Genomic DNA, 57,671 nt, shown 5'->3' with positions numbered 1-57,671 from the left:
TAACGTTCGACTAAGGGCGTGCTTATGACCGAACCTGCAGGCGCACAATGGCTGGATGAGCCCACGGATTGGGACCAGCCCGGGAAGCTGCCCCGGACCCGCAGCTCCTCAACGGAAAAATCCCTCGCCTCCCTGAACATCACGGCGGCGTCGATGGATCCTGCCCTACTGGACCTGCCCTGGGATTTGCCGCTGGAGGACTGGCCGAAGGACAACCTCGCAGCCCTGCCCCGCGGCATTTCCCGCCATGTGGTCCGCTTTGCCCGGATGGGCGATTCGCTGATAGCCATCAAGGAAACCAGCGAACACGTGGCCCGGCAGGAATACCACATGCTGCGCAAGCTGCGCCGGCTCAATGTCCCCTCGGTGGCCCCGGTGGCTGTCATCAGCGGCCGCCACGACGCGAACGGCGACGAGCTGCAGCCGGTCCTCGTGACCAAACACCTGCGCTTCTCGCTGCCATACCGGGCCGTCTTCTCCCAGACCCTGCGCGAGGTCACCCTCACCCGCCTCATTGACGCCCAGGCACTGCTGCTGGTCCGCCTGCATCTGGCCGGGTTCTACTGGGGCGATGTCTCCCTGTCCAACACCCTGTTCCGGCGTGATGCCGGCGCCTTCGCCGCGTACCTCGTGGACGCTGAAACCGGGGAACTCTACCCGGAGTTGTCCCGCGGCCAGCGTGAGTATGACCTCGAAATCGCCCGCGTGAACATTGCCGGGGAGTTGATGGACCTTGCCGAGGGCGGCCTGATCGAGGACAGTGTGGATCCGCTGGCGACCAGTGAACGGATCATGGACAGCTACCGCAATCTCTGGGCCGAACTCACCGAGAAGGAGTCCTTTGAACTCGGTGAGCGCTGGCGCGTCAACGCCCGCATCCGCCGCCTCAACGACCTCGGGTTCGACGTCGACGAGCTCACCATCAAGAGCACCGCGGACGGCAGCCAGGTCCAGCTGCAGCCCAAAGTGGTCGACGCCGGCCACCACCAGCGCCGCCTCCTGGGCCTGACCGGCCTGGATGCCCAGGAGAACCAGGCCCGCCGCCTGCTCAACGACATGGACTCCTACCGGGCAGACAACAACCCTGACCTGGACGAGGAATTGAGCGCCCATCTGTGGGTCACCCAGGTGTTCGAGCCGATCGTGAAGGCGGTGCCGCGGGAGCTGGGCAGCAAGCTGGAGCAGGCCGAAGTGGTGCACGAGGTGCTCGAGCACCGCTGGTACATGTCGGAAAAGGAAAACCGCAATGTTCCCATGGCCGAAGCGGTCCAGTCCTATATGGACACCGTGCTCCGGCACCGCCGCGACGAGGCAGCCATCCTGCTCACCGCCGATACCCGGACCATGAAGATCCTCGAGTCCGGCGCGGGACCTGACCAGATGACGGACGGGTAGCCCGCGCTTTCGGCCCCCTCAGCAGAGACCATTCGACAGGAGGATTTCAACCCCAATATGTCCACACCAGCTGTACCCCGCGTCCGACACGACCTGCGCACCATCCCGGTCCACCCAGCCCCGCCCGGCCGCGAATGGTGGCGTTCCTCGGTTATTTACCAGATCTACCCGCGGTCCTTCCGGGACCTGCGCGGCGACGGCGTCGGTGACCTTCCCGGCATCACCGCCGAGATTCCCGCGCTGGCCGAGCTGGCGATCGATGCCATCTGGCTCTCGCCGTTCTATAAGTCTCCGCAGAAGGATGCCGGTTACGACGTCGCCGACTACTGCTCCGTAGATCCGATCTTCGGTACGCTCGATGATTTCGACGCACTGGTTGCCCGCGCTGCCGAGTACGGAATCCGGGTCATCGTGGACCTGGTTCCCAACCACTGCTCCGACCAGCACCCCCTCTTCCAGGCGGCGCTGGCGGCCGAACCCGGCACTCCGGCACGGGACATGTTCATCTTCCGGGACGGACGCGGTGCCAACGGGGAGCTGCCGCCGAACAACTGGCAGTCCCACTTCGGCGGCCCGGCCTGGACCCGCGTCCCCAACCCGGACGGCACGGATGGCCAGTGGTACCTGCATCTGTTCGATTCCTCCCAGCCGGATTTCAACTGGGACAACCCGGCGGTCCGCGAGGAGTTTGAACGGATCCTCCGCTTCTGGCTCGACCGCGGGGTGGGTGGCTTCCGAGTGGATGTCGCCCATGCCCTGATCAAGAAGTCGGGCCTGCCGGACTGGGGCGGCACGGCCGACGGCGCATCATCCGTAGGCTTCCCCGGCTCCGCCGCCCCCATGTTCGGCCAGGCGGAGATCCACGATATTTTCCGGTCCTGGCGCAAGCTCCTGGACGAGTACGACGGCGACCGCGTGCTGTGCGCCGAAGCGAACGTCGATCCCGTGGACCGGATCACCGACTGGGTCCGCTCCGATGAGATGCAGCAGGCCTTTAACTTCGCGTACCTGAACCATCCGTGGGAACCCCGGGAGCTGCGCCGGATCATTGATTCCTCGCTGCGGGCCTTTGACCGGGTGGGGGCGCCCACCACCTGGGTGCTGTCCAACCACGACGTCGTCCGGCATGTTTCCCGCTTCGGCCTGGAAGCGAACAACCTGCGCAGCGGCGACGGTATCGGCCCCCGCGACAGCCAGCCGGATTACCTGCTGGGGGCTGACCGGGCCCGGGCCGCGACCATGCTGATGCTCGGCCTTCCCGGAGGTGTCTATCTGTACCAGGGCGAAGAACTCGGGCTGCCCGACCACACCCTGCTGCCCGACGAGTTCCGGCAGGACCCCACATACCACCGCACGGCTGGTCTGCGTGTGGGCCGGGACGGCAGCCGCGTCCCGCTGCCGTGGCGCGTGAACGAGCCCTCCTTTGGGTTCAGCTCGACTGGCAGGAGCTGGCTGCCCCAGCCTGGGTTCTGGGGCCGACATTCCCGGGACATCGAGCGCCAGGATCCGTTCTCACCGCTGAACATGTACCGCTCTGCCCTGTCGGTGCGGCGGGGGCGCGGCCTGGGCGCCGGGTCCCTGGCCTGGTGGCCGGAGCACGACGACGAAGGGCTGGTGGCGTTCGTCAACGGCAACGTCTTGGTCGCCATGAACATGGGTGAAGCACCGGTGCAGCTTCCGGAGCTCCCGGTCCTGGCCGTGAGCGCGCCGTCGGCCCTTGAGGGCACCCGGCTGCGTCCCAACAGAACGGTCTGGCTGCAGCTGGATTAGCTAAGGCAGGATGGCTTTGCCGGGGTTCAGGATTCCGGCCGGATCGAACACCGATTTGATCTGGCGCTGCAGCTCCTGGACCTCGGCCTGCTGCTCCTGGCCCAGCCAGCGGAGTTTGAACTGGCCCACGCCGTGTTCACCGGTGATGGTGCCGCCCATCGCAAGGGCCACGCTGATGGATTCGTCCAGGGCAGCGTCCAGACGCTCGACGCCGGCGCTGCCCTCTGCCGCATCGACCCAAAACGTGGGATGCACATTGCCGTCCCCGGCGTGCGCCACCACCTTGAGCCGCACCTGGTGCCTGCCGGCCATCCGGTTCAACTCGGCAATGTAGGTCACCAGGCCTGAGCGCGGCACCGCCACGTCCTCGCCGACGCGGACCTCTGTATGCACCGCATCGCCGCGGCTGTGCCGGCGCAGGTCCACCAGCGCCAGCGCTTCTTCGTTGTCTTCCAGGCTCACTGTTCCGCCCAGCGCAGCCAACGCCGCGCGCACCACGGCGGCTTCTGCCTCGGCACCGTATCCATCGGTCTGGATCAGCAGCAGCGCTCCCCCACGGCTTCGGAGGTCAGAGCCGTGGACGGCGTCCAGTGCGGCCATGGTCGGCCCGTCGAGCAGTTCCATAATCGCCGGCTGCACCCGTGCCCGGCCCACGGCAAGGACTCCGGCGGCGGCGCTCTCGATGTCCGGAAAGAAACCGGCCACGGTGCAGGTCTTCACCGGTTGGTAGCGCAGCCGCACGGTGATGCCGACAACGATGCCGAGGGTTCCCTCCGAGCCGGTAAACAACGCAGTCAGGTCATACCCTGCTACGCCCTTGAAGGTCTGGTGTCCGGTGCTCACCAGCGTGCCGTCGGCCAGGACAACATCCAAGGCCAGGACCGAATCACGGGTGACGCCATATTTGGCGCAACGCAGGCCGCCCGCGTTGGTGGCCACGTTGCCACCCACGGTGGAGATGCGGTAGCTGGCCGGGTCAGGCGCATACATGAGTCCATGCTCACCGGCGGCCTTGTTCAGATCAGCGTTAATGACCCCCGGCTCCACCACTGCCAGTTCGTCATCGGGGCGGATCTCGAGGATCCTGTTCATCCGTTCCAGGCTGAGCACTATGCAGCCGGCGGTGGCGTGAGCTCCGCCAGAGACTCCGGTTCCTGCACCACGAGGCACAACCGTTGTGCCTGTGCGTGAGGCCCACCGCAGGATTTCCTGCACCTCCTCGACGGAGCGTGCCCAGAGGACGGCCAGCGGACTCATCTGCTCCAGGACCGGACCCTGGTCGCTGCCATAGGCTGCCCGGATGGCTGCGGAACTGTCCATTTCGATGTCAGGCAGGGAACGGGCAAGGTCCAGCAGCGTGTCGGCGGTCATAACTGGATGCTACCGAACCGTTGTGCGGCTTATCGAATTCCCGAAATGCTTCGACCCCGGTGGAAACTATCTGGCACCCATGAAACGCGCGTAGCGGTCCAGGATCACAGGCCAAGAGGCCGAGAAGCCGAGCGCGGTCTCCACCGGTTCGGCTACCCGGCCCAGCCCGGTGTGCGTGAGGCTGACACGGGTTTCACTGTCCGTGACCGGAACAAAGCTGATGCGCACCTCGCTTGGGGTCTGCGGATTCTGGGCCGCCACCCAATCCAAAACCAGTTCGGCGTCCTGCACCTTCGAAGTGACAGTGGCCCACAGAGAGACCTGTCCGTCAGCACCTGTTTCCGTAAGGGCGCCGGCCTCGAATGCCGGGTGCGTGTCTTCCCCGTACTCCGTGTACTCCTGCGGCCACCAGAGGTGGATGTACTCGATGAATCCGTTGAACGCCTCGTGCAGCTCGCGGGGCACCACCCGCTCGAGGACGATGTCAGCGACCGTAGCAGCCTCCCGGGACGGCTCGGGCTGCTCGGCGTGGGAAAAGAGGGAGGAGTTCATCTTCCAAGCCTAGCCGCGAGGCAACATCTGGTTAGACAGCTGGTTAAACACGTGGGGCCCCACACGAATGCGGGGCCCCACGCCTCTGAACAACCAGTACTTTCTCCACCGGGTTAAACAGCTGAGGTCCGTACCTCACTGGTACGGACCTCAGCCTCTGAACATAAAATATGTCCGGCGGTGACCTACTCTCCCACATCCTCCCGGATGCAGTACCATCGGCGCTGTGGGTCTTAGCTTCCGGGTTCGGAATGGGACCGGGCGTTTCCCCCACGCTATGACCGCCGTAACCCTTCCACCCACACCACCCATAACAAACCTGGGTGAGGGGAAATCAATGGTCACAACAAAACACACAAAGCCTAAACCAGGCGTGTTTCAAAGCGAAGTTATAACTGTAATTATACGGCACGCACGTCCCTGTTAAGAGACGGTTGATGCCGGTTCCACGGTGACAAACCACACGGGTTTGTTATCCGGGAACCACATAGTGGACGCAAGCAGCACATGATCTAACAACACCCTTTATACTTTGACGGACCGTTTGAAGTCGTGTCCGTCCAGGTGAGGTTGTGGTGTAAGTTATCGGCCTATTAGTACCGGTCAGCTTCACGGGTCTTTAGTCCCCGCTTCCACATCCGGCCTATCAACCCAGTGGTCTGGCTGGGGGCCTCTCACACACAAGGTGTATGGAAATCTCATCTCGAAGCGGGCTTCCCGCTTAGATGCTTTCAGCGGTTATCCCATCCGAACGTAGCTAATCAGCGGTGCACTTGGCAGTACAACTGACACACCAGAGGTTCGTCCGTCCCGGTCCTCTCGTACTAAGGACAGCCCTTCTCAAATTTCCTGCGCGCGCAGCGGATAGGGACCGAACTGTCTCACGACGTTCTAAACCCAGCTCGCGTACCGCTTTAATGGGCGAACAGCCCAACCCTTGGGACCTACTCCAGCCCCAGGATGCGAGCGAGCCGACATCGAGGTGCCAAACCATGCCGTCGATATGGACTCTTGGGCAAGATCAGCCTGTTATCCCCGAGGTACCTTTTATCCGTTGAGCGACGGCCATTCCACAATGTACCGCCGGATCACTAGTCCGACTTTCGTCCCTGCTTGAGATGTCTCTCTCACAGTCAAGCTCCCTTGTGCACTTACACTCGCCACCTGATTGCCAACCAGGCTGAGGGAACCTTTGGGCGCCTCCGTTACTCTTTAGGAGGCAACCGCCCCAGTTAAACTACCCATCAGGCACTGTCCCTGACCCGGATTACGGGCCGAAGTTAGATATCCAGTATGACCAGAGTGGTATTTCAACGATGACTCCACCCGAACTGGCGTCCGGGTCTCACAGTCTCCCACCTATCCTACACAAGCCACACCGAATATCAATACCAAACTATAGTAAAGGTCTCGGGGTCTTTCCGTCCTGCTGCGCGTAACGAGCATCTTTACTCGTACTGCAATTTCGCCGAGTTTATGGTTGAGACAGCGGGGAAGTCGTTACTCCATTCGTGCAGGTCGGAACTTACCCGACAAGGAATTTCGCTACCTTAGGATGGTTATAGTTACCACCGCCGTTTACTGGGGCTTAAATTCCCAGCTTCGCCCGTAAGGGCTAACCGGTCCTCTTAACCTTCCAGCACCGGGCAGGAGTCAGTCCGTATACATCGTCTTGCGACTTCGCACGGACCTGTGTTTTTAGTAAACAGTCGCTTCCCCCTGGTCTCTGCGGCCCTGATCCCCTCCGGACAGCTTGTGTCCTTCAAGGTTGGGGCCCCCCTTCTCCCGAAGTTACGGGGGCATTTTGCCGAGTTCCTTAACCATAATTCTCTCGATCGCCTTAGTATTCTCTACCTGATCACCTGTGTCGGTTTGGGGTACGGCGGCTAAAACCTCGCGCCGATGCTTTTCTAGGCAGCATAGGATCACCGGATTCCCACCAAAGTGGGTCCCATCAGATCTCAGGTATCGTCATCAAAGACACAGCAACGGATTTACCTATCGCTGACCCTACATCCTTAGACCAGGACAACCATCGCCCGGCCCGGCTACCTTCCTGCGTCACACCTGTTAATACGCTTACCTCCCAGGATCAGGTCCCGCGCTCCACCAAAAACCGGGTCGCCACAAGGGCGGCCGGTCAGGTATTGGGCGGTTAGTATCCCCCGCTTGGTATTGGCGGTTTTTCGCCGGTACGGGAATATCAACCCGTTGTCCATCGACTACGCCTGTCGGCCTCGCCTTAGGTCCCGACTTACCCAGGGCAGATTAGCTTGACCCTGGAACCCTTGATCATTCGGCGGACGGGTTTCTCACCCGTCTTTCGCTACTCATGCCTGCATTCTCACTCGTGTAGGCTCCACCGCTGGTTTACACCGCGACTTCACTGCCCACACGACGCTCCCCTACCCATCCAAACGCTTGAACGAAAATGGATAAACCATCCGCTTGGCTAATATTTGAATGCCACAACTTCGGCGGTGTACTTGAGCCCCGCTACATTGTCGGCGCGGAATCACTTGACCAGTGAGCTATTACGCACTCTTTCAAGGATGGCTGCTTCTAAGCCAACCTCCTGGTTGTCTTCGCAACTCCACATCCTTTCCCACTTAGCACACGCTTAGGGGCCTTAGTTGGTGGTCTGGGCTGTTTCCCTCTCGACTATGAAGCTTATCCCCCACAGTCTCACTGCTGCGCTCTGACTTACCGGCATTCGGAGTTTGGCTGACGTCAGTAACCTTGTAGGGCCCATTAGCCATCCAGTAGCTCTACCTCCGGTAAGAAACACGCAACGCTGCACCTAAATGCATTTCGGGGAGAACCAGCTATCACGGAGTTTGATTGGCCTTTCACCCCTACCCACAGCTCATCCCCTCCATTTTCAACTGAAGTGGGTTCGGTCCTCCACGCGCTCTTACACGCGCTTCAACCTGGCCATGGGTAGATCACTCCGCTTCGGGTCTAGATCACGCCACTGCATCGCCCTATTCAGACTCGCTTTCGCTACGGCTTCCCCTCACGGGTTAACCTCGCGACGTAACACTAACTCGCAGGCTCATTCTTCAAAAGGCACGCTGTCACAAGCACAGCACCACAAGTGGCACTGCCCTGCTCCAACGGATTGTAGGCACACGGTTTCAGGTACTGTTTCACTCCCCTCCCGGGGTACTTTTCACCTTTCCCTCACGGTACTTGTCCGCTATCGGTCATCAGGGAGTATTTAGGCTTACCAGGTGGTCCTGGCAGATTCGCACGGGATTTCTCGGGCCCCGTGCTACTTGGGATCCTCTCCAAGCGGCAGCATACATTCCGGTTACGGGGCTAACACCCTCTACGGCCTGGCTTTCAAACCAGTTCACCTATGCATCTGCACTCACTTCACCAATCCGGCAGAATCGGTACGGAAAGTCCCGCAACCCCAGTGATGCAACGCCCGCCGGCTATCACACACCACTGGTTTAGCCTCTTCCGCGTTCGCTCGCCACTACTAACGGAATCACTGTTGTTTTCTCTTCCTGTGGGTACTGAGATGTTTCACTTCCCCACGTTCCCTCCACGCACCCTATGTGTTCAGATGCGGGTCACCCGGTCACTCGCGCGCCGGCGGGGTTTCCCCATTCGGACATCCTGGGATCAACGCTCGGTTATCAACTCCCCCAGGCTTATCGCAGATTCTACGTCCTTCTTCGGCTCCTGATGCCAAGGCATCCACCGTGTGCCCTTAAAAACTTGACCACAAAGATCAATATATTATCGCTATCGAGAAAACCATGGAAACCGGTAAAACCGGTCACCAGGTTTATCTGAAATTGCACTTAATAATTTAAGATGCTCGCGTCCACTATGTAGTTCTCAAACAACAACCCCGTCACACCCCGCCACCACCACGTATTCACCGTGGAAGCATTGGACCTGCGCAGGAACAATCAGAAACAACACGAAACCGTGTCCCTCCAGACCTGTAAAGGCTTGAATTCTTCGGTCCTGTTGTCTCAGGACCCAACAGTGTGCCAAACGGAAAAACCCGGTACTCGAGACACCGGCAGCGTTTTCCAGTCCCACCCCGAAGGATGAAACGTACTGATGCTGCCAGGCTCAACGCCGGGCACCTGCTTATTGATATTCCACCCTTGAGCACCCACCGGAGAACATATGTCTCCGATATGGGCATCTCCTGCAAGAACCACATCCAACACTGTGGAAGGACGCAGACCTTGAGGTGCTCCTTAGAAAGGAGGTGATCCAGCCGCACCTTCCGGTACGGCTACCTTGTTACGACTTAGTCCCAATCGCCGGTCCCACCTTCGACGGCTCCCTCCCACAAGGGGTTAGGCCACCGGCTTCGGGTGTTACCAACTTTCGTGACTTGACGGGCGGTGTGTACAAGGCCCGGGAACGTATTCACCGCAGCGTTGCTGATCTGCGATTACTAGCGACTCCAACTTCATGAGGTCGAGTTGCAGACCTCAATCCGAACTGAGACCGGCTTTTTGGGATTAGCTCCACCTCACAGTATCGCAACCCTTTGTACCGGCCATTGTAGCATGCGTGAAGCCCAAGACATAAGGGGCATGATGATTTGACGTCGTCCCCACCTTCCTCCGAGTTGACCCCGGCAGTCTCCTATGAGTCCCCGCCATAACGCGCTGGCAACATAGAACGAGGGTTGCGCTCGTTGCGGGACTTAACCCAACATCTCACGACACGAGCTGACGACAACCATGCACCACCTGTAAACCGGCCACAAGTGGGGGACCTGTTTCCAGGCCTTTCCGGTTCATGTCAAGTCTTGGTAAGGTTCTTCGCGTTGCATCGAATTAATCCGCATGCTCCGCCGCTTGTGCGGGCCCCCGTCAATTCCTTTGAGTTTTAGCCTTGCGGCCGTACTCCCCAGGCGGGGCACTTAATGCGTTAGCTACGGCGCGGAAAACGTGGAATGTCCCCCACACCTAGTGCCCAACGTTTACGGCATGGACTACCAGGGTATCTAATCCTGTTCGCTCCCCATGCTTTCGCTCCTCAGCGTCAGTTAATGCCCAGAGACCTGCCTTCGCCATCGGTGTTCCTCCTGATATCTGCGCATTTCACCGCTACACCAGGAATTCCAGTCTCCCCTACATCACTCTAGTCTGCCCGTACCCACTGCAGACCCGGGGTTGAGCCCCGGGCTTTCACAGCAGACGCGACAAACCGCCTACGAGCTCTTTACGCCCAATAATTCCGGATAACGCTTGCGCCCTACGTATTACCGCGGCTGCTGGCACGTAGTTAGCCGGCGCTTCTTCTGCAGGTACCGTCACTTTCGCTTCTTCCCTACTGAAAGAGGTTTACAACCCGAAGGCCTTCGTCCCTCACGCGGCGTCGCTGCATCAGGCTTTCGCCCATTGTGCAATATTCCCCACTGCTGCCTCCCGTAGGAGTCTGGGCCGTGTCTCAGTCCCAGTGTGGCCGGTCACCCTCTCAGGCCGGCTACCCGTCGTCGCCTTGGTGGGCCATTACCCCAACCAACTAGCTGATAGGCCGCGAGTCCATCCAAAACCGCATAAAGCTTTCCACGGACCGCCATGCGGTGGTCCGTTGTATCCGGTATTAGACCCGGTTTCCCAGGCTTATCCCGAAGTTAAGGGCAGGTTACTCACGTGTTACTCACCCGTTCGCCACTAATCATTTTGTGCAAGCACAAAAGTCATCGTTCGACTTGCATGTGTTAAGCACGCCGCCAGCGTTCATCCTGAGCCAGGATCAAACTCTCCGTAAATGTGTTACAGACACAGCACCGGAGCCAAGGAAAATTGGCTGCACGGTCCTGCACTAAATTCGAAACCAGCTAAAAAAGTCCTTCCCACCCACGGGGTGGGCGGAAGAACCAGTTCAACCAATTAAAATAAATTGGTATCAATAAACTTGGCACACTATTGAGTTCTCAAACAACAGATGCATACGAAATACTCGGAGAAAACAATTACTTGTTTTTCTTTTCTCTTCGCTGCAGTGTTTCTTTATTCTATTCCATCCGGACCGTATTTGGCAATTCGGGATATTCCCGAAGTCTGCTTCATTTTGTCCGGATAATCCCACGCAAAATCCCCGGCTTTCCGCTCCCGGGCCGTGAGGCGCAGGGTGGATCACCAGGATGTTTTTGGTGGGGTTTGGCCGCCATGCTCTCAGGAGTTTCTCAACTCCCGGCCGCGGCGACTTAGAAGACTTTACACAGGTTTGGACCCAGCCGCAAATCGCCCCGAAAGTACCGGAGCCGGACCTCTTTGAAGGCCCGGCTCCGGCAATATAGCGCCGCTGATCAAACCCTAGCCATGGCGTCGGCGGGTTGACCCCAGGACCAGTGACGAGCCGGCGAGCAATGCGCCGCCGCCCGCGATAGCGAGGCCGTATGTGGCGGAGCCGGCACCGGTCTTCGGCAGCTGCCCAGCGGACGGCTGCCGGTCGGCGGGCGGCTGCCGATCGGCGGGCGGCTGCGGCTGCGGCTCCTCCGGCGGCGGCACAGGTGCATACACGTTGACCACCTCGACGGTCTGCGATTGTCCCGGCATGATGGTTACTTCACCAGTTCCTGAGGTTTCCACAGTCACGTCCTCGCTGGCTCCGGACACAGGCTCCGAGACCCGACACAGCACTCCAGCCGGAATACCTTCGTACCGCTGGGTAAAGGTATCCGCAGTGGCTCCCTCGGGGATCACGAAGATCTCATCGATGATTCCATCACCGCACTGGATGTGCAGCGCAATTTCTTCCTGAAGGCCGGCACCGGAGCCGCTGATGGTTTTGGTTACCAGAAGGCTGCCCGGGTTGAATTCCACCGTGTTCCTGATTTCCAGGATGTTCTCCCCTTCAGTGATCGTCACCGGGGCCGGGAGGACGGGCGTTACGGTTACCTCCGCCGTCGACCCGGTGCCTTCCTCCGTTACCGAGCACACCGTTCCTACCGGCAAATCGGTCACGGTCTGACTGAACTGCGTTGCTGTCCCCGCAGGGATCTCGATAACAAAGGCGCCCGCCGGGCCGCAGTCGACTACGAGGGTAGTGGCACCCTGACTACCAACCGCTCCGCCGGCAAAGGTTTTGTTCACCACGAGGTCTCCCGGCACGAAGAACTCCGCGGTCGCCTCGGCAGTAGCTTCCAACACCGTGCTCGCGGCGAGGATGAGGGGTTGCGCATTCTCCATGCCCGGATTGCCGCCGTCGTAGACGTAGACGTTGCCGGTTTGGACGGGGACGGTAGCCCGGGCGCTAAGGACTCCCGGAGCCGTTGATCCCGGCGGACTGCCCACCCAGATCTGGGTCCCCGTAGGGACTGGGCTCCCGTTCGTGATAGGGACGGTCCCGGCAGCATCCGCAAACATGGTGTATCCGGTCGGCACCGAAAGCGTAACCTCCGCGGCTCCTTCCGCCATGACCGTGAACGGGCCCGCCACGCCTCCCGCCGGACCCGCAGCAACCGGTGGGGTAACAGTGATACTCGGTGGGGGCGGTTCTACCAGGGGCCCGTTGGCCTGTGCGTCGGCGACGATCGCCTCGACCGCGTCTCTGATGACCGTCTCCGAAGTATTGACCAGGTATCCGTCGGTAAAGTACCAGATCGCACCCTGCACCGCCGCAGCCTGCTGATTAGCGCTTAGGTCCGCAGGCATTGCGGGATTCGCAGGATAGTAATTGTTTAGGACGTAATTCACGTAGCCGAGGTTGGCTACGTTGGATTCCTCCCAGGCCCCCTGAACGTAGCCGACGCCGACCATGGTTTCCACCGCTGTGTCGATGCAGTACATCTGCCCGATCCCGCCACCGGCATCCTCAGTCAGAATGATGCCCGCGAACCGGCCGGTCACTGGCACTCCCACTGGGTTTTCCTCCGGATACGGAGTCAAGGGATCCGGAGGGGTGGGATTATCAGCCACGAACGCCTGTACCCTTTGAGCGGGCCCAAGCTCGGTAGTCACGACTTCCGCATTGGTGCCGGCTACCGCTTGGGCGTCCGTATCCGCCCACCAGGCATTCGCGGGTGCCGCGAACGGTGCCAGTAGCAGCGCTGCAGCGGCCGCCATGCCTAAAAGAGACCTTCGTAGCCGGCGCTCGGGCCCCGGCCGACGCCGAGGGCCGGAAGGAAAGTAATAATGGCTCATAAGGGTCTTCCTGCTTCTATCCCTAAGGATGACTCGCGAGTGACCATGCCGAAACAAGTTCGGCCTGTGTTCTAGGCACAGTATGTGGAATCCGAGGCCGGAGGTAGGCGAAACCTCCATATTCGTAGAAGCCGGGCAGAGACCAAATTAGCTATTGACATTCCCTGGTTAAACAGGAAGACCCCGTACCAACACTGGTACGGGGTCTTTCCGTCGGCCGGCGCGTTGATCCCAGGACCAACAAAGATCCGCCGAGCAGCGCCCACCGCCGGCGCGAGACTCTTCCCCGCCCCGGGAACAGCACCTTCTGCCGTCTCGGCGAACTGGACTTGCGCCGTTAAACAGCTGAGGTCCGTACCATCACTGGTACGGACCTCAGCCTCTGAACATAAAATATGTCCGGCGGTGACCTACTCTCCCACATCCTCCCGGATGCAGTACCATCGGCGCTGTGGGTCTTAGCTTCCGGGTTCGGAATGGGACCGGGCGTTTCCCCCACGCTATGACCGCCGTAACCCTTCCACCCACACCACCCCGGCAAACAAACCCCAGGGTGAGGGGAAATCAATGGTCACAACAAAAACACGCGTAGTGTTTCGATGCAATATATAACTGTAATTATACGGCACGCACGTCCCGGTTAAGAGACGATTGATACCGGTTCCACGGTGACAAACCACACGGGTTTGTTATCCGGGAACCACATAGTGGACGCAAGCAGCACATGATCTAACAACACCCTTTATACTTTGACGGACCGTTTGAAGTCGTGTCCGTCCAGGTGAGGTTGTGGTGTAAGTTATCGGCCTATTAGTACCGGTCAGCTTCACGGGTCTTTAGTCCCCGCTTCCACATCCGGCCTATCAACCCAGTGGTCTGGCTGGGGGCCTCTCACACACAAGGTGTATGGAAATCTCATCTCGAAGCGGGCTTCCCGCTTAGATGCTTTCAGCGGTTATCCCATCCGAACGTAGCTAATCAGCGGTGCACTTGGCAGTACAACTGACACACCAGAGGTTCGTCCGTCCCGGTCCTCTCGTACTAAGGACAGCCCTTCTCAAATTTCCTGCGCGCGCAGCGGATAGGGACCGAACTGTCTCACGACGTTCTAAACCCAGCTCGCGTACCGCTTTAATGGGCGAACAGCCCAACCCTTGGGACCTACTCCAGCCCCAGGATGCGACGAGCCGACATCGAGGTGCCAAACCATGCCGTCGATATGGACTCTTGGGCAAGATCAGCCTGTTATCCCCGAGGTACCTTTTATCCGTTGAGCGACGGCCATTCCACAATGTACCGCCGGATCACTAGTCCCGACTTTCGTCCCTGCTTGAGATGTCTCTCTCACAGTCAAGCTCCCTTGTGCACTTACACTCGCCACCTGATTGCCAACCAGGCTGAGGGAACCTTTGGGCGCCTCCGTTACTCTTTAGGAGGCAACCGCCCCAGTTAAACTACCCATCAGGCACTGTCCCTGACCCGGATTACGGGCCGAAGTTAGATATCCAGTATGACCAGAGTGGTATTTCAACGATGACTCCACCCGAACTGGCGTCCGGGTCTCACAGTCTCCCACCTATCCTACACAAGCCACACCGAATATCAATACCAAACTATAGTAAAGGTCTCGGGGTCTTTCCGTCCTGCTGCGCGTAACGAGCATCTTTACTCGTACTGCAATTTCGCCGAGTTTATGGTTGAGACAGCGGGGAAGTCGTTACTCCATTCGTGCAGGTCGGAACTTACCCGACAAGGAATTTCGCTACCTTAGGATGGTTATAGTTACCACCGCCGTTTACTGGGGCTTAAATTCCCAGCTTCGCCCGTAAGGGCTAACCGGTCCTCTTAACCTTCCAGCACCGGGCAGGAGTCAGTCCGTATACATCGTCTTGCGACTTCGCACGGACCTGTGTTTTTAGTAAACAGTCGCTTCCCCCTGGTCTCTGCGGCCCTGATCCCCTCCGGACAGCTTGTGTCCTTCAAGGTTGGGGCCCCCCTTCTCCCGAAGTTACGGGGGCATTTTGCCGAGTTCCTTAACCATAATTCTCTCGATCGCCTTAGTATTCTCTACCTGATCACCTGTGTCGGTTTGGGGTACGGGCGGCTAAAACCTCGCGCCGATGCTTTTCTAGGCAGCATAGGATCACCGGATTCCCACCAAAGTGGGTCCCATCAGATCTCAGGTATCGTCATCAAAGACACAGCAACGGATTTACCTATCGCTGACCCTACATCCTTAGACCAGGACAACCATCGCCCGGCCCGGCTACCTTCCTGCGTCACACCTGTTAATACGCTTACCTCCCAGGATCAGGTCCCGCGCTCCACCAAAAACCGGGTCGCCACAAGGGCGGCCGGTCAGGTATTGGGCGGTTAGTATCCCCCGCTTGGTATTGGCGGTTTTTCGCCGGTACGGGAATATCAACCCGTTGTCCATCGACTACGCCTGTCGGCCTCGCCTTAGGTCCCGACTTACCCAGGGCAGATTAGCTTGACCCTGGAACCCTTGATCATTCGGCGGACGGGTTTCTCACCCGTCTTTCGCTACTCATGCCTGCATTCTCACTCGTGTAGGCTCCACCGCTGGTTTACACCGCGACTTCACTGCCCACACGACGCTCCCCTACCCATCCAAACGCTTGAACGAAAATGGATAAACCATCCGCTTGGCTAATATTTGAATGCCACAACTTCGGCGGTGTACTTGAGCCCCGCTACATTGTCGGCGCGGAATCACTTGACCAGTGAGCTATTACGCACTCTTTCAAGGATGGCTGCTTCTAAGCCAACCTCCTGGTTGTCTTCGCAACTCCACATCCTTTCCCACTTAGCACACGCTTAGGGGCCTTAGTTGGTGGTCTGGGCTGTTTCCCTCTCGACTATGAAGCTTATCCCCCACAGTCTCACTGCTGCGCTCTGACTTACCGGCATTCGGAGTTTGGCTGACGTCAGTAACCTTGTAGGGCCCATTAGCCATCCAGTAGCTCTACCTCCGGTAAGAAACACGCAACGCTGCACCTAAATGCATTTCGGGGAGAACCAGCTATCACGGAGTTTGATTGGCCTTTCACCCCTACCCACAGCTCATCCCCTCCATTTTCAACTGAAGTGGGTTCGGTCCTCCACGCGCTCTTACACGCGCTTCAACCTGGCCATGGGTAGATCACTCCGCTTCGGGTCTAGATCACGCCACTGCATCGCCCTATTCAGACTCGCTTTCGCTACGGCTTCCCCTCACGGGTTAACCTCGCGACGTAACACTAACTCGCAGGCTCATTCTTCAAAAGGCACGCTGTCACAAGCACAGCACCACAAGTGGCACTGCCCTGCTCCAACGGATTGTAGGCACACGGTTTCAGGTACTGTTTCACTCCCCTCCCGGGGTACTTTTCACCTTTCCCTCACGGTACTTGTCCGCTATCGGTCATCAGGGAGTATTTAGGCTTACCAGGTGGTCCTGGCAGATTCGCACGGGATTTCTCGGGCCCCGTGCTACTTGGGATCCTCTCCAAGCGGCAGCATACATTCCGGTTACGGGGCTAACACCCTCTACGGCCTGGCTTTCAAACCAGTTCACCTATGCATCTGCACTCACTTCACCAATCCGGCAGAATCGGTACGGAAAGTCCCGCAACCCCAGTGATGCAACGCCCGCCGGCTATCACACACCACTGGTTTAGCCTCTTCCGCGTTCGCTCGCCACTACTAACGGAATCACTGTTGTTTTCTCTTCCTGTGGGTACTGAGATGTTTCACTTCCCCACGTTCCCTCCACGCACCCTATGTGTTCAGATGCGGGTCACCCGGTCACTCGCGCGCCGGGCGGGGTTTCCCCATTCGGACATCCTGGGATCAACGCTCGGTTATCAACTCCCCCAGGCTTATCGCAGATTCCTACGTCCTTCTTCGGCTCCTGATGCCAAGGCATCCACCGTGTGCCCTTAAAAACTTGACCACAAAGATCAATATATTATCGCTATCGAGAAAACCATGGAAACCGGTAAAACCGGTCACCAGGTTTATCTGAAATTGCACTTAATAATTTAAGATGCTCGCGTCCACTATGTAGTTCTCAAACAACAACCCCGTCACACCCCGCCACCACCACGTATTCACCGTGGAAGTCTTGGACCTGCGCAGGAACAATCAGAAACAACACGAAACCGTGTCCCTCCAGACCTGTAAAGGCTTGAATTCTTCGGTCCTGTTGTCTCAGGACCCAACAGTGTGCCAAACGGAAAAACCCGGTACTCGAGACACCGGCAGCGTTTTCCAGTCCCACCCCGAAGGATGAAACGTACTGATGCTGCCAGGCTCAACGCCGGGCACCTGCTTATTGATATTCCACCCTTGAGCACCCACCGGAGAACATATTCTCCGATATGGGCATCTCCTGCAAGAACCACATCCAACACTGTGGAAGGACGCAGACCTTGAGGTGCTCCTTAGAAAGGAGGTGATCCAGCCGCACCTTCCGGTACGGCTACCTTGTTACGACTTAGTCCCAATCGCCGGTCCCACCTTCGACGGCTCCCTCCCACAAGGGGTTAGGCCACCGGCTTCGGGTGTTACCAACTTTCGTGACTTGACGGGCGGTGTGTACAAGGCCCGGGAACGTATTCACCGCAGCGTTGCTGATCTGCGATTACTAGCGACTCCAACTTCATGAGGTCGAGTTGCAGACCTCAATCCGAACTGAGACCGGCTTTTTGGGATTAGCTCCACCTCACAGTATCGCAACCCTTTGTACCGGCCATTGTAGCATGCGTGAAGCCCAAGACATAAGGGGCATGATGATTTGACGTCGTCCCCACCTTCCTCCGAGTTGACCCCGGCAGTCTCCTATGAGTCCCCGCCATAACGCGCTGGCAACATAGAACGAGGGTTGCGCTCGTTGCGGGACTTAACCCAACATCTCACGACACGAGCTGACGACAACCATGCACCACCTGTAAACCGGCCACAAGTGGGGGACCTGTTTCCAGGCCTTTCCGGTTCATGTCAAGTCTTGGTAAGGTTCTTCGCGTTGCATCGAATTAATCCGCATGCTCCGCCGCTTGTGCGGGCCCCCGTCAATTCCTTTGAGTTTTAGCCTTGCGGCCGTACTCCCCAGGCGGGGCACTTAATGCGTTAGCTACGGCGCGGAAAACGTGGAATGTCCCCCACACCTAGTGCCCAACGTTTACGGCATGGACTACCAGGGTATCTAATCCTGTTCGCTCCCCATGCTTTCGCTCCTCAGCGTCAGTTAATGCCCAGAGACCTGCCTTCGCCATCGGTGTTCCTCCTGATATCTGCGCATTTCACCGCTACACCAGGAATTCCAGTCTCCCCTACATCACTCTAGTCTGCCCGTACCCACTGCAGACCCGGGGTTGAGCCCCGGGCTTTCACAGCAGACGCGACAAACCGCCTACGAGCTCTTTACGCCCAATAATTCCGGATAACGCTTGCGCCCTACGTATTACCGCGGCTGCTGGCACGTAGTTAGCCGGCGCTTCTTCTGCAGGTACCGTCACTTTCGCTTCTTCCCTACTGAAAGAGGTTTACAACCCGAAGGCCTTCGTCCCTCACGCGGCGTCGCTGCATCAGGCTTTCGCCCATTGTGCAATATTCCCCACTGCTGCCTCCCGTAGGAGTCTGGGCCGTGTCTCAGTCCCAGTGTGGCCGGTCACCCTCTCAGGCCGGCTACCCGTCGTCGCCTTGGTGGGCCATTACCCCAACCAACTAGCTGATAGGCCGCGAGTCCATCCAAAACCGCATAAAGCTTTCCACGGACCGCCATGCGGTGGTCCGTTGTATCCGGTATTAGACCCGGTTTCCCAGGCTTATCCCGAAGTTAAGGGCAGGTTACTCACGTGTTACTCACCCGTTCGCCACTAATCATTTTGTGCAAGCACAAAAGTCATCGTTCGACTTGCATGTGTTAAGCACGCCGCCAGCGTTCATCCTGAGCCAGGATCAAACTCTCCGTAAATGTGTTACAGACACAGCACCGGAGCCAAGGAAAATTGGCTGCACGGTCCTGCACTAAATTCGAAACCAGCTAAAAAAGTCCTTCCCACCCACGGGGTGGGCGGAAGAACCAGTTCAACCAATTAAAATAAATTGGTATCAATAAACTTGGCACACTATTGAGTTCTCAAACAACAGACTGCTTCCGGCACCGGCAGGCTCAGATCCAAGGGATCTTCCGCTCTGCGTCGCTCCGGAGCAACTTTTCAATCTTACCGCTCCGATCAGAGACTGTCAAAACGGCTGCTCGTCCATCCGGCGAACCGGTTGAAGCCTAGGCCTCGTGACGCTCAGCTGTTCTCGTTGCCTCGATCAGCGCGGGTATTAACTCTAGCACGGTTTTTAGGGTCGCGCCGACCCGGCCCGGAACCGCAAGGATCGGGCCGGGGAGGACGTCCGGCCTACGCCGTCTTCGGCGTCAGGTACAGCACGCCCAGTGGCGGAACGGTCAGCGTGGCGAACGCCGGCTGTCCATTGCAGGCTCCTTCGGAAGCGGTCACCACACCCAGGTTGCCGACCCCGGAGCCGCCAAACTCGGCAGCGTCTGTGTTCAGTGCTTCCATCCACTCCCCCGCCCACGGCAGACCGAGCCGGAAGTTCTCATGTGGGGTCCCGGCAAAATTGGCGATGCAGACCAGCGGGTTGCCCTGATGGTCGTACCGGATAAAGGACAGGGTGTTGTGGGCGCCGTCGTTCTCGTTGATCCACTGGAATCCCGCCGGCTCGTTGTCCCGGTCGAAGAGAGCCGGGGTGTTCCGGTAGATCTCGTTGAGCTGCCGGACCAGCAGCTGCACTCCCTTATGCTGCGGGGTGTCCGTCAGGTACCAGTCCAGGCCATACTGCTCGGACCATTCCGCTTCCTGGCCGAACTCGGTGCCCATGAAGATCAGCTGCTTGCCCGGGTGGGCCCATTGGAAGGCCAGATAGGCGCGCAGGTTGGCCAGCTGCTTCCAGCGGTCCCCGGGCATCTTGCGCAGCAGGGAGCCCTTCCCGTGCACAACCTCGTCATGGCTGATCGGAAGCAGGAAATTCTCCGTATAGGCGTAGACCAAGGAGAACGTGAGCTTGGCATGGTGGTACATCCGGTTGATCGGGTCCTCGGCCATGTACTCGAGGGTGTCGTGCATCCAGCCCATGTTCCACTTCAGGCCGAATCCGAGGCCGCCGCTGCTGGTGGGTTGGGTGACCCCGGGGAACGCAGTGGATTCCTCTGCGATCATCACGATGCCGGGCACGCGCCGGTAGGCGGTTGCGTTGACTTCCTGCAGGAAGGAAATGGCCTCCAGGTTTTCGCGGCCGCCGTAGACATTCGGGCGCCACTGGTCAGCGGGCCGTGAATAGTCCAGGTAGAGCATCGATGCCACGGCGTCCACGCGGAGCCCGTCGATGTGGAACTCCTCCAGCCAGTAGATGGCGTTGGCGACCAGGAAATTGCGCACTTCCCGGCGGCCGTAGTCAAAAATCAGGGTGCCCCAGTCGGGCTGCTCGCCGCGGAGCGGGTCCCCGTGCTCGTAGAGGCTCTCGCCGTCGAACTTGGCCAGCGCCCACTCATCCTTCGGGAAGTGTCCGGGAACCCAGTCCAGGATCACTCCGATGCCGGCCTGGTGCAGCTTATCGACCAGGTAGCGGAAATCATCCGGGTGCCCGAAGCGGGAGGTCGGCGCAAAGTAGGAGGTGATCTGGTAGCCCCAGGACCCGCCGAAGGGATGCTCGGCCACCGGCATGAATTCCACGTGGGTGAATCCCTGCCAAGTCACGTATTCCGTCAGCTGGTCGGCCAGCTGACGGTAGTCCAGCCCCAGCCGCCAGGACCCCAGATGGACTTCATAGACACTCATCGGTGCATTGTGCGGATCGCGGGCTGCGCGGGCTTCCATCCACTCCGAGTCCTGGAAGGAATACGTGGACTCCACGACGCGGGAACCGGTCAGCGGCGGCACCTCGGTGCCCTGGGCCAACGGGTCGGCCTTGTCCCGCCAGATCCCGTCACGGCCGAGAATCTGGTATTTGTAGCGGGCGCCGGGCTGCACATCGGGGATGAACAATTCCCAGACGCCGGAGCCGCCCAGGGAACGCATTGCGTTGAGCGCGCCGTTCCAGCCGTTGAAGTCACCCATCACCCGCAGGGCCTGCGCGTTGGGAGCCCAGACGGCAAAGCTGACACCGTCGACGTCGCCGAGGATGGACTTGTAATGGTGCACGTTGGCGCCCAGAACGGTCCACAGCTTTTCGTGCCGGCCTTCCCCAATCAGGTGCAGGTCGATTTCTCCCAGTGACGGCAGGAACCGGTACGGATCATCAAAAAGCTGCGGCTCTGCTCCGTCATAGGTCACTTCAAGCCGGTAGTCAGGCACCTGCCCGGGACGTTCCGCGGGCACGGTGCCCACCCAGATCCCGTTGAACTCGTGCTCCAGCTCCACCCGTCCGGCAGGGGTTACCGCAACCACTGATTGGGCCAGCGGGCGCAGGGTGCGGATGGTGACCAGGCCTTGGTCGTCAACATGCGCGCCGAGGATGGCGTGCGGCTGATGGTACCGGCCCTCCGAGACGGCCTGCAGCACGTCGGTGGACACGGGCAGCGGATCGCGGTGGGCGGGCGCCGGCGCCATATCACCGGCGTCGGGCACGACGGCGGCAGAGGCCTGGGCGGGGAGCGCGGCTTCCGGTGTGGCAGCCCCCTGGGGCTCCGCGGGCAGTGCCGGCTCCGGCGAGGAGCCCTTGGACACGTCGGTTTCGGGCTTGGGGGTCTTGTTCACTGGGTTCTCTTCCTGGCTGCTCGTCCCGTGTTCCTGGTTGCGTGCCTGTTCCAGGATCTGGCGAACGGCGGCAACGGGTACACGGATCCACTCGGGACGGTTGCGGATTTCGTAAACGACTTCATAGAGGGCCTTGTCGAGCCACAACGCCAGGTACAACGGATCATTCCGGTTGATCTGGGTTCCGGTTTCCTTCTCGTAGCCCCGAAGGAATGCTTCCGAGGCCGAGGCCGCCCACCGGGCGGCATCGAGGCTGCGGCGCTGCTGTTCCTTGGAGGCGCGCGCTGCTTCGCCGGCGTCGCCGCCGCCTTCCACCAGCGCAACACCGGCCGCGTAGTCAATGGAGCGGAGCATGCCTACCACATCGCGCAGCGGAGCGTCGGGGACGCTGCGCTCGGCGGCCGGACGCAGCGGCTCACCTTCAAAGTCCAGCACCATCCAGCCGTGGGTTCCGGATTTCAGGACCTGGCCCAGATGGTAGTCGGCATGGATGCGTTGAAGGGCGGGCAGCGTCTGCAGGTTGCTGATTTGCCGCAGCAGGTATTCCAGCGGCTCGTCGAACTCCCCGACATAGCTGCGGGCTTCCTTCCATGCCCAGCGGATCCGGTTGCCCAGCGTCTCAAGGAACTCGGCGCGTTCCGCCGCAGTGGGCGGCTGGCTGCCGAAGGCCTGTTCAAGCTGCCGGTGGATCCGGCCAGTGACTGCACCCAGTTCCTCGGCCTCGCCGGCAAAGTCGCGGTTTTCCAGCGCCGCCGCGGAGGCGGTGCGCCAGGCGTCTTCACTGTTGGGGATGAATTCCCGCAGCACGCTCAGGTGTCCGGACACCCAGCCGTTGCCATCGCCGTCGGCCTCCGGATCCCGCCAGCTGCCGGTGACCCAGCCGAGGGTGGCGGGCACATCGCGGGATCCGGCAGCGGTAAGGCTGGCGCTGACCTGCACGTCGGGGCTTTCCCCCGCGGCCAGGACCCGGTAGAACTTCACGATCAGCTGGCTGGGCTCAACGGGCACCACCACCGAGGTGTTGGACTGCTCCCCCTTCATCAGCTTCGCCGGAACTGTCGCACCGAAGGGCGGCCACTGGTCAAAACCGCCGACGGCGACACCATGGGTATGGCCGTCAAGGGACGAGGACGATGTGCGCATCATCTCCAGCCAGGCCGTCACGAACACCGGGTCCGCGGCGCCGTCGTACAGCCAGCGCTCACCCAGCTCCTCGTGCTGGACCCTGCCCAGCAGCGCCGCACCCAGTTCGGGGACTTCAGCACCGTGGTAGCTGACCGGCACGCTGATGATGTCGGTGCGCTGGCCGGAAGCCACCGCAATGAGGTGGACCTCCAGCTCCGCCAGGCCCGACGGGTCCGACAGCCGGACGCCGCCCACCCGGTCCAGCGTGATGTCACGGCCCTTGGCAGGGAACCACCGCTGCTGCGGCAGCCAGGCGGTCAGGAGTTCGGGCAGGGACGGCGTCAGCAGGGTCATTTCTTCGCGGCCTCCGAGATCGGGATCACAGGGATTGCCTCGGTCAGGGGCGAGGCCATATTGGATTTCGCTGACCGCAACCGCAGCCAGTAAAAGTCGTGGCTGCCTAGGGTGAGGGTTAGGGTGCCGTCAGCGGCGAAGGCCGGGAAGGGGGTTCCGCCGAAGGTGTCCCGCAGTCCGCGGCCAGCGAACTCCGGCAGGCTGACGGTGGCCGAGACCGGGTGCTGGGACAGGTTGAAGATGCAGAACATGGTCTCCCCGACCTCGCCTTCGGGGTTGTCCGCCGGCAGCTCCCGCAGGAAGGCCAGGACCGATTCGGCCTCAGTGGGAACATTCCGGTACCCGCCCAACCCAAACGAGGGGTGGGCACGGCGGACCATGATCATCTGCCGGATCCAGTGCAGCAGCGAGCTGGAGCTGGCCAGCTGCGCCTCCACGTTCACGTGGTTGTAGTGGTAGACCAGCGACTGGACGACGGGCAGGTAGAGCTTGCCCGGGTCCGCGGTGGAGAAGCCGGCGTTGCGGTCCGGGTTCCACTGCATGGGGGTTCGGGAGGAATCGCGGTCCTCGAGCCAGATGTTGTCCCCCATGCCCAGTTCGTCGCCGTAGTACAGGAACGGACTGCCCGGCAGCGAGAGCAGGAGCGCGTGGATGAGCTCGATCTCGGACCGGGAATTGTCCAGCAGCGGCGCCAGCCGGCGGCGGATGCCGATGTTGGCCCGCATCCGCGAATCAGGTGCGTACCAGCCGAGCATCGCCTGGCGTTCCTCGTTTGTCACCATTTCCAGCGTCAGCTCGTCATGGTTGCGCAGGAAGGTGCCCCATTGGGCGCCGGCGGGAATCGCGGGTGTCTCCTCCATCGTCTGCACGATGGGGGCGGCCTTCTGGTCGCGCAGGGCGTAGAACAGGCGGGGCATGATCGGGAAATGGAACGCCATATGGCATTCCGCTCCCGTTTCGTCGCCGAAGTACTCCACGACTTCATGCGGCATCTGGTTCGCCTCGGCCACGATCACGCGGCCGGGATAGTTCTCGTCCACCATGGTGCGCAGGTCCTTGAGGAACCGGTGCGTCGAGGGCAGGTTTTCGCAGTTTGTGCCGTCTTCTTCGAACAGGTACGGGATGGCGTCGGCGCGGAAGCCGTCGATGCCCTGGTCCAGCCAGAAGCGGACGACGTCGAAAATGGCCTCGACGACCTTGGGGTTCTCGAAGTTCAGGTCGGGCTGGTGGCTGAAGAACCGGTGCCAGTAGAACTGGCGCCGCACCGGGTCGAAGGCCCAGTTGGATTCTTCGGTGTCCACGAAGATGATCCGGGCGTCTTCGTACTTCTGGTCCGTATCGGACCAGACGTAAAAGTCGCCGTAGGGCCCGTCCGGATCGCTGCGGGATTCCTCAAACCACGGGTGCTTGTCGGAGGTGTGGTTCAGCGGCAGGTCGATGATGACGCGGACCCCGCGGGCGTGCGCCTCGGCCACCAGCCGCTTGAAGTCGCTGATGGTGCCGAACTCGTCCAGGACGTCGTAGTAGTCGGAGATGTCGTAGCCGCCGTCGCGCAGCGGAGACTTGAAGAACGGCGGCAGCCAGAGGCAGTCGACACCGAGCCACTGCAGGTAGTCGAGCTTGTCGATCAGGCCTGTGAAGTCGCCGGAGCCGTCCCCGTTGGCGTCCGAAAAGCCGCGGACCAGCACTTCGTAGAACACGGCCTTGCGGTACCAGTGCGGGTCATTGGTGAGACCGGGTGCGTGCAGCTGAAACGGGTTGGGCACTAGGAGTTCCTCCGGATTGACAGAATGTGGGCAGGCTCAAAATGGGCGTCAAGCCGGACGTAGTTGTGGGCACCCCAGCGCCAGCTCTGGCCGCTGATGAGGTCATCCACCCAGAACGTGCCGTCCTCGTTGAAGTCCTCGGGGTTCAGGTGCAGGGCGGCCAGGTCCAGGGAGACAGTGCATTCCCGGGCGCTGTGCGGGTCGGTGTTGACCACGATGATCAGCGTGTCCTTACTCGACGGGTCCCCCGGATCAACCTGCTTGTGCTTGGAGTAGACCACGGTGGCCTCGTCGGTGCTGGAATGCACGGTCAGGTTCTGCAGCTCCCCGAGCGCCGGATGGAACCGGCGGATATCGTTCAGCCGGGTAATAAAGGGAACCAGGCTGCGGCCCTCGGCTATGGCGCCGGCGAAATCCCGCTGCTTGTACTCGAACTTCTCATTGTCGATGTACTCCTCGGCACCGGGTCGGGCCACGTGTTCGAAGAGCTCATAGCCGGCGTACATTCCCCACAGCGGGCTGGCGGTGGAGGCCAGCACGGCACGGATCTTGAACGCTCCGGGGCCGCCGTACTGCAGGAACTCGGTGAGGATATCCGGTGTGTTCACGAAGAAGTTCGGGCGGAAGAAGGCCGCCGTCTCGGCGGAGACCTCGGTGAAGTACTCCTCCAGTTCCTTCCGGGTGTTGCGCCAGGTGAAGTAGGTGTAGGACTGCTGGAAGCCGGCCATCCCCAAGGCATGCATCATGGGCGGCCGGGTGAACGCCTCGGCCAGGAAGATGACCTCGGGGTGCCGGGCGTTGACCGTCCGGATCAGCCATTCCCAGAACATCAGGGGCTTGGTATGCGGGTTGTCCACGCGGAAGATCTTCACCCCGTGGCTCACCCACATCAGCACGATCCGCAGGACCTCTTCGGAGAGTCCCTTGAAGTCGTTGTCGAAATTCAGCGGGTAGATGTCCTGGTATTTCTTCGGCGGGTTCTCGGCGTAGGCAATGGACCCGTCCACCCGGGTGGTGAACCATTCCGGGTGGCTCTTCACCCAGGGGTGGTCCGGTGAGGCCTGCAGCGCCAGGTCGATGGCTACTTCAAGGTCAAGGTCGCGGGCAGCGTGCACAAAGGCATCGAAGTCCTCGAAGGTGCCCAGGTCAGGGTGGATCGCGTCGTGTCCGCCCTCCGCGGATCCAATGGCCCAGGGCGAGCCGGGATCCTGCGGGCCGGCGACCAGGGTGTTGTTCGGTCCCTTGCGGTGCGTGGTGCCGATGGGATGGACCGGCGGCAGGTAGATGACATCGAAACCCATGCCGGCAACCCGCTCCAGGCTGCGCGCTGCGGTCCGGAACGTTCCGGACGTCCATTCGAGGGTGGCGGGGTCTTGGATGGCGCCTTCGGAGCGTGGGAAGAATTCGTACCAGGCGCCGCGTCCGGCCAGGACGCGTTCGACATGGATCGGGTAGCGCGGGCTGCTGGTCACCAGGTCGCGGAGCGGTTCCCGGCCGACGGCGGCGAGGACGGCGTCGGATCCTGCCGCCGCCAGCCGCTCGTCTACGGGCAGGCCGGTATCGGCGAGCACCTTGGCCGCCGCGGTGAACACCGCGGCGTCGCCGGCATTGGGTCCCTGGTCCGCGCTGCGCTGCTCTGCCGCTGCGGTAAAGAGTGCCGCACCTTCGGCGAGCATCAGCTCCACGTCCACGCCGGCGCCGATCTTGACCTCGGCGTTGTGGTGCCAGGTGCCGTATACGTCAGCCCAGCCTTCGACGGCGAAGCTCCAGTTTCCGGTGCTTTCGGGCCGCAGCGCCCCTCCCCAGCGGTCCAGCCCGATCCCGACGGGGTGCATGCGGATCCGCTGGGCCTCACGCCCTTCCGGGTCATAGAGGACAGCGCTGACTCCCACGAGGTCGTGTCCCTCGCGGAAAACGGTGGCTCCGACCACGATGTCTTCGCCCGGGATGGCTTTGGCCGGGATCCGGCCGCATTCCACGACAGGGGTCACATTGGTGATGGGAATCCGGCCGAACCGGAGTCCGGCGGCGGGCAGGTCATTAGATGGCGTCGCACTGGAACTGGTCACGTACTAGACGTTAGCGACAATCGGGGCAGAATGCTAAGGCAACGTACTTTCCCTGTTTGTTTATGCAGGCCGGGTCCGGTTTTCGTCCATTTCCGCGAGCTCGGCGACGGTGCGCAAGAGTTCGTGGCATTTCGTGGATTCTTTGGTTCATGCAGCACAATATGGACGGGCTTTGCGCTAGCGTAACCGGGGTGAAGGCAATTCGAAGGTTTACCGTCCGAACAGTCCTCCCCGAGAGTATTGCCCCGTTGAGCAAACTCGCTTCCAACCTGCGGTGGTCCTGGCATGAGCCAACCACGCGGTTGTTCGCAGACCTTGATCCTGCCGCGTGGCAGGCCAGCGGCCATGACCCGGTGAAGTTCCTTGGCTCCGTCAGCCGCGCCAGTTTGGAGCGCATGGCGCAGGACACCGGGCTCGTGGAGCGGATTGGTGCGCTTGGCGCCGATCTTGAGGACTACCTCGCCGGCCCCCGCTGGTATCAGTCCCTGGGGGAGGACGCGCCGCGGTCCGTGGCCTATTTCTCCCCCGAATACGGCATCAGTGCCGTGCTGCCGCAGTACTCCGGCGGCCTGGGGATCCTGGCCGGCGACCATCTCAAGGCGGCATCGGATCTGGGTGTCCCGCTGGTGGCCGTGGGGCTCCTGTACCAGGCCGGCTACTTCAAGCAGGCCCTCTCCCGGGACGGCTGGCAACTGGAAACGTATCCGGTCCTGGATCCCAACGGCCTGCCGCTGACCCTGCTGCGTGAGCAGGACGGGACGCCGGCGCGGGTCAGCCTCCCGCTGCCGAACAACAGGCGCCTGCTGGCGCAGATCTGGCGCGCCGACGTCGGACGCGTTCCGCTGTTGCTGCTGGACTCCGATGTCACCGGTAACGACGACGCCGCCCGCGGCATCACCGACCGGCTGTATGGCGGCGGCGGAGACCACCGTCTGCAGCAGGAGCTGCTGCTGGGCATGGGCGGGGTCAAGGCACTGCGCGTGTACGAGCGGCTCACCGGTGCCGCCGGCCCCGAGGTCTTCCATACCAATGAAGGCCATGCCGGGTTCCAGGGCATCGAGCGCATCCGGGAGCTGATGGACACCGGCATGGGGTGGGAAGAAGCGCTGGCAGCCACCCGCTCCAACACCGTGTTCACCACCCATACCCCGGTGCCCGCCGGCATCGACCGCTTTGACCAGTCACAGATCCGGCACTTTTTAAGCGCCGGGCTCGCGCAGTCCGTGCCCACGGACAAGGTCCTCGGGCTGGGCGCCGAAACGTACGACGGCGGCGACCCCGGCAAGTTCAACATGGCCGTGATGGGACTGCGCCTGGCGCAGCGTGCCAACGGCGTGGCCAAACTTCACGGCGAAGTCTCGCGTCAAATGTTCTCGGGCCTGTGGCCGGGGTTCGATGTCTCCGAAATTCCGATCACCTCGGTGACCAACGGGGTGCACGTTCCGACCTGGGTGGATCCGGAACTCACCAAGCTGGCCAGGGAGAAGTTCGGCGTCGAGACGGTGCATGACCGCGACTGGGGCCGTGCGTATGAGATCGCCGACCAGGACCTCTGGGATCTCCGCCGCCGCCTGCGCTCGAACCTGATTGTCGACGTCCGCCGCCGGGTGCGCTCTGCCTGGCGCAAGCGCGGCGCCACGGACCCCGAGTTGGCCTGGACCGACAACGTGCTGGATCCGGACATCCTGACCATCGGTTTTGCCCGCCGGGTCCCTACCTACAAGCGGCTGACCCTGATGCTGCGGGATCCGGCCCGGTTGAAAGCCCTGCTGCTGCACCCCACCCATCCCATCCAGGTGGTGGTGGCTGGAAAATCCCATCCGGCCGATGAGCAGGGCAAGAAACTGATCCAGGACCTGGTCCGGTTCACCGACGACCCCGCAGTGCGGCACCGGATCGTGTTCCTGCCCAACTACGACATCGCCATGGCCCGGACCCTGTTCCCGGGCTGCGACGTGTGGCTGAACAACCCGCTGCGGCCGCTGGAAGCGTCCGGCACGTCCGGCATGAAGTCGGCTATCAACGGCGGGCTGAACCTGTCCGTCCTCGACGGCTGGTGGGATGAAATGTACGACGGCGACAACGGCTGGGCCATCCCCTCCGCCAACCCGAGCCAGGGCGCCCACACCCGGGAGGTTTTCAACCCCGACCAGCGCGATGACCTGGAAGCCGCTGCCCTGTACGACCTGTTGGAAAAGTCGGTCGCTCCCCTGTTCTACGGGAAGGAACCTCCGGCCGAGGCCGGTGCTGCCGGCCCCTCGGACGTGCCTGCTCATTCCCTGCCCCATGAATGGCTGGAAATGGTGAAGCACACGCTGGCCGACCTGGGTCCGGCGGTCTCCGCGAACCGGATGCTGCGCGAGTACGTGAACCGGCTTTACCGGCCCGCCGGCGAGTCCGGCCGGGCGGCCTCCGCTGACGGCTATGCGGCAGCGAGGGATTTGGCCGCGTGGATCACGCGGATCCGCGATGGATTCTCCGCTGTTTCAGTGGAACACGTCGATTCGATCGGCATCACGGATGATCCGCAGATCGGCGACGAGCTCACCGTGCAGGCCTACGTATCCCTGGGCTCTCTGCGGCCCGAGGACGTCAGCGTGGAAGTGGCCTACGGCAAGGCGATGGAAAACGACCAGCTCCGCGATCCCCGGACGGCCGGCCTCGCCCATGTGGAGGACCTCGGGTCGGGGCGGCACCTGTTCTCCGGCACCATCGGCATAGAGAACGCCGGGCCGTTTGGCTACACGGTGCGTGTCATTCCGGTGCACTCCGGGCTGGCGTCCAAGGCCGAACTCGGCCTGGTGGCCAACGCCTAGGCGCGGTACAGGCTGATCGAGTTGGCGGGGAGAATGTCCTTCTCCCCGCCGCGGGTCCTGCTACCGGTCCGCTCAGCCGGCTCAGCGGCGGTGCTCAGCATCAGTTGGTACACCTGGTGGTGCTCGCCATCCATGCCGGAGGCACGCAGTGTCTGCGCATCAGGCAGCTTCACCTCGGTGTCCTCAAGGGTTCCGTTAAGGACCAGCAGTCCTTTCAGGCCGCTGAAGGAGGAGCCGGCCAGCAGCTGCAATACGCGGCAGCCCGGGTCCTCCCACTTCTCCGGGGTCATGGGCTGGCCCTCGGCGTCGAACCACAGGAGCGACGCTTCCCGCGGCTCGGCCGGATACCGGTACGGCTGGGAAGCGAGAAAATCGCGGCGCAGCCGCAGCAGCGTCCGGGTGGTCTCGAGCATCCGAAGCCCGTCGGCATCCAGATGCCAGTCGAGCCAGGCAAGGGGTGTGTCCTGGCAGTAGGCGTTGTTGTTTCCGTGCTGGGTCCGCCCCAGCTCATCTCCAGCGGTGATCATTGGCACGCCCAGCGACATCAGCAGTGTAGTCATCAGGTTGCGGGCGCTCTGTGCCCGTCGGGCAGCTACCTGTTCGTCTGCGGTGGGGCCTTCCACGCCGTGGTTGTAGCTGCGGTTTTCATTGCTGCCGTCCCGGTTGTCCTCCGCGTTGGCCTCGTTGTGCTTGTGGTCATAGGCCGTGAGGTCTGCGAGGGTAAAGCCGTCGTGCGCCGTGACCAGGTTGATGGAGGCCAGCGACGTGCGGCCGGAGCCGGCGAAGAGGTCTGCGGAGCCTGCCAGTGACGCGGCGAGCCGGGCAACGGAACCTCCGGTGCCTCCCGCCGCGAGGGCTGCCTGGTCCCGCAGCCAGAAATCCCGCACGGTGTCCCTGAACCGGTCATTCCAGTCCGCCCAGCCCGGCGGGAAGTTCCCGGTCTGCCAGCCGCCGGGGCCAATGTCCCATGGTTCGGCGATAAGTTTGCTGCCGGCCAGCACCGGATCTCCGGCCACTGCCATCAGGAAGGGGTGCCGGCTGTCGAAATGCCCGTCGGCGCCGCGGCAGAGGGCCGGAGCCAGATCGAACCTGAAACCGTCCACGTGGTATTCGGAGACCCAGTAGCGCAGGGAGTCCACGGCCATCTGGATGACCCGGGGCTGGCTGAAATCGAGGGTGTTGCCGCAGCCTGTGGTGTCCAGATAGCGGCCTTCGCCGTCGTGGCGGTAGTACTGTTCCTCGCCCAGGCCCCGCCAGCACAGCGCCGGCCGGTCCTTGGTGCCTTCGGCGGTGTGGTTGTAGACCACGTCCAGGAGAACCTCGAGGCCGGCATCGTGCAGGGAGCGGACCATGTCCTTGAACTCGTCCTGAACGGCCTTCGGCCCGGCGGCCTGCGCTTCCTTGGTGGCGTAGGAGACCTGCGGGGCGAAGAAACCGAGGGTGTTGTAGCCCCAGTAGTTGGTCAGGCCCAGTTGCCGGAGGTGCTCTTCGTCGGCGTGGAACTGCACCGGGAGCAGCTCCACGGAGGTGATGCCCAGGTCCTGAAGGTACTCCACCATGACCGGATGAGCCATGCCGGCGTACGTTCCGCGCAGTTCTTCGGGGATGCCGGGGTGGAGCAGTGTCTGTCCGCGGACGTGGGCCTCGTAGATGACCGTATCCCGCCAGGGGATGCGCGGCCGCCGCGACTGTCCCCAGTCATAGCTCGGGTCAACGTGCACGGAGAAGAAAAGCGGCGCCCCGCCGTCGGCGCCGGGCGCCTCGTCGATGCCCCGCCCGTAGGGATCCAGCAGCAGCTGAAAGCTGCCCGGCTCCCCCGGCAGTTCCTTCCCGAGAGGCCAGAAGCCGTACCGGCTGCCGTAGCCCAGTCCGGACACCCGCCCATGGTGGATCCCTGCTGCGGACTCGCTGAGGGGTTCCGAAGCCCAGACACCCGGGGCGGTTTCGAAGTGGATTTCCACTCCGGACAGCCCCGGGGCGTCGACCGATACGTTGGCGGTTCCCGGCACTTCAGGAACGCCCGGAATGGAATTCCAGACGCCCAGGGGGAAGGGCCGGGACACCCGCCGTGCGGCGGCCTGGCCCTGCGCAATGCTATTCAGGTCTGCCATGCTGCCTCTCGGATCACTCCGCCTGGGGTCAGGCGGAACGCTGCCGTGAAATCTCGTACAGGCTGATGCCTACCGCCATGGAGGCGTTCAGGGATTCCATGGCCGAGTCAATCGGGATGGAGACGATCTGGTCGCAGTTTTCACGGACGAGGCGGGACAGGCCCTTGCCCTCGGAACCGACGACGATGCAGACCGGGTCCTTGGCCAGGACGATGTCCGGCAGCGACACATCGCCGTCGCCGTCCAGGCCGAGAACGAAGATGCCCATCTTCTTGAAGGCCTTCAACGCACTGTTCAGGTTGCCGGCGCGGGCAACCGGCACGCGGACAGCTGCTCCGGCGCTGGTTTTCCAGGCCGAGGCGGTCATGCCGACGGCGCGGCGTTCCGGCACGATGACGCCGTGCGCGCTGAACGCGGAAGCGGAGCGGATGATCGCACCCAGGTTGCGGGGGTCGGTGATGCCATCCAGCGCCACGAACAGCGGGGCGTTGCGGATGTGGCCCTTTTTCCAGGCTTCGATGGTTTCCTGTGCGAGGTCCATGGGGTCCGCGTATTCGTACGGCGGGATCTGCAGGACCAGGCCCTGGTGCACGGCCTCGTTGGTCATGCGGTCCAGCTCGGGCTTGTGCGTCTCCATGACCGGAAGGCCGCGGTCCGCAGCCATCTTCAGGGATTCACGGACACGGTCATCCATGTCGATGCGGACCGCGATGTGCAGGGCCTTGGCGGGGATGCCGGCGCGCAGCGCCTCAACCACCGAGTTGCGGCCGGTGACGACTTCCTCAGCCACCTTGCCGCGGACGTTGGTACCGCTGCGGCCGCCGGCGGCGCGGGTGTCGCCGCCGCGCTTGGCGGCCGAACGCTCGGCCAGCTGCTTGTTCTTATACGCCTTGTGGTAGGGGCGGTCTGCGGCTTTGGGCGTGGGTCCCTTGCCCTCAAGAGCCTTGCGGCCCAATCCACCGGTGCCCCCGCTGGGGCCCTTTTTGGCTTTACGCATTGCGCCGGGACGTCCGTTGTTGGCCATCGATTACACCTTAAACCTAGAAGAAAGCATTACTTCTAGTTTACGCAGGCTCGCGGGCCACCGCGTTACACGTCCGGGAGTGTACTCCCAAAGCTAAAATCCGGACGATCCCCTGGTTCGTCCCGGCGGACGGTTCAGCCCTGGACCAGGCTCCAGCGGGCCCCCTCCGGAGTGTCTTCCACGGCAATACCGGCCGCCGCCAGGGCGTCCCGGATGGCGTCTGCGCGCGCCCAGTCCTTGGCGGCGCGGGCGTCGAGACGCTGCTGCAGTTGGTCCTGAATCAGGCTGTCCAGCGCCTGGTGTTCCGGTCCGCCGCTGCGTGCCGGCTGCTGCACGGCATCGAGGCCCAGGACACCGGTCATGGCCAGCACAGCTTCCAAGGCCTCCCGGGCTCCCTTTTCGTTGCCCGCGGCCAGCGCGGTGTTGCCGGCGCGGACGGTTTCATGCAGCACCGCGAGGGCCTGCGGTACGTTCAGGTCATCATCCATCGCTTCGCCGAAGGCCTCGGGCATGAACAGGGTTGGCGCCACGGCAAGTCCGCGCTGGCCGTTGCCGTAGAGCTTCCCCTGCGCCTTCTCGATGAACGTGTCGATCCGCTCGACGGCGGCCGCCGCTTCCTGCAGCGACGTCGGGCGGTAGTCCAGGACCGAGCGGTAGTGGGCCTGCCCCAGGTAATAGCGCACCACCCGCGGCGACGCCTCGGCCAGCATCTGAGCGGGGCTCACCGTGTTGCCGATCGACTTGGACATCTTCTCGCCTTCGAAGGTGACCATGCCGTTGTGCATCCAGAAGTTGGCGAAACCGTCTCCGGCCGCCTGTGACTGGGCCATTTCGTTTTCGTGGTGCGGGAAGCGAAGGTCCAGGCCGCCGCCGTGGATGTCGAACTGCGGGCCGAGGTATTTGGTGACCATGGCCGAGCACTCCAGGTGCCAGCCGGGCCGGCCCTTGCCCCAGGGGCTGTCCCAGGCGGCGGTTTCGGGCTCGCCGGCCTTGTGGCCCTTCCACAGCGCGAAGTCGCGCGGATCGCGCTTGCCGCGGGGACCGGCGTCGGGCGCTGCCTGCATGTCGTCGATGTTCTGCCGGGTCAGCGATCCGTACTTGTTCCAGGACCGGACGTCGAAGTAGACGTCGCCTGAGTCGTCCAGGGCGGGGTAGGCATGGCCGGCGTCGATCAGGCGGCCGATGAGCGCGTGCATTTCCGGGATGTGGCCGGTAGCGCGGGGTTCGTAGGTGGGCCGCTGGACGCCGAGCGTGTCATAGGCCTTGGCGAATTCCTGCTCGAAGCGGTACGCCAGTGCCCACCAGGGTTCGTCCGGGACGACGTCGACCGACGCTGCGGCCCCCATGGAGTCAGCTGACTTCGCCAGGATCTTGTCGTCGATGTCGGTGACGTTGCGGACCGTGGTGACGCGGAAGCCGCGGAACTGCAGCCAGCGGGTGAGCTGGTCGAAGGCGATGGCGGACCGGATATGGCCCACGTGCGGTGCGCCCTGCACGGTGGCGCCGCAGTAGTACAGGCTCACCTCGCCCTCCTTGAGGGGGACGAAATCGCGGACCTGCGCAGTTGCGGTGTCATAGAATCTCAAGCTCACCGCTCTAGGCTACCGCGCCTTCCGGACCATGCCGGGCCTTCTACGGACGCAGGGTGCCCTCGACCTGCACGACGACGGCGGTTGCCACCGCGGCGATTCCCTCGCCGCGGCCGGTGAAGCCCAGGGCGTCGGTGGTGGTGGCCGAGACACTGACCGGGGCTCCGGCGGCCCCGCTGAGGATGGCTTCGGCTTCGGTGCGGCGGGGAGCGAACTTGGGCCGGTTGCCGATGAGCTGTACTGCCACGTTGCCGATCTCGAATCCGGCGGCGCGGACGATCCTCGCCGCTTCTGTCAGCAGGGTGGTGCCTGAGGCGCCGGCATATTCGGGCCGGTCAGTGCCGAAGTGCGCACCCAGGTCGCCCAGGCCGGCGGCGGAGAACAGGGCGTCGGCGGCGGCGTGTGCCACCGGATCACCGTCGGAGTGGCCGGCCAGGCCGCGTTCACCCTCCCACAGCATCCCGGCGACCCACAGCGGGCGGGGAGCGTCGTCGGAGGCAAAGGCGTGCACATCGACGCCGATGCCGGTACGGGGAAGATTCACTGCTGGCATGGGTCAGTTCTCCTGGAGGTGGGATTCGCGGGCGAGCACCGCTTCGGCAAGCAGCAGGTCCAACGGCGTGGTGATCTTCAATGAGAGTTCGGAGCCATCCACGACATATACGGTCTCGCCGAGGGATTCGGCCAGCATGGCATCGTCGGTGACTGCGGCGGCCCGCTCCGGATCAAAACCGCGGGCTGCTTCATGTGCGCGGCGCAACAGCGCGGCGTCAAAGCCCTGGGGCGTCTGCACGGCCCGCAGGGAGGAACGGTCCGGAGTCCCGGTGACCCGCAGCGCTGCGATTCCGCCCTCGGCTGGTTCGGTCCCGGCAGTGGTTTTGACTGTATCCGTGACGGCGACGGCGGGAATGACCGCGCCGGCTCCGGCGGCCAGGGCATCAGCCACCCGCCGGAAGACCTGCGGCGGAGCCAACGCCCGGGCTGCGTCGTGGACCAGGATCGCGTCGAGGTCTGCGGGCAGGACGTCCAGCGCGGCGCGGACGGAATCGGCCCGGGTGGAGCCGCCGTCGACCACTGTAAGGGGGACCGTGAGACCTGCTTCCCCGCACAGGCCGCGCATCACCGTGTCGCCGGCGGGAACGGCAACGCTGACGGCCGAGGCAATACCGGAAGCGGCTATCCCGCGCAGGGCGTGGGAGAGCAGCGGAGCGCCGGCCAGCGGGACCTGCGCCTTGGGTATGCCGTATCCCAGCCGCTGGCCGGAGCCGCCGGCTACGAGGATGATACCGATGCGCTGTTCGCGGGAAACTGTTGAAGACACCCCTTCAGCCTAGTGCCCCGGCGGCGGGGCACCACTGGCGGGCCTCCGGACAGAGCCGCGAGGGGCGAAGGCAGGCTGCGCGTGGGCGGTGCTTAAAGACAAAATGCCGGCCCCAACCGGGACCGGCAGCGTGCCGTAATACGTGTAGCTAGTGGAACACCGTTTTACTGCAACGCTGTCTGCTTAGCTCGCCAGAACCTTGTCCAAGACAACTGCGGCCTGGTCCTCGTCTGTCTTTTCAGCCAGTGCCAATTCTGAAATCAGAATCTGGCGGGCTTTCGCGAGCATCCGCTTTTCGCCTGCAGAAAGGCCGCGGTCGTGGTCGCGGCGCCAGAGGTCGCGAACAACCTCTGCAACCTTCACCACGTCACCCGACGCAAGCTTCTCCAGGTTCGCCTTATAACGCCGCGACCAGTTGGTGGGTTCTTCAGTAAGCTCGGCACGAAGCACATCAAAGACATGCTCCAGTCCCTCTTTGCCTACTACGTCCCGAACCCCAACGAGGTCGACGTTTTCAGCCGGTACTTCTATGGTCAGATCACCCTGTGCCACCTTCAGCTTGAGATACATCTTCTCTTCGCCTTTGATGGTCCGCATCTTGATCTCTTCGATCTTCGCGGCACCGTGGTGAGGGTAAACAACTGTTTCGCCAACCTCAAAAACCATGTGGACTATCCCCTTTCCCAACCGCTAGTTTACCATGCGTGCCACACGCCGAGAAGAGTTTTCGCAGGTCAGGTACCTGATCGTGATGCGCCTAGGTAGTATTCGCACCCTCTTCCCGAGCCGGACCTGCGGCGATGCCTGCGCGAACGCGTCTTTCCCAAGCCCCGCGGAAGGGTAAAAATCCAACATTTGAGGGGTTTGCCGATAGGCTAGGCACAAAAGATAGCCACAGGTCGCAAGACCGTCATACCCCAGGAGTTTGTGCTGTGAGATTCACACCGAAGAACCGGGCGCAGCGAGCAGCTGCCGCCGGTGTAATTGCGCTGGCCGTACTGGGAGTCTCCAGCTGCAGCGTAGTGAACGAGCAGGCAACGGTGCGTGAATACTCCCCCTCGGACGGCATCGTCGAGAACGTGGGCGACGCGGAACTGCGCAACCTCCTGGTAGTCAGCAACGGCGGCGGCGAAGCCGGCCGGCTGCTCGGCACGGTTATCAACACCTCCGATGCGAGCATGGACTTCACGCTGGACCTCGGCGGCTCCAACCTCTCCTGGACCATCGCCTCCGGCGACAAGGTGGTCTTCGAAGACGTCACCGACGTCGCCGAGGTCACGGTGGCCAGCGTCGATGTCCTCCCCGGCACCGGAATCAGCGCCGACGCCAGCACCGGCTCGGAAACCGCCACCCTGAACGTGCCAGTGGTTGACGGCACGCTGGAGGACTACCGGGCATACCTGCCCACGCCGTCCCCCACACCCTCGGATACTGCCACCATGGTCCCCTCGGACATGGCCACCGAAACCGGCGTTGCTCCCACGGAGTCCGCTGAATCGCAGTAACAAAAACCTCAGCACTGCTGAAAAGGGACGCCGCTGAAGCGGCGTCCCTTTTCTGTTAAGGCTTCCCCTACCGCGTACCGCGGTCAGGCTTCAAACTTGTAGCCCAACCCTCGGACGGTCACCAGATGGCGGGGCAGCGACGGGTCCGGTTCGATTTTCCCGCGCAGCCGTTTGACGTGCACGTCCAGGGTCTTGGTGTCTCCCACATAGTCGGCTCCCCAGACCCGTTCAATGAGCTGCCCCCGGGTCAGGACCCGGCCGGAATTGCGCAGCAGCAGTTCCAGCAGCTCAAACTCCTTCAGGGGCATGGGGACCGCTGTCCCATTGACGCTGACCACGTGCCGGTCCACATCCATCCGCACCGGACCGGCTTCCACCGCGGGCCCGGCCAGCTCCCCGCCGTCGTTCCGGCGGCGCAGCACGGCACGGATCCGTGCCAGCAGCTCGCGGGAGCTGTAGGGCTTGGTGACGTAGTCATCGGCCCCGATCTCCAGGCCCACCACCTTGTCGATTTCCCCGTCGCGGGCGGTCAGCATGATTACCGGAACGTCCGAGCGCTGGCGGATCTGCCGGCAGACCTCTGTGCCGGACTGGCCCGGCAGCATCAGGTCCAGCAGCACCAGGTCAGCCCCGAACCGGTCAAACTCGGTCACGGCGTCGTACCCGTTGTCCACGACGCTGACCTCGAATCCTTCCCGTCCCAGCAGATAGGAAAGGGGGTCGCTGAAGGACTCCTCGTCTTCGACCAGCAGGATCCTGCTCAAGCACTGACTCCTTGTTCGCGGTTGCCGTCGCCGGCGGTGGTGTCGGAGGTTTCCATTTCGGGCAGCCGGACAGTGAAGGTGGAGCCCTGGCCCGGCTGGGACCACACGTTGACTTCGCCTCCGTGGTTGGCCACAACGTGCTTGACGATGCTCAGCCCCAGCCCGGTTCCACCGGTATGGCGGGACCGGGCACTGTCGATCCGGTAAAACCGTTCAAAGATGCGCTCCTGCTCCTCGGCGTCGATTCCCGGGCCCTGGTCCGTGACGGACACCTGGGCCATGCCGTCCCTGGACCGCAGCCCAACACCCACCCGGCTGCCCGCCGGCGAGTACCGGATCGCGTTGTCAATCAGGTTGCGGAAGGCAGTGGTCAGCATTTTCGCGTCCCCGTACACCAGCCCCTGAACCGAACCGCCAACCACGACGGTGGTGTTCCGGGTCTCTGCCGGCAGCCGGGTGGCTTCGACTGCATCGTTGACGAGGGAATTGATGTCCACTTCCCGGGCGCGGTCCACCATGTCGGTGCTCTGCAGGCGGCTCAGTTCAATAATGTCCTGCACCAGGGCGGTGAGCCGGGTGGATTCCTTGCTCATCCGGGCAGCGAACCGCCGCACTGCCTCTTCGTCTCCCGCGGCGTCGTCCAGCGCCTCGGACAACAGGGAGATGGCGCCCACCGGCGTCTTGAGTTCGTGCGAAACGTTGGCGACGAAGTCATTGCGCACTTCTTCGGTCCGTGCGATTTCAGTGCGGTCGTCCGCCAGGATGAGGATGTACTCCTCCCCCACGATGGCCACCCGGACGTGCAGGATTGTGCTTCCCTGGCCCAGCGGTCCGCGCTGCAGTTCCAGTTGCCGTTCCTCGATGACGCCGTCGCGCCGGACGCGCGCTGTCATCTCCAGCAGTTCGGGCGGAACCAGCGTGTGGCCGCGGACCAGGCCGAAGGCGTAGGAGCCGGGACTGGCGCGGACGACGCCGTCGATCGCGTCCACCACAATGTAGGCCCGGCCGATTGCAGCCAGCACTTCGGCTGCCCCGTCGGGGATGGCCGGGTCGTCGCTGGCTGCCATTTCCTTCCGCTGGCGTTGGCTCGCCGCAAACGCGAGTACGCCGAAGACCCCCACGGCCAGGCCGAGGATCCCGGCTATCAGGCCCAGCAATACAGGATTCACTCTCCTAGCTTAGGCTGAGGCGGACGATGCGGCAGGACCCCCGGTGGCATATGTCCAAGCGTTAAACTAACGTTCATCTTAAGTAGCCCAACGGTTAACACCCGGCTGAAATCCTGTCCTCAAGGCTGTAACGAACAGCCGCGGATTGTTTGCCGTGAACCGCCCCAACCGAAAGGACTCCGAAGTGCGTAAGGTTTTCCAAGCCGAGCTTCATCAGATTGGCGAAGAGCTGACCCAGATTTCCGAGCTGGTCACCGAAGCGATGCAGAAAGCCACCCTCGCCTTCGAAGGTGCCGACACCGAGCTGGCGCAGGATGTCATTGCCGCCGATGCCCGGATCGATTTCCTGCAGAATGACCTCGACGAGCGCGCGATTGACGTCCTGGCCCTGCAGGGTCCGGTAGCGAGCGACCTGCGGATGATCGTGGGATCCCTGCGGATGAGCGCGTCGCTGGAGCGGATGGGTGATCTGGCCCGGCACATTGCCCAGCTGGCCCGGCTGCGGTACCCCGAGCATGTGGTCCCCGAACCCATGGTGGCCACCTTCAGCGAAATGGCCCGCCTTGACCTCCAGATTTCCCAGCTGCTGACGGAGCTGCTGGAGACCCGCAACCTGGATCTGAGCAACGACATTTACGCCTGCAACACCCGGATCAACGAGTTGCACGCCAGCGTCTTCAAGGCCATTGCCTCGCCGGACTGGAATATCTCCGCCGTCAGCACGGTGGACCTGACCCTGGCGAGCCGGTACTTCGAACGGTTCGCCGATCACGGTGTGTCAGTGACCCGGAAGGTCAACTACCTGGTGACCGGCGAATGGCAGCCGCTCTCCGAATCCAGCCGGTAGCCGGCAGCAAGAATCCGGTGATCAAAAGCTGCTAGATACAGGTAAGGGCGGCCCCGCGGGGCCGCCCTTACCTGTTCATCCGGAACTTGAAAGAACCAGTGCTACTTCTTGCCCTGGTTGGCCACTGCCTTGATCGAGGCCGCAGCGGCTTCCGGATCCAGGTACGTGCCGCCGGCCTTGACGGGCTTGAGGTCCTCATCCAGCTCGTACACGAGCGGGATGCCGGTGGGGATGTTGACGGCGGCGATATCGGCGTCGCTGATCCCGTCCAGGTGCTTGACCAGGGCGCGCAGCGAGTTGCCGTGAGCGGCGATCATGACGGTCTTGCCGGTCTTGATGTCAGCGGAGATGTCCGATTCCCAGTACGGCAGGAACCGCTCGAGGACGTCCTTGAGGCATTCCGTGCGGGGCAGCTCGTCCTGGGCCAGGTCGGCATACCGCGGATCGTGCGCCTGCGAGAAGTCACTGTCATCGGGCAGGGGCGGCGGCGGGGTGTCGTAGGAACGGCGCCAGAGCATGAACTGCTCTTCGCCGTATTCCGCGAGGGTCTGCGCCTTGTCCTTGCCCTGCAGGGCTCCGTAGTGGCGCTCGTTCAGGCGCCAGCTGCGCTTGACATCAATCCAGATGCGGTCTGCCGCACCCAGGGCAATGTTGGCGGTGTTGATGGCCCGCTGCAGGCGGGAGGTGTAGAGGATGTCCGGCAGGAGATCATTCTCCACCAGCAGCTCGCCGCCCCGCAGGGCTTCGGCCCGGCCAAGGTCCGTCAGATCCACGTCCACCCAGCCGGTGAACAGGTTCTTTTCATTCCATTCGCTCTGGCCGTGGCGCAGAAGGATCAGTTTGTAAGTCATACCACTCATGGTAACGGAGGACCCGCGGACGGCGGCAGGGAAGTCACTCCTCCCGGCCCTGTTTACGCACGGATGTCCGGCCGCGGCCGCCGTCAGGAGCAGCGCGCCCCGCCGCGTAACATTGTTTCGTGCAAAAACCGCAGAAACCCGTAGGAAATGTGACCAGGGGCACTACAAACCCGAACAGACTGCGGCGGGTGGATCGTTGGTTGGCCGGGCCGCAGGGCTGGCGGCTGCGGCGGGCGGCGGATCCGCTCATCATTGACCTGGGTTACGGCGCGGCCCCGACAACCGCCGTCGAACTGCATGCCAGGCTCGGTCGGGTACGCCGCGACGTCGACGTCGTCGGTATCGAAATCGATCCGGCCAGGGTGCGCTCCGCCAAGCCGCTGGAGCGTGAGGGACTGTCGTTCCGGCAGGGCGGCTTCGAGCTTCCGGTGGAAGGCCGCCGCCCGGTCATGGTCCGCGCCTTCAACGTGCTGCGCCAGTATTCCGAGGACGAGTACGAGGCGCACTGGGACATGGTCCGGTCCCGGCTGGCCGTTGGCGGCATTTTTGTGGACGGCACCTGCGATGAAATCGGGCGCCGGGCCACGTGGGTGGAGCTGGATCCCCATGGGCCGCTGTCGCTGAGCATCTCGCTGCGGTTCGGCGCGTTCACCCTGCCGTCGGATGTGGCCGAGCGCCTGCCGAAGGCGCTGATCCACCGCAATGTGCCGGGCGAGAAAGTCCACGCCCTGCTGCAGGCGATGGACACCGCATGGATCCAGGCTGCACCGCAGGCCTCCTACGGCAACCGGCAGCGGTGGCTGGCCATGTGCACCGCGCTGCGCGCTTCGGGCTGGCCGCTGCTGAACGGCCCGGCCCGCTGGCGGCTGGGCGAAATCACTGTTGCCTGGGACGCCGTCGCGCCCGGCTGATGCCTGCCCCTTTCAGGGAAACGGGCGCTACCAGCGTCCGTACGGTCCCGAGCCGCGGCCGGAGCCGCTGACGGACGGCTTCACATCTGCCAGATAGACGCTGGCAGCCACGAGCGCCACCAGGGTGAAGGGCAGCAGCGACCCGGCGGCGAGCGTGCTCAGCAGCCCCACCGCCACCGAGCCTCCGGTCATCCCCAGCCAGAAGCCCTTGGTGCGCTTGTCAGCGGCTTCGAAGACCGGAGCTTTCCGGCGCAGCGCATCCTGGAACGCCCAGAGGGCAATCAGCAGCGTGGCCAGGCCGAGGGCCCGGTACAGGAGAGGCTCGAGGAGCAAGACGTAGATCACCGCTTCAGCCTACCGCGCCAGTGCCTGGGACAGGTCGGCCCAGAGGTCTTCGACATTTTCAATCCCGACGGAAAGCCGCAGCAGGTTCTCCGGCACGGTCAGCGGCTCCCCCGGCTGGCGCCGGCGGCGCTCGATCAGCGATTCCACTCCACCCAGCGACGTGGCCGGCAGCCAGAGTCGCACCTTTTCCGCCACGGCCTGCGCTGCCGCGGCTCCGCCGGCCACTTCAATGCAGAGAATCGACCCGAACCCGTCCATCTGCTTGGCCGCCCGCTCATGGCCGGCGTCGTCGGGCAGGCCCGGATAGCGGACCGCTTCAACCTGCGGATGGGCCAGCAGCCGCTGCGCCAGGGTACCGGCGCTTGCCTGCGAGCGCTCGATCCGCAGGGCCAGGGTCCGCAGGCCGCGCAGGGCCAGCCACACCTCGAAGGGGCCGCCCACAGCGCCGTGCAGCGAGCGGTACTGGTGCAGGCGTGCGTGCAGCTCCCCGTCCGAGGTGGCCAGCGCACCAAGCACCACATCCGAGTGCCCGGCAAGGTACTTGGTCACGGAATGGAGCACGACGTCGGCTCCCAGTTCCAAGGGCCGCGTCACCAGCGGCGTGGAGAAGGTGTTGTCCGCGACAACCAGCGCCCCGACGTCGCGGGCTGCGGCGGCCAGGACCTCGATCTCTGCCACTTCGAGCATGGGGTTGGTTGGGCTTTCAATCCACAGCATGTCCGCCGGGGCGGCAGCCGCTGCGGCGTCGCCTGTTGAGGAATCTGTTCCGGAGGCCGTTCCGTGCAGGGCGGCGAGGACCTCGGCGGTATTGGCGATGTCCACGGTCCGGATGGTGAACCGCCCGTTGGCTGCCTCCCCGGCGGCCAGAAGCAGTGAGCCCTGATAGCTGTGCCGGGGCATCACCAGGATTCCGCCGGCGGGAACCAGAGAGAGCGCCGCCGCCACAGCTGCCAGACCTGAGGAGTAGACCAACGCCGGAAGGGCAGCCCCTTCGAGTTCGGCGAGCGCAGCCTCGAACGGGTCCCAGGTGGGGTTGGAGTAGCGGCCGTACACGCGCTCGCCCGGCGCAGGCGTGCCGGTGCCGTGGAAGGTGGAGGAAAGCACTATCGGCGGGTTGACCGGGGCGTCCGGCTCACGGGGCGGACGGCCGGCGGATACCACCACCGTGTCCGGGGACAGCTTCCCGCTGGAATGACCGTGCGGTACTGGGCTCTCTGAAGGCGCGGGACTCATGGCTACAGCGTAGTGGGCGCCTGCTCCCTAGACGAAGCGCCCGCCGGGGGTGGGATCGGGGTCGCGGGGCTGGCGGAGCGACATAATCCCCAGGATGGCGCAAAGCAGCGCGGCGAAGGCGATGGATGCCCCGTTGAACCAGGTGTCCGCCAGGAAGCCGATGGCTCCTCCCCCGGCGAACCCCAGCAGCACGAGGAAAAAGACCCCTGACCAGTAGATGTTCGGTTCGCCGTTGACTCCCTTTTTGGAGAAGGCGGACTGCATCAGGAAATTGAACGCCATCTGCACTACGAACGTCACGGCCACTGCCCCGTAGAGCATGCCGTGGTTCTTGTGGAAGGAATTGCCAAGGCCCCCCGCAACAAAGCTCACCCCGAAGGCGATGTAGCGCGGGTCCATGTCGGTTAGCGCCGCAAGCAGGGTGCCGATGACCAGCAGTGCGAACAACGCGAACAGCATTCCTGGCGTGAATGATCTGCCGCTGCGCAGGAAGGCAGTCATTAGCACCCCGGACAGCGCCGAGCCCACCCCAAAGCACAGCACCGACACGATGGCGGGCGTGAATTTAGCCCAGTCACCGTCCACCAGGTAAAAGCCGCTGGACACCACGTTGCCGGACTGGACGGTGGCGAAGGTATCGGCGTGGGCAAGGGTCCAGGCGTTGAGCAGACCGGCGACGAATGCCAGGAGGAAGCCGATGAACGGCTGTTCCATCAACGGGAAACGGATGACTTCCGGATGTTTGTGAACGTACTGCACATCCGATGGAGGCGTGGCGGGAGCACTCATGGGCTCGCTTCCTTCCAGTGGACTGATGGCACGGCCACGCGCGGAGGAGCAACGCTATGCTCCTCCGCCCGCGGCCGGACCTTAGTGCCGGCTCTGGTACGGGCCCCGGAACACATCTGTTGCCCGCAGTGGATTGGTCGGCGAATGGCCCGAGCCTGGGCTGGAGCCACCGCCTGCCCCGCTGCCGCCGCCGGATACACCGGAGCCGGCCCCGGAATCCTGCGGACCCCGGAAGACGTCGGCGGCCCGCAAGGGATTGGTGGGCGAATGCCCGCCCGGCGGGCTGGATGGGCCGGATGAGCCTGAGGACCTTGCTGAGCCGGAGGACCTCGATGGCGTCCGCGGGGTCTCATGCGGACCGACGAAGACATCGGTGGCCCGCAGCGGATGGGTTGCACTGGGCACGGCCTTCCTCTCCTTTCGGTTTTTGCCGCCGGATGTGGCGGGTTCCCTGCCCGGCGGATGGGCTCTGCGCGTGGCAGCCAGGGCATCGGTGACGGCCACGAACCGGGTCAGATGCGAGCGCACCGCCTGTTCGGCCGCCGCGCGGTTGTCCACCCTGCCGTGGTGCAGCGTAAAGCTGAGCCCCCACGGGTTCCCGTTGAGGTGGTTGATGACGGCGTCGGCGCCGGAGGGCGGTACGAGCACGCAGCCCCATATCGCCGCCACGGCATTCAGCTCAGCCACCACATGCTCCTGGCCTGCGTGCAGATAGGCGCCGGTAGCCATCGCCGTGAAGGTCTTGTCAATGAAAGCCCCGGTCTCGGCGGCATCGTGATGCTCGTCAATGAAGGCTTTCATTGCGGCAGACAACAGCCCGGTATGTGCCGGTGAACTGAAGATGAAGCCGTCCGCCCAGGCCAGATCGTCACCCCTGGCCATGATGGCCCTCGCCCCGGGTGCCATCTGGCCTGCCAGAACCAGCTGCTTCACTCCCCGCAACCGGTATTCCGCCCCGAGGCCGGCAAGCACGGGCCGGATCAGTGCGGCGAGGTCCGCATTGGCACCGAACAGGCTGGAAGAGACAACCAGGATACGGGCCACCGGTCAGCCCTTCCGGACCTTCGACTGGTCGTACCAGATGACTGGTGACGGCTTTTCATTCATCGGCATGGACTCAACGAAGTCCGTGGAAACATTCAGGTGGTCTGCAACGATGTAGGCAGGGTTGGACGCCAGCCACTTGTTCGCCGAAACCTCGCTGTACTGCGGGTTCTTGAAGACCTCCAGGTAGACGATTCTCTCGTCGCCGATGTTCTGCACATAGTGTCCGGCGACCCGTGGAACCACACCGACGTCGCCGGCTTGGTAGTTGAAGGTCCGGGCAATTCCGCCGGAATCGAAAATCGTCATCTTCCCGCGGCCCTGCACCCAGTACTGCCACTCGGAACCGCTCGGGTGCCAGTGCAGCTCACGCATGCCGCCCGGTTCAATCTCGACGAACGCCGCGGAGATGGTCTTGGCCGCCGGGAAGACGTTTTCGTCCACGATCCGTACGGTTCCGGCCTCCGAAACGATGGGGGTGGCGGTTTCCATGTGGAAGCTGAACATGTCCGGCACCCTCCCCTCCGGTGTCGGCCGCTGGACCTCCGAGATGGGCCCGGGGACTTCGGCCTTAAAGATGTATTTCTCGTCCTGCGGGAAGGACGAAATATCTGCGACGTCCCTTTTCAGGTTGGCTGCCAGCACATCCCGCGGAACATGGGCGAACCAGTCGCTGAGCAGGAAGGTGTTGTACTCCGAAAAGTCCCCGTCGCTAAAGACAAGGAGGAATTCACAGCCCTGGTCCAGTCCCTGGATGCTGTGCGGCAGGCCGGCCTCGAAATTCCAAAGGTCACCGGCAACAACATCGTCGATGAAGTACCGCCCCTTTTCGTCGATGGCGGTGACCCGGGCGTTGCCCGTGATCATGAAGCCCCATTCCGCTTCCTTGTGCCAGTGCAGTTCCCGATATGCGCCAGGCTGCAGACACATGTTCACGCCGGCCAAATCGGTGGAAATGGGCAGTTCCCGGTTGGTCACTTCTCGCGTCCATCCGCCCGGCTGCAGGCGCTGATGGGCGTCGGAAAAGCTGAACCTACAGTTGGGAAGGACACCGCCGTCCCGGGGCGGCGGGACAAGCATGTCGGGATTTTCCTTGTCCCGCCAAATATCCCGGGGGCCCAGATCGATCCAGCCCTTCCCGTCTGCCTCACGGAAAGGCTGGGGAAGGTTGTCCGTCTGGACGCTGTCGGTTCCTGCGCCCGTCGAGGGCTCGACTCTTGTGGTATCCGTCATGAGATGATCCTTCACTCGATGCGGCTGCCGCCTGGCGGAGTCTCCGCGGCTCCGGCGGGTCACCTTTAAACGGTAGGACGGGCCAAAAAGGGTGTATACCTGCGTCGTCCTTTTGGCACGCAGCGGCAGTGAAAACGTGGGAGCTGTTCTCTTGCCGCCCGGCGTGGGCTACCCTCGCGACATGGAATCTGCCTCCCGGCTCCTCCCCGGCACAGACTTCGGCCTGACCATGTGGACTGCACCCAATCCCTTTGACGAACCGACTTCCTACGCCCTCATCCATCCGTATACGTCCGACGCCGGCACCGGCTTGGCGCAGACGGCCGCGGAACTTGGGCTGCGGCGCCTCGATGAAGACCGGGACATCCTGCCCCTGGGCACCAACATCATGTATGTCTCGCTGCGGGCCCAGCAGGTGGAATTCTGCATCCGTGATGAGATCTGGGCCCGCCACCCTGTCACGGACGACTGGACCGGCAATGCCATCGGGCGCCGGTATGTGGTCTTCGTCCTGGGCACCGAGCCGCTGATGGACGACCAGGACGCGGAGACCATCTCCGCGTACCTTAAGCAGCACGCGAGCATTTACACCGCACTCGTCAAGATCCGGCTGCGTGTGGATAAACCCTAGGACTTAGGTCCCCGGGGACGGCGGGAACGGCTCCGCCTTCCACTCCGGGTTGATGCGGAGGGACCGTTCGCGCAGCGAATCATAGACCGGAGCCGATCTCACCGCCATCGCTGCCAATACTGCCGCTCCGGCCGCCACCAGCATCGGAACAGTTACCGTGGTGATGGCCGTCATCTCGATGATCAGCACGATCCCGGTGAATGGCGCCCGCACCACAGCCGCGAACATGGTCGACATGCCGACGATGGCCATCGCTGTTCCGAACTGATCACCAAGCTGCGGAAACACCCACCGACAGGCTTCTCCAAACAGCACCCCGGCGAGGGCTCCCAGAGCCAGCAGCGGTGCAAACAGTCCGCCGGGAGCCGCTGCGGCGTAGGAAAGCGGTCCTGCCAGGAACCGGATGGCGAGATAGGCCAGCAGCGCCGGGACGGTGAAGGCTTGTCCGGCCAGCAGCAGCTGGGTCAGTGCGTCACCGCCGCCAACGGCAAGGGGATCCACAAAGACCACGGCACCGACCGCGGCACCGATTACACCCCCGCGCACTGTTCCCGGCAGGCGGTGCAACCCATCCGCGACAGCCAGCAGGCGTATTAGCACCACGTTGTAGCCGGCCCCCAGCAGCCCCAGCAGTGCGCCGAAGACAGCAAAGAGGGGCAGCAGGAACAGTGGTGGATTGCTGACCGCGGAAACGGAAAAATCCGGCTGGTCGCCAATGATCAGCCGGGCGCATCCGACGGCCACGGCCACGCCCAGCAGGGTGGGGACGACCATGCGCCAGCGGAAGGACTTGGTCACTTCCTCGAAAACGAACAGGGATCCGCCCACCGGGGCGTTGAACGCCACCGCCAGGCCCGCACCGGAAAGGGCGATCTGCATGGCCGCCACGTCGTCCCGGCCCATCCGCGCGGTACGGGCCACCGCCAGCCCGATCGCCGAGCCCATATGGATGGTCGGCCCTTCCCGGCCCAGCACCAGCCCGGCACCGATGGCCAGCGAACCGCCCGCGAAACGCACCGGGATCACGCTCAGCGGCGGCGGCATCATCTGGTTGCGGTAGACAGCTTCCACCTGCCCGATCCCGCTGCCCGCCGATCGCGGCGAGAACCGCACGAGGGCGACGGCGAGCGCGGCGGCAGCAGCGCAGACGAGGACCGGCGCAAGGATGCCCCCGGGGATGTCCTGGGCCCAGCCCGACAGACCGCTCCGCAACCGGTCCAGTTCGTGCAGCACCCAGCGGAACGCACCACCGACAAATCCGGTTCCGGCACCTGCCAGGATGGCAGCAACGCCGAGCACCAGCAGGTTCCCCGGGGCATTGGCACCGCCGCTGTCCTTCGCTCGCGCCATAACAGCCTCCCAGCGATAGAAAATTCATCGTATGCATCGCCGGTGGGGTGGCAAAGACCTAGGCTTTGACGGATGAATGCGAGGACCAAATCCCATCGGGTGCCCGTAGTGGTTTTCGACGACGGTTCCCTGACCCGGAACGGACTTGAGCGGGTGGCCCGCTACGCTTCCGAGGCCCATCTGGTGGGCGGCCTACGCGGGCCTGCCCTGACCGGGCTGCTGGGCGGCTTCGGCGTGCCGGTGCGCGAACAGGCCCCCGGCGACGCGGGCATTGGCCCTGCCGCGGAACTTGCTGCCTCCCGCGCCGCAGTGCTGGTGACCGGCACGCCGCTGGACCCCCAGGGGTGGCTCACCGCGCTGGCTGCTGCGGCAGACGGAATTCAGCGAAACGGCTTGGTGGTCCATGTTCCGGCCGCCGGGCACACCGGCTCGGCCGGGGTGACAGCCTTGACGCCGGCGGCGCAGTCGTGGACCGGGCCGCTGGGCGCGGCGTTCAGCACCGTGGCCGCGCTGCATGCCGACACCTCCGCAGGCTCCGGGGAAGCAGCGGACGTGTTGGAAGCCGGCGCCGCGGATTGCCTCTTCATTTCCGCAGCCGTGCCGTACCCGGAACAGGTTCAGGAGCCGGCTGCGGAACCGGCATACGCCCTCAGTGCCGCCGATACGGTGCTGGCGGTGCTGACCGACACTGCTATTGAGGTGACCAACCGGTCGCCGGTCCGCGTCCGGGTACGGGTGCGGCTGGGTGCAGCCGGGGAGCCCGCGCAGGATCTGGGCGCCGTCGAAGCTGATCTGGATTCCGGGGTGTACGGGAGCTTTGCGCTGGCGGATGTCGGGTCCCTGGCGGGGCTCGAGCCGCCCCACGGCGTCGAACGCCATTGGAGCCATGAAACGGAAACGGTGTACGACGGCGGCACCATCCACATCAACGGACTGGACATCCGGTTCCTGGACGTTGACGGGGAAACGATAGCGGTGGGCAGCTACGGGACCCGGCAGGGCCTGCATGTGGGGGTCAATGCGTCCGAGCTGGGCAAGGTCCTGGGGTCCTCCCTGACATCGGTGGCTGCCGCATTTGAGCGGATGGCGGCCCGGCGCGGCGCCGCGTTGGCGGATTTGCTCGGACTCCTGGCAACGCCCCGGGAGCAGTCCTCCCTGGCACCGGCCTCCCAGCCTGACTAGGTAGGCTAGGGAGGGTGAGTACAACTGATTCCCCCGCCGGCACCGCAGGCCTGTTCATCGCATTCGAAGGCGGCGACGGCGCCGGCAAATCGACGCAGGCCCAGCGCCTGACCGCAGCCCTGCAGGAGGCCGGCCGTACCGTGGTCCGCACCCGGGAGCCCGGCGGAACCCCGGTGGGCGAGCAGCTGCGCTCCCTGGTGCTGGAACACGGCAACGGCGAGATCGATGCCCGCACCGAGGCCCTGATCTTCGCCGCTTCCCGGGCAGCTCACGTGGCCCAGGTGATCCGGCCGGCGGTGGAACGCGGCTCGGTGGTGGTCTGCGACCGCTACATCGACAGTTCAGTGGCCTATCAGGGCTCGGGCCGGTCCCTGGGCACCGAGGAGGTGCGGCAGCTGAACATCTGGGCCACCGAGGGCTTCACCCCGGACCTGACCGTGCTGCTGGATGTGGATCCGGAACAGGGAAGGTTACGGCGCACCGCCGGTGACGCCCCCGAGGACCGGATGGAGTCCGAGCCGGATGCCTTCCATCTGCGCATCCGCCGGACTTTCCTGGAACAGGCCACGACGGATCCGGGACATTATCTGGTGCTCGACGCCGCACGCCCTGTGGATGAGCTGGCCGGCGCCGTCCTGGCCCGGGTACTGGAACTGCTGCCGTGAGTGTCTGGGATGATCTGCAGGGCCAGGCACCGGTAGTCGACCAGCTGCGCCGCGGCGCCGCCCAGGCCACCCCCAACCACGCCTGGCTGTTCACCGGCCCGCCCGGCTCCGGCCGGTCCAACGCCGCCCGCGCCTTCGCCGCGGCCCTGCTCTGCGACCAGCCGGACCCGGCGCTGCGCGGCTGCGGCGAGTGCAAGGCATGCCGCACCGCCCTGGCCGGGTCCCATGCCGACGTCACTTCCGTCACCACGGAGAAGGTGACGATCAGCATCGATGAGGCCCGGGACCTGGTCCGCAAGGCCCAGGACAAGCCCTCCACCGGCCGGTGGCGCGTGATCATCGTCGAGGACGCCGACCGCATGCAGGAACGCAGCACCAACGTTCTGCTCAAGGCCATCGAAGAGCCGCCGCCGCGCACCATCTGGCTGCTGTGCGCCCCCAGCCCGGGCGATGTCCTGGTGACCATCCGCTCGCGCTGCCGTGCAGTGAGCCTGCGCCTGCCTCCGGTGGAGGACGTCGCCGAGCTCCTGATCCGCCGGGACGGCATTGACCCTGCCATCGCCCGGGATGCTGCCCGCGCCGCGCAAAGCCACATCGGCATCGCGAAGCGGCTGGCAACCGATGAGGGCGCCCGCAGCCGGCGCGAGGCGATCGTGAAGCTGCCACTGTCGCTGCGCAATGTGTCCGGGGCGATGAAGGCCGCCGCCGACTTGGTGGCCCTGGCGGAGGCCGAAGCCACCAGTTCCTTTGAACAGCGCGACGCCGCCGAGAAGCAGTCGCTGCTGGCCTCGCTTGGCGCGGGGGACGGTGGCACGCTGCCGCCGTCGATCCGCAGCCAGGTAAAGCGGCTGGAGGAAGACCAGGTCCGCCGGGCCAAGCGGTCCAAGAACGATTACTTCGACCGGGCCCTCACCGATCTGCTCTCCTTTTACCGGGACGTCCTGATGCTCCAGGTCGGCAGCGGAGAAACCCTGGTCAACGAATCGCTCCGCCGGGAGCTGACCGAGTACGCCTCGCATGGCTCACCGGAGCAGACCCTGCTGCGCATGGAGGAAATCAACGTGGTCCGCCGACGGCTGGTATCCACAAACGTGGCACCGCTGCTGGCCATCGAGGCAATGGCCGTTAGCCTGTTATAACCGGTGCGGGGGTGCTCGCACCTTCCGCACTCCCGCACCCCAGCAACCGCACCAGGAGCAGAAATGACCCCAGCCCGCCGCCGATTTGCCCCGCTCGCGCTGGCTGCGGCCTCCGCCGTCGTCCTCCTGTCCGGGCTGGTGTCCTGTACCGGAGAGGACTCAGGGAGGGAGGCCGCCGGGCCTGCGCAGCCCTCGGCGGGCACTGTTACGGCCGGGCCGGACGTCATCGGCGACGTCCCGGCAGACCTGGCGCCCTTCTACAGCCAGGCCGTCGTGTGGGAGCCATGCGAGGACGGACTCCTCTGCGCCACCGTCGAGGTGCCGATGGACTACGCGGATCCGGATGGGAAGGCCATCGAGCTCTCCGCCATCCTGGCCGGGGCCGAGGGCGATCCGCAGGGCACCATCCTGCTCAATCCCGGCGGACCCGGAGGTTCGGGCTACGACATGGTGAGCGAGTCGCTGGAGTTCGTGACCACAGACCGGCTGCGCGAGGACTTCAACGTCCTCGGCTTCGATCCCCGCGGAGTGGGCCGCTCCACTCCCGTCCAGTGCCTCACCGACGCCGAGATGGACGCGGAGCGGTCGGAGTACCTGGACGCCTCCACACCGGCCGGGCTGGAAGCCGCCCGGGCCAGCGCCCGGGAACTGGCGGCCAAGTGTGCCGAGAAGTCCGGTGACCTGCTGGGTTTCGTCGACACCGTCAGTGCCGCCCGGGACATGGACATCCTGCGGGCCGTGGCCGGCGATGCCAAGCTGAACTATCTGGGCTTCTCCTACGGGACCTTCCTGGGCGCCACCTACGCCGAACTGTTCCCGGAGAACGTGGGCCGGATGGTCCTGGACGGCGGCATCGACCCGGCGGCCAGCAACGAGGAAGTCACCCTCGGCCAGGCGCAGGGCTTCGAGAAGGCCATCCGCGCCTACGTTGAGGACTGCCTGTCCGCCAGCAACTGCCCGCTGTCCGGCACCCCCGAGCAGGCAATCGAAACGATCCAGGCGTTGTTTGCCTCGATCGAGGCAAGCCCGATGACAGCGTCCGACGGACGGGTTGTCACAGTCTCCACCTTCGTCAGCGGCTTCATCCTGCCGCTGTACAACGACGAAAACTGGCCTGCCCTGACCCAGGCGCTGGGCGATGCGCTGCGGGGCAATCCGTCCTACATGCTCCAGCTCGCCGATCTTAGCGCCGACCGCCAGCCGGACGGCACCTATGGCTCCAACAGCACGGTAGCCTTCAGCGCAGTCAACTGCCTGGACTACCCGATGACCGCCGACGACGAGCAGATGCGCCTGGATGCCAAGGAGCTCGAGGCGGCTTCCCCCACCATCGGGAAGTACCTCGGCTACGGCGGCGTGACCTGTGAGTCCTGGCCTGCGGGGCCGGTCAACGAACCGCACGAGATCCACGCCTCCGGTGCCGCAGACATGCTGGTCATCGGCACCACCGGAGACCCTGCCACACCCTACGAGTGGTCGGTGGCCCTGGCCGGGCAGCTGGAATCGGCAACCCTGGTGACCTGGGAAGGCGAAGGCCACACCGCCTACGGCCGCGGCGACCAGTGCATCGCTGACACCGTGGATGAGTACTTCATCAACGGAACGGTCCCATCCGAGGACACTGTCTGCCCCTAGGCTTCTGGGGCCCTCCGCCGGCCCGTTTTGACCAGCAGGGCCGCGGCATATAAAGTAGTTCCTTGTGGATTCTGGCCGTTACCGGACAGGTGAAGCCCGCCTCCTTAGCTCAGTTGGTAGAGCGTCTCACTCGTAATGAGAAGGTCGCCAGTTCGATTCTGGCAGGAGGCTCCACAGAAAAACCCCTGGAAATCGCTGATTTCCGGGGGTTTTTTGTTTTGTCCGGGTTCCAGAGTCCCGGGGTTGCAAGCTGAGTGCAGCCGGCCACCTGGGCCACTGGTATGACTGCGGATCCAGACACGCGCCCAACACGGCCAGCGCGGTGGCCCGGGTTGTTCCCTGCCGTTTCAGGCCCGGCTGCACGGCTTAAGGCTAGCGCGGCAAGGGCTCACTGGCACCGGAGCCTTAGGATTCGGGGGGCGGTGCCACAGGCGCCGCGGGGGGCCGGCGGGCAGCCAGCATGGCCTTGATCCGCTGTTCTGCCTCCGGGGCTGCATCCGCCGCGGCAACGTTGGCCTCTTCCACAGCTCGCAGGACTTCCTGGCGCTGGATCTTCACCCCGCGCGGAGCATCGATGCCGATGCGCACGCCGTCGCCCCGCCCCTCAAGGACGGTGATGACGATGTCGTCTCCGATCAGGATCTGTTCTCCTGATTTACGTGTTAGGACCAGCATTTTCCCACTCTATCCCACGTCTCCGGGCACCCCCGCTGGACGTGCGTCATGCCAGCACCGGTGCAGGTGCCGGGCTGCCGTCGAGCCAGCCGATCGGCAGGCGCAGCGAATTAACCGTCTGCGGCGTGGCGGTGGCTTCCAGCCCCTCCACGGCCAGCGCCTCGACGACGGCGGCGGCCCTGACGGCACCGACCCAGGCTGCGGTGTCCTCCTCCTTGCGGCCGGCGTCCACCGCCACCCAGAGTTGATCAGCGGCCAGGGCAGCCAGCAGTGTGGTGTGCCGGGCGAGCTCCGTGACGCCCCGGCCCAGCCCGTAGGCGAGGAAAATGCCATAGCCGCCCATCACCCCTGCTGCCCGCGCCGCAGCCACGGCGCGGCGGTCGCCGGCCCGGACGACGTCGTCAGGCGCCAGCAGGCCCGCGGCCCGCACGCCGGAGGCGCCGGCACCGGCGGCCCGGGACATGGACCGGCAGACTTCCAGCGGGTCGGTCCCCAGGCCGACAACGATCACGAGGTCTCCCGCACCGTGCAGCGGCTTCGGGGCCACCGGAACGCGGGGCAGCGGCTCCGGAGGAGGAAGGAACCCCGCCGGTTCCGGCAGCGGGGCGTCCGGGGTTTCCGTGCTGAAGGTCAGTGTGTCCATTAGTTCCGCGAAGGCCGGCGACCCGGTGGAGACGGCGGCCCGGGCGGGGACCGCAGCCTGGCCGGTGGGCAGCGCGGCTCTGGCGGTGCTGGCAGGGAGCGCAGCGGGGCGGGCAGTGCCGGCGGAAACCGGAACCTGCAGCAGGCCCTCGGCCTGTTCCGCGCGGTCCAGCAGCGCTGCGATGCCCGCGGCTTCCCGCCGGGCATCGGGCTCCCCCGGGGCCCGGCGCCGGCCGCGTGCGGGAAGCTCCACCGTGACCTCGTAGTGGTGTCGGGCCAGGAACCCGCCGATTCCTCCTACAGTGACTTTTTCGGCAGCGATGATCCGTGCGCGGGGGCCGTGTTCGGCCAGTACCCGCGCCTTGAGGTCGTCCATGGACGGCCCCTCAAGCTGAAATCGTCTCGGTTCCACGAACCACTCCTACTGTTTCAATGCTGACGTTTGCTGCCGTGACCTCTGAATATGAAAGTACAGGGAGTCCACCGGTCTGCGGTGCGACGAGCCGTCGGATCGCCGGCCGCAGCGCCGGCGCGCAGACCAGCACCGCCGCGAAGCCGGCGTTTTCCGCTGCCGCAACCGCGCTCTTCAGCGACGCCATGACCGCGTCGATGCGCGCCGGATCCAAGAGTATCTGGCTGCCCTGGTCCGAGGGACGCAGCGCCTCCAGCATGGTCTGCTCCAGGGCCGGATCAATCATGATCACGCGCAGGACGTTCCGGTCGATGTACTGGCTGGCCAGCGCCGGTCCGAGGGCCTGCCTGGCAGCCTCCACCAGCTGTTCGGGATCGGGCGAGACCTTGGCACGCAGCAGCAGGGACTCGTAGATACGCGGCAGGTCGTTGATGGGAATCTGTTCGGCCAGCAGCCCCTGCAGCACCCGCTGCACTTCGGCCAGCGACAAGACGGCGGGGATGAGTTCGTCCACGGCGGACGGGCTGACCTGCTTCACGCCCTCGGTCAGCACGCGCACGTCCTCGCGGGAGAGCAGCCGGGCGGCGTTGGCCGTGATCACGGCCGAAAGATGGGTGACCAGCACGGAGACCCGGTCAATGACGGTTGCTCCCGACATTTCCGCGGCATGCCGCATTTCGTTGGGCACCCATTTGCCGGCCAGCCCGAACACCGGCTCCACGGTTGCCGTCCCCGGCAGCCCCTCCAGATGGTCGCCGAGCGCCAGGACCTTCCCGGCAGGAGCTTCGCCGCGCCCCGATTCGACGCCGGCGATGCGGATGACGTAGGTGGAGGAGGGCAGGTCCACGCTGTCCCGGGTGCGCACCGGTGGAACCACGATCCCCAGCTCCATGGCGATCTTCCGGCGCAGGGACCGGACCCGGGCCAGCAGGTCGTCCGAGCCGCCGGTCACGATGGACACCAGGTCCGGAGCCAGCATGATCTCCAGCGCATGCACCCGCATCTGCTCGATCAGGTCCTCGGTGGTTTCCGACGCCGGCTCATTGAGCTGGGCCAGTTCGGTTTCCTTGCTTGTTTCCTCGGCGGCATCCCGGGCCTTGACCCGCTGGGAGGCGAAGATCAGCAGTGCGCCGATCACGATGAACGGCAGCTTCGGCATCCCCGGGATCAGGGCCATCACGATGGCGGCCCCGCCGGCGATCATCAGGGCGTTGCGGGACTGGCTGAGCTGGTTCGAGGCCGTGGAACCCATGTCGGCCTCGGCGTTGGACCGGGTGACGATCATGCCGGTGGAAACTGCCATCAGCAGTGCCGGGATCTGGGTAACCAGGCCGTCGCCGATGGTCAGCAGGCTGTAGGTGTTCACGGCTTCGCCGATGTCCATCCCCCGCTGCAGCATGCCAATCGCGATGCCGCCGACGAGGTTGATGATGATGATGATCAACCCGGCGATCGCGTCGCCCTTGACGAACTTCGAGGCGCCGTCCATGGCACCGTAGAAGTCAGCCTCGGCGGACACCTCGGCCCGGCGTTCCCGGGCCTGGGTATCGGTGATCAGGCCGGCGTTCAGGTCCGCGTCGATCGCCATCTGCTTGCCCGGCATGGCATCCAGGGTGAAGCGGGCACCCACTTCGGCAACACGCTCGGCACCCTTGGTGACCACCACGAACTGGATGACCACCAGGATCAGGAAGATGACGGCGCCGATGATCAGGGAGCCGCCCACCGCGACATGGCCGAATGCCTCGATGACCTGCCCGGCGTAGCCCTCCCCCAGCACCAGCCGGGTGGACGCGACGTTCAGGCCCAGCCGGAACAGGGTGGCCACCAGCAGCAGCGACGGGAACACCGAGAAGTCCAGCGGCTTGCGCACAAACATCGTGGTCAGCAGGATCACCAGGGCCAGCAGGATGTTGATGATGATCAGGATGTCCAGGAGGACGGCCGGGATCGGAACGACCAGCAGCAGGATAATGCCGATGACGCCTACGGGAACTGCCATTTTGACGATGTTTTTCACGTCGCCGCCTTACGGTGGGAGGGAGTTGAGGTAACGGGGAGGCCCTGGACCGGGGCCATGGTGTGGACGCCCGATGCGGAGCCGCGGGTCTTGAGGGCCATCACGAATGCCAGGATCCTCGCTACGGCGTTATAGAGGTCTGGTGGGATTTCCTGTCCCAGCTCGCACGATGCGTGCAGTGCCCGGGCCAGCGGAATGTCGCGGACCATGGGCACCTTCTTGGTTTCCGCTTCCTCGCGGATGCGGGTGGCGATGGTGCCCGAACCCTTGGCAGTGACGCGCGGCGCGGACTTCCCGGGTTCGTATTTCAGCGCGACGGCCACGTGCGTGGGGTTCACCAGGACGACGTCGGCGTCCCCGACGGCGGCCATCATCCGGTTGCGGCTCATCGCCAGCTGCCGCGAACGGCGCTGGGACTTGATGAGCGGATCACCTTCGGTGTTCTTGTTCT

At 63.7% G+C, this 57,671-nt stretch carries 36 protein-coding genes, 1 tRNA gene and 6 rRNA genes (1 of these 43 cut by a window edge); 12 read left to right on the top strand and 31 right to left on the bottom strand.

Going from position 1 to position 57,671, the window contains the following annotated elements; translation table 11 throughout:
• Nucleotides 1–24: 24 nt before the first annotated feature.
• On the top strand, nucleotides 25–1,395 hold the full coding sequence (locus tag KKR91_RS02505; RefSeq protein ID WP_210231784.1) for a DUF4032 domain-containing protein: 1,371 nt from the start codon (nucleotides 25–27) through the stop codon (nucleotides 1,393–1,395).
• 57 nt (nucleotides 1,396–1,452) lie between these two features.
• Complete coding sequence (locus KKR91_RS02500; RefSeq protein ID WP_210231785.1) at nucleotides 1,453–3,165, top strand: glycoside hydrolase family 13 protein; 1,713 nt, start codon at nucleotides 1,453–1,455, stop codon at nucleotides 3,163–3,165.
• Here KKR91_RS02500 and KKR91_RS02495 read toward each other — a convergent pair whose 3' ends face one another.
• The 12 genes from KKR91_RS02495 to KKR91_RS02440 form a co-directional block, all read right to left on the bottom strand.
• Complete coding sequence (locus KKR91_RS02495) at nucleotides 3,166–4,536, bottom strand: FAD-binding oxidoreductase (RefSeq protein ID WP_210231786.1); 1,371 nt, start codon at nucleotides 4,534–4,536, stop codon at nucleotides 3,166–3,168.
• A gap of 66 nt (nucleotides 4,537–4,602) precedes the next feature.
• Entirely contained in the window at nucleotides 4,603–5,088 is a 486-nt protein-coding gene (locus KKR91_RS02490) for an SRPBCC domain-containing protein (RefSeq protein WP_210231787.1), read from the bottom strand.
• Nucleotides 5,089–5,260: 172 nt separating this feature from the next.
• Nucleotides 5,261–5,377, bottom strand: a 5S ribosomal RNA gene (rrf, locus tag KKR91_RS02485).
• 283 nt (nucleotides 5,378–5,660) lie between these two features.
• A 23S ribosomal RNA gene (locus KKR91_RS02480) occupies nucleotides 5,661–8,823 on the bottom strand.
• Between the two features lie 495 nt (nucleotides 8,824–9,318).
• Nucleotides 9,319–10,846 (bottom strand): 16S ribosomal RNA (locus KKR91_RS02475).
• The 16S, 23S and 5S rRNA genes sit together here, the layout of an rRNA operon.
• Nucleotides 10,847–11,393: 547 nt before the next feature.
• Nucleotides 11,394–13,223 (bottom strand): DUF5979 domain-containing protein, encoded by a 1,830-nt coding sequence (locus KKR91_RS02470; RefSeq protein ID WP_210231846.1) that lies wholly within the window; start codon nucleotides 13,221–13,223, stop codon nucleotides 11,394–11,396.
• Between the two features lie 397 nt (nucleotides 13,224–13,620).
• A 5S ribosomal RNA gene (gene rrf / locus KKR91_RS02465) occupies nucleotides 13,621–13,737 on the bottom strand.
• A 275-nt stretch (nucleotides 13,738–14,012) separates the two neighbouring features.
• Nucleotides 14,013–17,178: ribosomal RNA gene (locus KKR91_RS02460) — 23S ribosomal RNA — on the bottom strand.
• 494 nt (nucleotides 17,179–17,672) lie between these two features.
• Nucleotides 17,673–19,200: ribosomal RNA gene (locus KKR91_RS02455) — 16S ribosomal RNA — on the bottom strand.
• 439 nt (nucleotides 19,201–19,639) lie between these two features.
• Nucleotides 19,640–23,473, bottom strand: a complete 3,834-nt coding sequence (glgB, locus tag KKR91_RS02450) for a 1,4-alpha-glucan branching protein GlgB (protein WP_210231793.1) — start codon at nucleotides 23,471–23,473, stop codon at nucleotides 19,640–19,642.
• Nucleotides 23,470–25,239: a maltose alpha-D-glucosyltransferase gene (gene treS / locus KKR91_RS02445; RefSeq protein WP_210231794.1), complete on the bottom strand. Its 1,770-nt coding sequence runs from the start codon at nucleotides 25,237–25,239 to the stop codon at nucleotides 23,470–23,472. Before treS ends, glgB begins: the two co-directional genes overlap by 4 nt.
• Entirely contained in the window at nucleotides 25,239–27,308 is a 2,070-nt protein-coding gene (locus KKR91_RS02440; protein WP_237687456.1) for an alpha-1,4-glucan--maltose-1-phosphate maltosyltransferase, read from the bottom strand. Before KKR91_RS02440 ends, treS begins: the two co-directional genes overlap by 1 nt.
• A 191-nt stretch (nucleotides 27,309–27,499) precedes the next feature.
• Between KKR91_RS02440 and glgP the strand changes: the two genes are divergently transcribed.
• On the top strand, nucleotides 27,500–30,124 hold the full coding sequence (gene glgP / locus KKR91_RS02435; RefSeq protein WP_210231795.1) for an alpha-glucan family phosphorylase: 2,625 nt from the start codon (nucleotides 27,500–27,502) through the stop codon (nucleotides 30,122–30,124).
• On the opposite strand, the gene glgX is transcribed toward glgP, so the two are convergent.
• The 6 genes from glgX to KKR91_RS02405 form a co-directional block, all read right to left on the bottom strand.
• Nucleotides 30,121–32,235 carry a glycogen debranching protein GlgX gene (glgX, locus tag KKR91_RS02430; protein ID WP_210231796.1) on the bottom strand — a complete coding sequence of 705 codons (2,115 nt, stop codon included), beginning with the start codon at nucleotides 32,233–32,235 and terminating at the stop codon, nucleotides 30,121–30,123. The two genes, glgP and glgX, sit on opposite strands and share 4 nt — an antisense overlap.
• A gap of 28 nt (nucleotides 32,236–32,263) precedes the next feature.
• A complete protein-coding gene (gene rlmB, locus KKR91_RS02425; RefSeq protein WP_210231797.1) occupies nucleotides 32,264–33,259 on the bottom strand; it encodes a 23S rRNA (guanosine(2251)-2'-O)-methyltransferase RlmB in 996 nt (331 codons plus the stop codon).
• 134 nt (nucleotides 33,260–33,393) lie between these two features.
• A complete protein-coding gene (gene cysS, locus KKR91_RS02420) occupies nucleotides 33,394–34,851 on the bottom strand; it encodes a cysteine--tRNA ligase (protein WP_210231798.1) in 1,458 nt (485 codons plus the stop codon).
• 40 nt (nucleotides 34,852–34,891) lie between these two features.
• Complete coding sequence (gene ispF, locus KKR91_RS02415) at nucleotides 34,892–35,401, bottom strand: 2-C-methyl-D-erythritol 2,4-cyclodiphosphate synthase (protein ID WP_210231799.1); 510 nt, start codon at nucleotides 35,399–35,401, stop codon at nucleotides 34,892–34,894.
• A gap of 3 nt (nucleotides 35,402–35,404) precedes the next feature.
• On the bottom strand, nucleotides 35,405–36,169 hold the full coding sequence (gene ispD, locus KKR91_RS02410; RefSeq protein ID WP_210231800.1) for a 2-C-methyl-D-erythritol 4-phosphate cytidylyltransferase: 765 nt from the start codon (nucleotides 36,167–36,169) through the stop codon (nucleotides 35,405–35,407).
• Nucleotides 36,170–36,352: 183 nt separating this feature from the next.
• Complete coding sequence (locus KKR91_RS02405; RefSeq protein WP_104055910.1) at nucleotides 36,353–36,835, bottom strand: CarD family transcriptional regulator; 483 nt, start codon at nucleotides 36,833–36,835, stop codon at nucleotides 36,353–36,355.
• Nucleotides 36,836–37,101: 266 nt separating this feature from the next.
• Here KKR91_RS02405 and KKR91_RS02400 point away from each other — a divergent pair, with 266 nt between their 5' ends.
• Nucleotides 37,102–37,674: a hypothetical protein gene (locus KKR91_RS02400; RefSeq protein ID WP_210231801.1), complete on the top strand. Its 573-nt coding sequence runs from the start codon at nucleotides 37,102–37,104 to the stop codon at nucleotides 37,672–37,674.
• Nucleotides 37,675–37,757: 83 nt separating this feature from the next.
• On the opposite strand, the gene KKR91_RS02395 is transcribed toward KKR91_RS02400, so the two are convergent.
• Both KKR91_RS02395 and KKR91_RS02390 read right to left on the bottom strand, forming a co-directional pair.
• The gene (locus KKR91_RS02395) at nucleotides 37,758–38,438 is read right to left on the bottom strand and encodes a response regulator transcription factor (RefSeq protein ID WP_210231802.1); all 681 of its coding nucleotides are present in this window, start codon (nucleotides 38,436–38,438) and stop codon (nucleotides 37,758–37,760) included.
• Nucleotides 38,435–39,607, bottom strand: a complete 1,173-nt coding sequence (locus KKR91_RS02390; protein ID WP_210231803.1) for a sensor histidine kinase — start codon at nucleotides 39,605–39,607, stop codon at nucleotides 38,435–38,437. The genes KKR91_RS02395 and KKR91_RS02390 overlap by 4 nt, the downstream gene beginning before the upstream one ends.
• 184 nt (nucleotides 39,608–39,791) lie before the next feature.
• Between KKR91_RS02390 and phoU the strand changes: the two genes are divergently transcribed.
• Nucleotides 39,792–40,454: a phosphate signaling complex protein PhoU gene (gene phoU / locus KKR91_RS02385; protein WP_210231804.1), complete on the top strand. Its 663-nt coding sequence runs from the start codon at nucleotides 39,792–39,794 to the stop codon at nucleotides 40,452–40,454.
• Between the two features lie 101 nt (nucleotides 40,455–40,555).
• On the opposite strand, the gene KKR91_RS02380 is transcribed toward phoU, so the two are convergent.
• A complete protein-coding gene (locus KKR91_RS02380) occupies nucleotides 40,556–41,305 on the bottom strand; it encodes a phosphoglyceromutase (RefSeq protein WP_210231805.1) in 750 nt (249 codons plus the stop codon).
• A 197-nt stretch (nucleotides 41,306–41,502) separates the two neighbouring features.
• On the opposite strand from KKR91_RS02380, the gene KKR91_RS02375 reads away from it, so the two are divergent.
• Entirely contained in the window at nucleotides 41,503–42,225 is a 723-nt protein-coding gene (locus tag KKR91_RS02375) for a class I SAM-dependent methyltransferase (protein WP_237687455.1), read from the top strand.
• Nucleotides 42,226–42,252: 27 nt separating this feature from the next.
• Here the strand turns inward: KKR91_RS02375 and KKR91_RS02370 are convergent, their stop codons facing one another.
• From KKR91_RS02370 to KKR91_RS02350, 5 genes are all read right to left on the bottom strand, one after another.
• Complete coding sequence (locus KKR91_RS02370) at nucleotides 42,253–42,570, bottom strand: DUF2516 family protein (protein WP_237687454.1); 318 nt, start codon at nucleotides 42,568–42,570, stop codon at nucleotides 42,253–42,255.
• Nucleotides 42,571–42,579: 9 nt separating this feature from the next.
• Nucleotides 42,580–43,803, bottom strand: a complete 1,224-nt coding sequence (locus tag KKR91_RS02365) for a trans-sulfuration enzyme family protein (protein WP_210231807.1) — start codon at nucleotides 43,801–43,803, stop codon at nucleotides 42,580–42,582.
• A gap of 27 nt (nucleotides 43,804–43,830) precedes the next feature.
• Complete coding sequence (locus KKR91_RS02360; RefSeq protein ID WP_210231808.1) at nucleotides 43,831–44,592, bottom strand: YoaK family protein; 762 nt, start codon at nucleotides 44,590–44,592, stop codon at nucleotides 43,831–43,833.
• Between the two features lie 81 nt (nucleotides 44,593–44,673).
• Nucleotides 44,674–45,636 carry a flavodoxin family protein gene (locus tag KKR91_RS02355; protein WP_210231809.1) on the bottom strand — a complete coding sequence of 321 codons (963 nt, stop codon included), beginning with the start codon at nucleotides 45,634–45,636 and terminating at the stop codon, nucleotides 44,674–44,676.
• A 3-nt stretch (nucleotides 45,637–45,639) separates the two neighbouring features.
• Nucleotides 45,640–46,869, bottom strand: a complete 1,230-nt coding sequence (locus KKR91_RS02350) for a cupin domain-containing protein (protein ID WP_210231810.1) — start codon at nucleotides 46,867–46,869, stop codon at nucleotides 45,640–45,642.
• Nucleotides 46,870–47,050: 181 nt separating this feature from the next.
• Between KKR91_RS02350 and KKR91_RS02345 the strand changes: the two genes are divergently transcribed.
• Nucleotides 47,051–47,500, top strand: coding sequence for a hypothetical protein (locus KKR91_RS02345; protein WP_210231811.1), 450 nt, complete (start codon nucleotides 47,051–47,053; stop codon nucleotides 47,498–47,500).
• A gap of 3 nt (nucleotides 47,501–47,503) precedes the next feature.
• Here KKR91_RS02345 and KKR91_RS02340 read toward each other — a convergent pair whose 3' ends face one another.
• Nucleotides 47,504–48,850, bottom strand: a complete 1,347-nt coding sequence (locus tag KKR91_RS02340) for a chloride channel protein (RefSeq protein WP_210231812.1) — start codon at nucleotides 48,848–48,850, stop codon at nucleotides 47,504–47,506.
• A gap of 72 nt (nucleotides 48,851–48,922) precedes the next feature.
• On the opposite strand from KKR91_RS02340, the gene KKR91_RS02335 reads away from it, so the two are divergent.
• From KKR91_RS02335 to KKR91_RS02315, 5 genes are all read left to right on the top strand, one after another.
• A complete protein-coding gene (locus tag KKR91_RS02335; RefSeq protein WP_210231813.1) occupies nucleotides 48,923–50,032 on the top strand; it encodes a hypothetical protein in 1,110 nt (369 codons plus the stop codon).
• Nucleotides 50,033–50,046: 14 nt separating this feature from the next.
• A complete protein-coding gene (tmk, locus tag KKR91_RS02330) occupies nucleotides 50,047–50,697 on the top strand; it encodes a dTMP kinase (RefSeq protein WP_210231814.1) in 651 nt (216 codons plus the stop codon).
• Nucleotides 50,694–51,836 (top strand): DNA polymerase III subunit delta', encoded by a 1,143-nt coding sequence (locus KKR91_RS02325; RefSeq protein ID WP_210231815.1) that lies wholly within the window; start codon nucleotides 50,694–50,696, stop codon nucleotides 51,834–51,836. Before tmk ends, KKR91_RS02325 begins: the two co-directional genes overlap by 4 nt.
• A gap of 63 nt (nucleotides 51,837–51,899) precedes the next feature.
• The gene (locus tag KKR91_RS02320) at nucleotides 51,900–53,471 is read left to right on the top strand and encodes an alpha/beta hydrolase (RefSeq protein WP_210231816.1); all 1,572 of its coding nucleotides are present in this window, start codon (nucleotides 51,900–51,902) and stop codon (nucleotides 53,469–53,471) included.
• A gap of 98 nt (nucleotides 53,472–53,569) precedes the next feature.
• Nucleotides 53,570–53,645: transfer RNA gene (locus KKR91_RS02315), tRNA-Thr, on the top strand.
• A gap of 231 nt (nucleotides 53,646–53,876) precedes the next feature.
• On the opposite strand, the gene csrA is transcribed toward KKR91_RS02315, so the two are convergent.
• The 4 genes in view from csrA to KKR91_RS02295 are tightly spaced (at most 46 nt apart) and all read right to left on the bottom strand, a layout consistent with a single transcriptional unit that may run on beyond the window.
• The gene (gene csrA / locus KKR91_RS02310; protein ID WP_210231817.1) at nucleotides 53,877–54,146 is read right to left on the bottom strand and encodes a carbon storage regulator CsrA; all 270 of its coding nucleotides are present in this window, start codon (nucleotides 54,144–54,146) and stop codon (nucleotides 53,877–53,879) included.
• A 46-nt stretch (nucleotides 54,147–54,192) separates the two neighbouring features.
• Nucleotides 54,193–55,164, bottom strand: a complete 972-nt coding sequence (locus KKR91_RS02305) for a hypothetical protein (RefSeq protein WP_210231818.1) — start codon at nucleotides 55,162–55,164, stop codon at nucleotides 54,193–54,195.
• Nucleotides 55,165–55,174: 10 nt separating this feature from the next.
• Complete coding sequence (locus tag KKR91_RS02300; protein ID WP_210231819.1) at nucleotides 55,175–57,202, bottom strand: flagellar biosynthesis protein FlhA; 2,028 nt, start codon at nucleotides 57,200–57,202, stop codon at nucleotides 55,175–55,177.
• Nucleotides 57,203–57,216: 14 nt separating this feature from the next.
• A protein-coding gene (locus KKR91_RS02295) for an EscU/YscU/HrcU family type III secretion system export apparatus switch protein (protein ID WP_210231820.1) crosses the window boundary here: on the bottom strand, nucleotides 57,217–57,671 show its end. 676 nt of this gene lie beyond the right edge of the window; 455 of the gene's 1,131 nt are visible here — the last part of the coding sequence; its start codon lies off the right edge, out of view — the gene reads right to left on this strand; the stop codon is at nucleotides 57,217–57,219.

This window comes from Arthrobacter jiangjiafuii (genome assembly GCF_018622995.1).
Lineage (GTDB): Bacteria > Actinomycetota > Actinomycetes > Actinomycetales > Micrococcaceae > Arthrobacter_B > Arthrobacter_B jiangjiafuii.
This window is presented reverse-complemented; position numbering and strand designations above follow the sequence as displayed.

Bases quoted from the DNA above. Each gene is read 5' to 3' on its own strand.
- KKR91_RS02345 (WP_210231811.1), top strand. From the start codon at position 47,051: ATGGAATCTGCCTCCCGGCTCCTCCCCGGCACAGACTTCGGCCTGACC.
- KKR91_RS02340 (WP_210231812.1), bottom strand. From the start codon at position 48,850: ATGGCGCGAGCGAAGGACAGCGGCGGTGCCAATGCCCCGGGGAACCTG.
- rlmB (WP_210231797.1), bottom strand. From the start codon at position 33,259: ATGGCCAACAACGGACGTCCCGGCGCAATGCGTAAAGCCAAAAAGGGC.
- KKR91_RS02320 (WP_210231816.1), top strand. From the start codon at position 51,900: ATGACCCCAGCCCGCCGCCGATTTGCCCCGCTCGCGCTGGCTGCGGCC.
- KKR91_RS02350 (WP_210231810.1), bottom strand. From the start codon at position 46,869: ATGACGGATACCACAAGAGTCGAGCCCTCGACGGGCGCAGGAACCGAC.
- KKR91_RS02470 (WP_210231846.1), bottom strand. From the start codon at position 13,223: ATGAGCCATTATTACTTTCCTTCCGGCCCTCGGCGTCGGCCGGGGCCC.
- KKR91_RS02305 (WP_210231818.1), bottom strand. From the start codon at position 55,164: ATGGACGACCTCAAGGCGCGGGTACTGGCCGAACACGGCCCCCGCGCA.
- KKR91_RS02505 (WP_210231784.1), top strand. From the start codon at position 25: ATGACCGAACCTGCAGGCGCACAATGGCTGGATGAGCCCACGGATTGG.
- KKR91_RS02490 (WP_210231787.1), bottom strand. From the start codon at position 5,088: ATGAACTCCTCCCTCTTTTCCCACGCCGAGCAGCCCGAGCCGTCCCGG.
- KKR91_RS02405 (WP_104055910.1), bottom strand. From the start codon at position 36,835: ATGGTTTTTGAGGTTGGCGAAACAGTTGTTTACCCTCACCACGGTGCC.
- ispF (WP_210231799.1), bottom strand. From the start codon at position 35,401: ATGCCAGCAGTGAATCTTCCCCGTACCGGCATCGGCGTCGATGTGCAC.
- KKR91_RS02300 (WP_210231819.1), bottom strand. From the start codon at position 57,202: ATGGCAGTTCCCGTAGGCGTCATCGGCATTATCCTGCTGCTGGTCGTT.
- glgX (WP_210231796.1), bottom strand. From the start codon at position 32,235: ATGGCAGACCTGAATAGCATTGCGCAGGGCCAGGCCGCCGCACGGCGG.
- KKR91_RS02495 (WP_210231786.1), bottom strand. From the start codon at position 4,536: ATGACCGCCGACACGCTGCTGGACCTTGCCCGTTCCCTGCCTGACATC.
- KKR91_RS02360 (WP_210231808.1), bottom strand. From the start codon at position 44,592: ATGAGTGCTCCCGCCACGCCTCCATCGGATGTGCAGTACGTTCACAAA.
- KKR91_RS02380 (WP_210231805.1), bottom strand. From the start codon at position 41,305: ATGACTTACAAACTGATCCTTCTGCGCCACGGCCAGAGCGAATGGAAT.
- KKR91_RS02500 (WP_210231785.1), top strand. From the start codon at position 1,453: ATGTCCACACCAGCTGTACCCCGCGTCCGACACGACCTGCGCACCATC.
- KKR91_RS02335 (WP_210231813.1), top strand. From the start codon at position 48,923: ATGAATGCGAGGACCAAATCCCATCGGGTGCCCGTAGTGGTTTTCGAC.
- csrA (WP_210231817.1), bottom strand. From the start codon at position 54,146: ATGCTGGTCCTAACACGTAAATCAGGAGAACAGATCCTGATCGGAGAC.
- KKR91_RS02365 (WP_210231807.1), bottom strand. From the start codon at position 43,803: ATGAGTCCCGCGCCTTCAGAGAGCCCAGTACCGCACGGTCATTCCAGC.
- glgB (WP_210231793.1), bottom strand. From the start codon at position 23,473: ATGACCCTGCTGACGCCGTCCCTGCCCGAACTCCTGACCGCCTGGCTG.